At 63.6% G+C, this 57,386-nt stretch carries 50 protein-coding genes (2 of these 50 running past the window's edge); 32 read left to right on the top strand and 18 right to left on the bottom strand.

All coding sequences use genetic code 11. From position 1 onward, the window contains the following. The 6 genes from mnmG to AACH55_RS24820 all read left to right on the top strand — a co-directional run. Positions 1-1,595: the 3' portion of a tRNA uridine-5-carboxymethylaminomethyl(34) synthesis enzyme MnmG gene (gene mnmG / locus AACH55_RS24845; RefSeq protein WP_338717354.1), read on the top strand. The gene continues 334 nt to the left of window position 1, outside the view; 1,595 of the gene's 1,929 nt are visible here — the last part of the coding sequence; its start codon lies off the left edge, out of view; its stop codon occupies positions 1,593-1,595. A gap of 52 nt (positions 1,596-1,647) precedes the next feature. After that, on the top strand, positions 1,648-2,310 hold the full coding sequence (gene rsmG / locus AACH55_RS24840) for a 16S rRNA (guanine(527)-N(7))-methyltransferase RsmG (RefSeq protein WP_338717353.1): 663 nt from the start codon (positions 1,648-1,650) through the stop codon (positions 2,308-2,310). Continuing rightward, positions 2,310-2,861 (top strand): lipocalin family protein, encoded by a 552-nt coding sequence (locus AACH55_RS24835; protein WP_338717352.1) that lies wholly within the window; start codon positions 2,310-2,312, stop codon positions 2,859-2,861. Before rsmG ends, AACH55_RS24835 begins: the two co-directional genes overlap by 1 nt. 70 nt (positions 2,862-2,931) lie before the next feature. Continuing rightward, complete coding sequence (leuE, locus tag AACH55_RS24830) at positions 2,932-3,564, top strand: leucine efflux protein LeuE (RefSeq protein WP_338717351.1); 633 nt, start codon at positions 2,932-2,934, stop codon at positions 3,562-3,564. An 18-nt stretch (positions 3,565-3,582) separates the two neighbouring features. Further along, the gene (locus tag AACH55_RS24825) at positions 3,583-4,353 is read left to right on the top strand and encodes a ParA family protein (RefSeq protein WP_338717350.1); all 771 of its coding nucleotides are present in this window, start codon (positions 3,583-3,585) and stop codon (positions 4,351-4,353) included. A gap of 77 nt (positions 4,354-4,430) precedes the next feature. Continuing rightward, the gene (locus AACH55_RS24820) at positions 4,431-5,342 is read left to right on the top strand and encodes a ParB/RepB/Spo0J family partition protein (RefSeq protein WP_338717349.1); all 912 of its coding nucleotides are present in this window, start codon (positions 4,431-4,433) and stop codon (positions 5,340-5,342) included. A gap of 182 nt (positions 5,343-5,524) precedes the next feature. On the opposite strand, the gene AACH55_RS24815 is transcribed toward AACH55_RS24820, so the two are convergent. Next, positions 5,525-7,066, bottom strand: coding sequence for a glucan biosynthesis protein G (locus AACH55_RS24815; RefSeq protein WP_338720418.1), 1,542 nt, complete (start codon positions 7,064-7,066; stop codon positions 5,525-5,527). Positions 7,067-7,330: 264 nt separating this feature from the next. On the opposite strand from AACH55_RS24815, the gene bglX reads away from it, so the two are divergent. After that, positions 7,331-9,685, top strand: a complete 2,355-nt coding sequence (bglX, locus tag AACH55_RS24810) for a beta-glucosidase BglX (RefSeq protein ID WP_338717348.1) — start codon at positions 7,331-7,333, stop codon at positions 9,683-9,685. Between the two features lie 273 nt (positions 9,686-9,958). On the opposite strand, the gene AACH55_RS24805 is transcribed toward bglX, so the two are convergent. After that, positions 9,959-11,815 carry an ABC transporter ATP-binding protein gene (locus AACH55_RS24805; protein ID WP_338717347.1) on the bottom strand — a complete coding sequence of 619 codons (1,857 nt, stop codon included), beginning with the start codon at positions 11,813-11,815 and terminating at the stop codon, positions 9,959-9,961. A gap of 413 nt (positions 11,816-12,228) precedes the next feature. Beyond that, on the bottom strand, positions 12,229-13,926 hold the full coding sequence (locus AACH55_RS24800) for a methyl-accepting chemotaxis protein (protein WP_338717346.1): 1,698 nt from the start codon (positions 13,924-13,926) through the stop codon (positions 12,229-12,231). 274 nt (positions 13,927-14,200) lie between these two features. Here AACH55_RS24800 and AACH55_RS24795 point away from each other — a divergent pair, with 274 nt between their 5' ends. The 3 genes from AACH55_RS24795 (at position 14,201) to AACH55_RS24785 (ending at position 17,408) form a co-directional block, all read left to right on the top strand. Next, positions 14,201-15,979 (top strand): ABC transporter ATP-binding protein/permease, encoded by a 1,779-nt coding sequence (locus AACH55_RS24795; protein WP_338717345.1) that lies wholly within the window; start codon positions 14,201-14,203, stop codon positions 15,977-15,979. A gap of 117 nt (positions 15,980-16,096) precedes the next feature. Then, positions 16,097-16,945: a D-amino acid aminotransferase gene (locus tag AACH55_RS24790; RefSeq protein ID WP_338717344.1), complete on the top strand. Its 849-nt coding sequence runs from the start codon at positions 16,097-16,099 to the stop codon at positions 16,943-16,945. 181 nt (positions 16,946-17,126) lie between these two features. Next, the gene (locus tag AACH55_RS24785; RefSeq protein WP_338717343.1) at positions 17,127-17,408 is read left to right on the top strand and encodes a DUF493 family protein; all 282 of its coding nucleotides are present in this window, start codon (positions 17,127-17,129) and stop codon (positions 17,406-17,408) included. Between the two features lie 65 nt (positions 17,409-17,473). On the opposite strand, the gene gcvA is transcribed toward AACH55_RS24785, so the two are convergent. Next, positions 17,474-18,424, bottom strand: coding sequence for a transcriptional regulator GcvA (gene gcvA, locus AACH55_RS24780; protein WP_338717342.1), 951 nt, complete (start codon positions 18,422-18,424; stop codon positions 17,474-17,476). Positions 18,425-18,618: 194 nt separating this feature from the next. On the opposite strand from gcvA, the gene AACH55_RS24775 reads away from it, so the two are divergent. The 3 genes from AACH55_RS24775 to lipA are packed head-to-tail and all read left to right on the top strand — an operon-like array spanning position 18,619 to position 20,694. Next, positions 18,619-18,933 (top strand): DUF2917 domain-containing protein, encoded by a 315-nt coding sequence (locus AACH55_RS24775; RefSeq protein ID WP_338717341.1) that lies wholly within the window; start codon positions 18,619-18,621, stop codon positions 18,931-18,933. A gap of 35 nt (positions 18,934-18,968) precedes the next feature. Beyond that, positions 18,969-19,661: a lipoyl(octanoyl) transferase LipB gene (lipB, locus tag AACH55_RS24770; protein ID WP_338717339.1), complete on the top strand. Its 693-nt coding sequence runs from the start codon at positions 18,969-18,971 to the stop codon at positions 19,659-19,661. A 40-nt stretch (positions 19,662-19,701) separates the two neighbouring features. After that, positions 19,702-20,694: a lipoyl synthase gene (gene lipA, locus AACH55_RS24765; RefSeq protein WP_338717338.1), complete on the top strand. Its 993-nt coding sequence runs from the start codon at positions 19,702-19,704 to the stop codon at positions 20,692-20,694. Between the two features lie 101 nt (positions 20,695-20,795). Here the strand turns inward: lipA and AACH55_RS24760 are convergent, their stop codons facing one another. Next, the gene (locus AACH55_RS24760; RefSeq protein ID WP_338717337.1) at positions 20,796-22,214 is read right to left on the bottom strand and encodes a coniferyl aldehyde dehydrogenase; all 1,419 of its coding nucleotides are present in this window, start codon (positions 22,212-22,214) and stop codon (positions 20,796-20,798) included. Positions 22,215-22,248: 34 nt separating this feature from the next. Then, entirely contained in the window at positions 22,249-23,880 is a 1,632-nt protein-coding gene (locus AACH55_RS24755; RefSeq protein ID WP_338717336.1) for a GMC family oxidoreductase N-terminal domain-containing protein, read from the bottom strand. A 238-nt stretch (positions 23,881-24,118) separates the two neighbouring features. On the opposite strand from AACH55_RS24755, the gene ribA reads away from it, so the two are divergent. The 3 genes from ribA (at position 24,119) to AACH55_RS24740 (ending at position 29,231) form a co-directional block, all read left to right on the top strand. Next, the gene (ribA, locus tag AACH55_RS24750) at positions 24,119-24,805 is read left to right on the top strand and encodes a GTP cyclohydrolase II (protein ID WP_338717335.1); all 687 of its coding nucleotides are present in this window, start codon (positions 24,119-24,121) and stop codon (positions 24,803-24,805) included. A 232-nt stretch (positions 24,806-25,037) separates the two neighbouring features. Continuing rightward, on the top strand, positions 25,038-26,228 hold the full coding sequence (locus AACH55_RS24745) for a GTP-binding protein (protein WP_338717334.1): 1,191 nt from the start codon (positions 25,038-25,040) through the stop codon (positions 26,226-26,228). Between the two features lie 162 nt (positions 26,229-26,390). Beyond that, complete coding sequence (locus AACH55_RS24740; protein ID WP_338717333.1) at positions 26,391-29,231, top strand: EAL domain-containing protein; 2,841 nt, start codon at positions 26,391-26,393, stop codon at positions 29,229-29,231. Between the two features lie 339 nt (positions 29,232-29,570). Here the strand turns inward: AACH55_RS24740 and AACH55_RS24735 are convergent, their stop codons facing one another. Further along, on the bottom strand, positions 29,571-30,506 hold the full coding sequence (locus tag AACH55_RS24735; protein ID WP_338717332.1) for an AEC family transporter: 936 nt from the start codon (positions 30,504-30,506) through the stop codon (positions 29,571-29,573). Positions 30,507-30,694: 188 nt separating this feature from the next. Here AACH55_RS24735 and mnmC point away from each other — a divergent pair, with 188 nt between their 5' ends. After that, complete coding sequence (gene mnmC / locus AACH55_RS24730; RefSeq protein WP_338717330.1) at positions 30,695-32,572, top strand: FAD-dependent 5-carboxymethylaminomethyl-2-thiouridine(34) oxidoreductase MnmC; 1,878 nt, start codon at positions 30,695-30,697, stop codon at positions 32,570-32,572. Here the strand turns inward: mnmC and AACH55_RS24725 are convergent. Further along, the gene (locus tag AACH55_RS24725; RefSeq protein WP_338717329.1) at positions 32,547-32,882 is read right to left on the bottom strand and encodes a YXWGXW repeat-containing protein; all 336 of its coding nucleotides are present in this window, start codon (positions 32,880-32,882) and stop codon (positions 32,547-32,549) included. The two genes, mnmC and AACH55_RS24725, sit on opposite strands and share 26 nt — an antisense overlap. A 345-nt stretch (positions 32,883-33,227) precedes the next feature. On the opposite strand from AACH55_RS24725, the gene AACH55_RS24720 reads away from it, so the two are divergent. Next, positions 33,228-34,835, top strand: coding sequence for an NAD(P)/FAD-dependent oxidoreductase (locus tag AACH55_RS24720; protein WP_338717328.1), 1,608 nt, complete (start codon positions 33,228-33,230; stop codon positions 34,833-34,835). Positions 34,836-34,925: 90 nt separating this feature from the next. Here the strand turns inward: AACH55_RS24720 and phaP are convergent, their stop codons facing one another. The 3 genes from phaP to AACH55_RS24705 form a co-directional block, all read right to left on the bottom strand. Continuing rightward, positions 34,926-35,495, bottom strand: coding sequence for a TIGR01841 family phasin (phaP, locus tag AACH55_RS24715; RefSeq protein ID WP_338717327.1), 570 nt, complete (start codon positions 35,493-35,495; stop codon positions 34,926-34,928). Positions 35,496-35,734: 239 nt separating this feature from the next. Further along, the gene (locus AACH55_RS24710) at positions 35,735-36,943 is read right to left on the bottom strand and encodes a patatin-like phospholipase family protein (RefSeq protein WP_338717326.1); all 1,209 of its coding nucleotides are present in this window, start codon (positions 36,941-36,943) and stop codon (positions 35,735-35,737) included. A 126-nt stretch (positions 36,944-37,069) separates the two neighbouring features. Continuing rightward, positions 37,070-37,276, bottom strand: a complete 207-nt coding sequence (locus AACH55_RS24705) for a DUF3717 domain-containing protein (RefSeq protein ID WP_008333821.1) — start codon at positions 37,274-37,276, stop codon at positions 37,070-37,072. 266 nt (positions 37,277-37,542) lie between these two features. Here AACH55_RS24705 and AACH55_RS24700 point away from each other — a divergent pair, with 266 nt between their 5' ends. From AACH55_RS24700 to AACH55_RS24665, 8 genes are all read left to right on the top strand, one after another. Continuing rightward, positions 37,543-38,778, top strand: coding sequence for an SfnB family sulfur acquisition oxidoreductase (locus AACH55_RS24700; RefSeq protein ID WP_338717324.1), 1,236 nt, complete (start codon positions 37,543-37,545; stop codon positions 38,776-38,778). Positions 38,779-38,819: 41 nt separating this feature from the next. Continuing rightward, positions 38,820-40,082 carry an SfnB family sulfur acquisition oxidoreductase gene (locus tag AACH55_RS24695; protein ID WP_338717323.1) on the top strand — a complete coding sequence of 421 codons (1,263 nt, stop codon included), beginning with the start codon at positions 38,820-38,822 and terminating at the stop codon, positions 40,080-40,082. A 9-nt stretch (positions 40,083-40,091) separates the two neighbouring features. Next, positions 40,092-41,471, top strand: a complete 1,380-nt coding sequence (locus AACH55_RS24690) for an LLM class flavin-dependent oxidoreductase (protein WP_338717322.1) — start codon at positions 40,092-40,094, stop codon at positions 41,469-41,471. Between the two features lie 121 nt (positions 41,472-41,592). After that, on the top strand, positions 41,593-42,390 hold the full coding sequence (locus AACH55_RS24685; protein WP_338717321.1) for a MetQ/NlpA family ABC transporter substrate-binding protein: 798 nt from the start codon (positions 41,593-41,595) through the stop codon (positions 42,388-42,390). Then, positions 42,344-42,940 carry a hypothetical protein gene (locus AACH55_RS24680; RefSeq protein WP_338717320.1) on the top strand — a complete coding sequence of 199 codons (597 nt, stop codon included), beginning with the start codon at positions 42,344-42,346 and terminating at the stop codon, positions 42,938-42,940. The genes AACH55_RS24685 and AACH55_RS24680 overlap by 47 nt, the downstream gene beginning before the upstream one ends. A 230-nt stretch (positions 42,941-43,170) precedes the next feature. Further along, positions 43,171-43,800, top strand: coding sequence for a C39 family peptidase (locus AACH55_RS24675; RefSeq protein ID WP_338720416.1), 630 nt, complete (start codon positions 43,171-43,173; stop codon positions 43,798-43,800). Positions 43,801-43,981: 181 nt separating this feature from the next. Further along, complete coding sequence (locus AACH55_RS24670) at positions 43,982-44,914, top strand: DMT family transporter (RefSeq protein ID WP_338717318.1); 933 nt, start codon at positions 43,982-43,984, stop codon at positions 44,912-44,914. 11 nt (positions 44,915-44,925) lie between these two features. Next, the gene (locus tag AACH55_RS24665) at positions 44,926-46,251 is read left to right on the top strand and encodes a DUF2863 family protein (protein WP_338717317.1); all 1,326 of its coding nucleotides are present in this window, start codon (positions 44,926-44,928) and stop codon (positions 46,249-46,251) included. 8 nt (positions 46,252-46,259) lie between these two features. On the opposite strand, the gene AACH55_RS24660 is transcribed toward AACH55_RS24665, so the two are convergent. Continuing rightward, complete coding sequence (locus AACH55_RS24660) at positions 46,260-46,586, bottom strand: hypothetical protein (RefSeq protein ID WP_338717315.1); 327 nt, start codon at positions 46,584-46,586, stop codon at positions 46,260-46,262. A gap of 424 nt (positions 46,587-47,010) precedes the next feature. Here AACH55_RS24660 and AACH55_RS24655 point away from each other — a divergent pair, with 424 nt between their 5' ends. Then, positions 47,011-47,856 carry a transporter substrate-binding domain-containing protein gene (locus AACH55_RS24655; RefSeq protein ID WP_338717314.1) on the top strand — a complete coding sequence of 282 codons (846 nt, stop codon included), beginning with the start codon at positions 47,011-47,013 and terminating at the stop codon, positions 47,854-47,856. A gap of 140 nt (positions 47,857-47,996) precedes the next feature. Here the strand turns inward: AACH55_RS24655 and AACH55_RS24650 are convergent, their stop codons facing one another. After that, positions 47,997-48,413, bottom strand: a complete 417-nt coding sequence (locus AACH55_RS24650) for a type II toxin-antitoxin system VapC family toxin (protein WP_338717313.1) — start codon at positions 48,411-48,413, stop codon at positions 47,997-47,999. Beyond that, on the bottom strand, positions 48,410-48,718 hold the full coding sequence (locus AACH55_RS24645) for a hypothetical protein (protein ID WP_338717312.1): 309 nt from the start codon (positions 48,716-48,718) through the stop codon (positions 48,410-48,412). Before AACH55_RS24645 ends, AACH55_RS24650 begins: the two co-directional genes overlap by 4 nt. 256 nt (positions 48,719-48,974) lie before the next feature. On the opposite strand from AACH55_RS24645, the gene AACH55_RS24640 reads away from it, so the two are divergent. Further along, the gene (locus AACH55_RS24640; RefSeq protein WP_338717310.1) at positions 48,975-50,129 is read left to right on the top strand and encodes a helix-turn-helix domain-containing protein; all 1,155 of its coding nucleotides are present in this window, start codon (positions 48,975-48,977) and stop codon (positions 50,127-50,129) included. Positions 50,130-50,216: 87 nt separating this feature from the next. Next, the gene (locus AACH55_RS24635) at positions 50,217-52,019 is read left to right on the top strand and encodes an NAD(P)/FAD-dependent oxidoreductase (RefSeq protein WP_338717309.1); all 1,803 of its coding nucleotides are present in this window, start codon (positions 50,217-50,219) and stop codon (positions 52,017-52,019) included. Positions 52,020-52,111: 92 nt separating this feature from the next. Here the strand turns inward: AACH55_RS24635 and AACH55_RS24630 are convergent, their stop codons facing one another. Further along, positions 52,112-52,885, bottom strand: coding sequence for an amino acid ABC transporter ATP-binding protein (locus AACH55_RS24630; RefSeq protein WP_338717308.1), 774 nt, complete (start codon positions 52,883-52,885; stop codon positions 52,112-52,114). Between the two features lie 10 nt (positions 52,886-52,895). Then, on the bottom strand, positions 52,896-53,561 hold the full coding sequence (locus AACH55_RS24625) for an amino acid ABC transporter permease (protein ID WP_338717307.1): 666 nt from the start codon (positions 53,559-53,561) through the stop codon (positions 52,896-52,898). Positions 53,562-53,903: 342 nt separating this feature from the next. Between AACH55_RS24625 and AACH55_RS24620 the strand changes: the two genes are divergently transcribed. Continuing rightward, complete coding sequence (locus tag AACH55_RS24620; RefSeq protein WP_338717306.1) at positions 53,904-54,695, top strand: SDR family NAD(P)-dependent oxidoreductase; 792 nt, start codon at positions 53,904-53,906, stop codon at positions 54,693-54,695. A gap of 79 nt (positions 54,696-54,774) precedes the next feature. After that, positions 54,775-56,040, top strand: coding sequence for a D-amino acid dehydrogenase (locus AACH55_RS24615; protein ID WP_338717305.1), 1,266 nt, complete (start codon positions 54,775-54,777; stop codon positions 56,038-56,040). A gap of 15 nt (positions 56,041-56,055) precedes the next feature. On the opposite strand, the gene AACH55_RS24610 is transcribed toward AACH55_RS24615, so the two are convergent. Further along, the gene (locus tag AACH55_RS24610; RefSeq protein ID WP_338717304.1) at positions 56,056-56,499 is read right to left on the bottom strand and encodes a hypothetical protein; all 444 of its coding nucleotides are present in this window, start codon (positions 56,497-56,499) and stop codon (positions 56,056-56,058) included. Positions 56,500-56,756: 257 nt separating this feature from the next. On the opposite strand from AACH55_RS24610, the gene AACH55_RS24605 reads away from it, so the two are divergent. Continuing rightward, positions 56,757-57,317 carry a cell division protein FtsI gene (locus AACH55_RS24605; protein ID WP_338717303.1) on the top strand — a complete coding sequence of 187 codons (561 nt, stop codon included), beginning with the start codon at positions 56,757-56,759 and terminating at the stop codon, positions 57,315-57,317. A 61-nt stretch (positions 57,318-57,378) separates the two neighbouring features. On the opposite strand, the gene AACH55_RS24600 is transcribed toward AACH55_RS24605, so the two are convergent. Then, a protein-coding gene (locus AACH55_RS24600; RefSeq protein ID WP_338717302.1) for a flagellar basal body L-ring protein FlgH crosses the window boundary here: on the bottom strand, positions 57,379-57,386 show its 3' portion. The gene runs 658 nt beyond the window's last position; 8 of the gene's 666 nt are visible here — the last part of the coding sequence; its start codon lies beyond the right edge, outside the window; it ends in the stop codon at positions 57,379-57,381.

The raw sequence follows: 57,386 nt of genomic DNA, 5'->3' as shown, positions 1-57,386 counted from the left end.
TGGAGAACCAGCCCAACCTGTGGCTGTTCCAGCAGGCCGTGGACGATCTGATGCTGGAGGGCGACCGCGTGGTCGGTGCCATCACCCAGGCCGGTATCCGCTTCGCCGCTCGTGCCGTGGTGCTGACCGCCGGGACTTTCCTGGATGGGAAGATCCACGTGGGCCTGAACAATTATTCCGGTGGCCGTGCCGGTGATCCGCCTGCGGTGTCGCTCTCGGCGCGCCTGAAGGAACTGAAGCTGCCGCAAGGCCGCCTGAAGACCGGCACGCCGCCGCGCATCGATGGCCGCACCATCAACCTGGCGATCCTGGAAGAGCAGCCCGGCGACCTGGACCCGGTCCCGGTGTTCTCCGTCATGGGCAATGCCGCCATGCATCCGCGCCAGATGCCGTGCTGGATCACCCATACCAACAGCCGCACCCACGACATCATCCGTGGCGGCCTGGATCGCAGCCCCATGTACACCGGCGTCATCGAAGGCGTCGGTCCGCGTTATTGCCCCTCCATCGAAGACAAGATCCACCGCTTCGCCAGCAAGGATTCGCACCAGATCTACCTGGAACCGGAGGGCCTGACCACCCACGAGTTCTATCCCAATGGCATCTCCACCAGCCTGCCGTTCGACGTGCAGCTGGAACTGGTGCGTTCGATGAAGGGCATGGAAAACGCCCACATCCTGCGTCCCGGCTATGCCATCGAATATGACTATTACGACCCGCGCGGACTGAAGTCCTCGCTGGAAACCCGCCAGGTCCAAGGGCTGTTCTTCGCCGGCCAGATCAATGGCACCACCGGCTACGAAGAAGCCGCCGCCCAGGGCATGCTGGCCGGCATCAACGCCGCGCTGCAGACCCAGGGCCGCGAAGCCTGGACGCCGCGCCGCGATGAAGCCTACCTGGGCGTGCTGGTCGATGATCTGGTCACGCAAGGCGTGCAGGAACCGTATCGCATGTTCACCAGCCGCGCCGAGTACCGTCTCTCGCTGCGCGAAGACAATGCCGACCTGCGCCTGACCGAAATCGGCCGTGAACTCGGCTGCGTCGGCGATGCGCAGTGGGAAGCCTTCGACAAGAAGCGCGAGGCTGTTTCACGTGAAATGGAACGCCTCAAGTCGACCTGGGTCAATCCCCGCATCCTGGCCGCTGCCGAAGCCGAGCGTGTCCTGGGCAAGGCCATCGAGCGTGAATACAACCTGCTGGACCTGCTGCGCCGTCCCAATGTGACTTATGACAGCCTCATGGGCCTGACCGGCACCGAAGGCCAGGCCCTGGCCGGCCCCGGCATCGAAGATGGCCCGGTGCGCGAACAGGTCGAGATCCAGGTCAAGTACGCCGGCTACATCGCCCGCCAGGCCAATGAGATCAGCCGCCAGGATCACAATGAAAACCTGAAGCTGCCGGCCGACATCGACTACATGGACGTGAAGGCACTGTCCATCGAAGTGCGCCAGAAGCTCAACAAGCATCGTCCGGAAACCCTGGGTCAGGCGTCGCGCATTTCCGGCGTGACGCCGGCGGCCTTGTCGCTGTTGCTGGTGCACCTGAAGAAGGGCGGCCTGAAACAGCCGGCCAGCGCCGGTACCCAGGCTGCATGAAGAAAAATTCCGGGCAGCGCCCTCGAACCAGATCAATACCAAGGCATCACGGATGAGCAACACTGCAGACCTGAACAATTTGACGCGCAGCCTGAAGGAAGGCGCCAAGGCCCTGGGCCTGACGCTCTCCGATGCCCAGATCGACAAGCTGATGGCATACCAGGCCCTGCTGGCCAAGTGGAACAAGGTCTACAACCTGACCGCCTTGCGTGACCCCGCGCAGATGGTGACGCACCACCTGCTGGATTCGCTCTCGGCCGTGTCGGCCTTCACCGCTGCGCAACGCGTGCTGGACGTGGGCGCGGGCGGTGGCCTGCCGGGCATCGTGCTGGCCATCTGGGCGGCTGAGGCGCAGCCGCAGATGCGGATCACCCTGGTCGATACGGTCTCGAAGAAAACCGCCTTCCTCAACCAGGTCAAGGCGCAATTGCAGTTGAGCAATGTCACCGTGCTGCATGCGCGCGTGGAGCAGTTGCCTGTAGAGCAACAATACGATGTCATCACATCGCGCGCCTTTGCGGAACTGAAGGACTTCGTTACCTGGTCGAATCACCTCCTGCAACAAGGTGGCAAGTACATCGCCCTCAAGGGCGTGCTGCCGCAGGATGAAATCGACCGGTTGCCGGCAGGGTGGCAGGTGCAGCAGGTGCAGCCCTTGCAGGTGCCGGGCCTGGATGCCGAACGGCATCTCATCTTCATGGAAAGAACGAGCTGATGAACAAACTGAAACGGGCCCTGGTGGCCACCATGGTCTCGATGGCGGCGTATGGCGCCCTGGGCATGGCGTCGCTCCACGCCCAGGAAGTCAAGACCGTGCCTTCGGTGGACCTGAAACGTTATGCGGGCAAGTGGTATGAGATCGCCAAGATCCCCAACAGCTTCCAGAAAAAATGCATTTCCGGCACCAGCGCCGAGTATTCTGCGCGCGATGATGGCATGATCGATGTCGTCAACCGCTGCAAGACGGCCGAAGGTATCGATGAAGCCAAGGGCGTGGCGCGGGTGGTCCCGGGCAGCAACAACAGCAAGCTGGAGGTGCGCTTTGCGCCGGCCTGGCTGTCCTGGATCCCGATGGTGTGGGGCGACTACTGGATCATGGACCTGGACGCGCAATACACCCTGGCCACCGTGGGCAGTCCCTCGCGCGAATACCTGTGGATTCTCTCGCGCACCCCCACCATCAGTGATGAGCAATACGAGAACGCACTCAACAACGCCACCAAGCAAGGTTTCGATACCGCGCGCGTGGTCAAGAGCAAGCCGTAAAGCGGCCACCTGACAACAGGCCAGCGGCCCGGGCAGCAACCCGGGCCGCTCACATTCAAGGAGACCCACCATGCAGGCGATCTTTCATTCCCTCGGCATCACCGACATCTGGCAACTGATTGCCGCGACCATGGTGTTTCTCCTCTTGCCCGGCCCCGGCACCTTCTGCGTGCTGACCTGCGCCGCCAAGGGCGGCCTGCGTGGCGGCTTCATGGCACAAGCCGGCCTGATGCTGGGCGACATCGTGCTCATGTTCCTGGCCGCCGCCGGCGTGGCCGCACTGTTGCATGCCAATCCGCTGTTGTTCCATGGCCTGCAATATATGGGCGCGGTCTATCTGGCCTACCTGGGTGGACGTCTTTTGTTTGCAAGAGGGCAGGGCGGTGGTACAGTCGTACCCTTTTCCAACGCCGCAGAATTCCGGCGCGGCTTTCTGGTGACCTTGTTCAACCCGAAAGCCATCGTGTTTTACATGGCGTTCTTCCCGCTGTTCCTGGACCCGGATACGCAACAGGGCGCGCTGACTTTCGTCACGATGGGCGCGGTCATCAGCTGCTGCACTTTCCTCTATGGCAGCTTCCTGATCTTCGTCGGCAATGCCGCCGCCCGCCGCATGGCCCGCAATCGCACCATCGCCAACCTGGCTTCGCGCGCGGCAGGCATTTTCCTGATCGGGTTTGGCATCAAGCTGACCACGCAATAACGCTCACATAACAAAGATATGGCAAAAATATTTTGTGTCGCCAACCAGAAAGGTGGCGTAGGCAAGACCACCACTGCAGTCAATCTCGCGGCTGGACTGGCGCAACTGAACCAGCGCGTGCTGCTGGCCGACCTCGATCCGCAGGGCAATGCCACCATGGGCTCGGGCGTGAACAAGGCGACCCTGGAAGGCTCGATCTATGAAGTGCTGCTGGGCATGTCCGACATTCGCAGCGTGCGCAAGCGTTCCGACGCCGGGGGCTTCGATGTGCTGCCGGCCAACCGCGAACTGGCCGGCGCCGAAGTGGAAATGGTGGAACTGGAACAGCGCGAAGCCCGTCTGAAACTGGCCTTCGCCCAGGTCGCCGACGAGTACGACTTCATCCTCATCGACTGCCCGCCCGCGCTGTCGATGCTGACCCTGAACGGCCTGTGCTCGGCGCATGGCGTCATCATTCCGATGCAGTGCGAGTATTACGCGCTGGAAGGGCTGTCCGATCTGGTCAATACCATCAAGAAGGTGCACGCCAAGCTGAACCCGGAACTGAAGGTCATCGGCCTGTTGCGCGTGATGTTCGATCCCCGCATGACGCTCTCGCAGCAGGTCTCGGACCAGCTGGAACAGCACTTCGGCGACAAGGTGTTCAAGACCGTCATCCCGCGCAACGTGCGGCTGGCCGAAGCGCCTTCGTATGGTTTGCCGGGCGTGACCTTCGATCCGCTGTCCAAGGGTGCACAGGCTTATATCGCATTCGGCGCGGAAATGGTCGAGCGCATCAAGACGCTGTAATTCGCGCTGTAACTCGCGCTGTCATTCGTACCGTAACCCGCACCGTCATCACGCATCGTTTTTCATCAGGCACTCGCATGGCAACTCTACCGAAAAAATCCAAAGGTCTGGGACGCGGACTGGACGCGCTCCTGGGCGGATCGTCCGACATCACCGAAGAAGTCCAGGCGCAGGCCGCGCAGGGCTTGCCGACGGTGATGCCGGTCACCGAACTGCAGGCCGGCAAGTACCAGCCGCGTACCCGCATGGACGAAGGCGCGCTCAATGAGCTGGCCGCCTCGATCAAGGAACAGGGCTTGCTGCAGCCCATCCTGATCCGCGCCATCGGCCAGAAGAACGGCAAGGACACCTACGAGATCATCGCCGGCGAACGCCGCTTCCGTGCGGCCAAGATCGCCGGGCTGACCGAGGTGCCGGTGCTGGTCAAGAACGTGGATGACCAGACCACGGCCGCGATGGCCCTGATCGAAAACATGCAGCGCGAGGATCTCAATCCCCTGGAAGAAGCCCAGGGTATCCACCGCCTCATCACCGATTTCGCCTTCACCCACGAACGCGCGGCGCTGGCCGTGGGCCGCTCGCGCAGTGCGGTGTCCAACCTGCTGCGCCTCTTGAACCTGGCCAAGCCGGTGCAGACCATGCTCATGGCCGGCGACATCGACATGGGCCACGCCCGCGCACTGCTGGCCGTCGATTCCGCCACCCAGATCCAGCTGGCCAACCAGATCGTGGCCAAGCGCATGTCCGTGCGCGATGCCGAAAAGCTGGTCACCCGCGCCAGTGCTGAACAGGCCGCCAAGCCGCGTGAGGTCAAGGACAAGTCACGCGACATCGCGCGCCTGGAAGAAGAACTCTCGGACCTGCTGGTCACCCAGGTCAGCATCAAGACCGGTGCCCGCAACAAGGGCCAGCTCATCATCCACTTCAATGACCTCGATGCGCTCGATGGCGTCATCGTGCGCCTGCGCGGGGAGTCGGTGGAGAGCTGATCGCGCCGGCAAGATGCATCCAACAAAAATGGGCTGCCCGATTCGGAGCAGCCCATTTTTTATTGATATAAATAATTTTCAGGATGACAGATTTTTCGCAGCACTCACCCTAGCGTTCGGCCTGAAGGCCCTTTCGGGGCCGTATCGAAGACGCGCCTGATGAGGCAACACAGGGCGCGGTGTCAAAAAGTCCGCTGCACATCCGAACGTGGCGGCAACTGATAGCTCCAGGTTTCGGTGAGGGGCTTGCCATTGGCGGTCAGTGCGGCGCGCAATTCCACGGCCTGCGAAACGTTACGAATCTTCACCCGCAGCGTGAGGCGCCAGCCATTGATGGCCGGATTGGGCTGCAACTGGGCATCGATCAGTTCGCCGTTGTTGGAAACGTTCACCTGCGGCTGAACCGCCGTCCCTGCGGGCAGCGTAGCCAGTGGTCCACCGGTGAAGTCCACCAGCAAGGCCGTGGTGCCATCGAAGGCGCGGATCAGGTTGGCTTGCGTGAGCTCGCCGTCGGTATGGAAGGTCTGCTTGACCCAGCCCACTTCATTGTTGAGGATGGCCGGCTCATCCATGGTCCAGTGGATGCGGTAGTCGTAGGCCAGCGGTGTGCCGCGTGGCGGCAGTTGCGCAGGCAGCCAGTAGGCCACGATGTTGTCGTTGGTCTCGTCGGCGGTGGGGATTTCCACCAGCTGCACGGCCCCACGGCCCCAGTCACCCTTGGGTTCGATCCAGGCGGAGGGACGCAGGTCGTAGCGATCCTTCAGGTCTTCATAGGAGGCGAAATCGCGGCCCCGCTGCAACAACCCGAAGCCGCGCGGATTGGTCACTTCGAAGGAACTCACTTCCACGTTCTGCGGATCGTTCAGCGGACGCCACAGCCATTCGCCGTTGCCGGTATGGATCGCCAGACCATTGGAATCGTGAATGGCCGGACGGAAGTTGCGGCGCGAGGATTGCTGGTTGGGACCGAAGAGGAACATGCTGGTCAGCGGCGCAATGCCCAGGCGGCCCACGTCAGCGCGCAGGAAGACGCGGGCCTGCACGTCCAGCAGGGCATCCTTGCCCGGCGTGAGCGTGAACCTGTAGGCGCCGGTAGCGCGCGGCGAATCCAGCAGCGCGTAGAAGGTCAGCTGCTTCTCGCCCGCCGCCGGACGCTGGATCCAGAATTCGGTGAAGTGCGGGAATTCCTCCCCGCTCAGCATGGCCGTGTCGATGGCCAGCCCGCGCGCCGACAGACCATACACCTGGCCCTTGCCGATCACGCGGAAATAGCTCGCACCCAGCACGCTCATGACCTCATCTTCCTTGTCATCGCGGTTGAGCGGATAGACCACGCGGAAGCCCGCATAGCCCAGGTGTGCGGTGCTGTCCTTGGCCAGCGCCAGGTCGCCGAAGTTGAAGCGGTCGGTGCTGTAGTTCACGTCCTGCACGCGGCCATCGACGATCTCGTGGATGAGCACCGGTGAGTTGAACTGCATGCCCTGGTGATAGAAGGCCAGCTTGAAGGGCGTGGGCTGGTTGCGCCATTCGAACTTGTCGCTCCTGGGCTGGATCTTCATGTAATCGGCGAACTGCATCGCCGCGAAGGTCGGCGAGAGATTGCTCACCGGCTTCTGATAGGGTTTGGCGGCCAGCGCCCTGGCGCGCGCCACGGCCTGGTTGAGGTCGAAGCCCTGACTGCTCTGGGCCTGCACCGACGCGGCCAGCAGCGTGGCCGACAACATCAGGCCCTGCAGCAGGGGCCATTTCCATCCATGTTTGATCAACGCATTTCTCCACAAAGAAACGGCACACCCTGTGTGCCGCCATGCGCCTGCCTCTCCGGCAGGCTTCAAAACAGAATAATATAGCGAACCGTCACGCCGGCTAAGCATCATAGAAGACAATCAATTCATGCTTCAGCCGGCAATATCCCCTGCGATGGGCCGCCGCTCACCTTTTGTAGAGGCCGGCGCGCCGCCAAAGTTTAAAAAAGAGAGAGGAAACCTGTGTCCCACAAGCTTACCGAGCGGCAAGCCGCGCGACCGCGCCGCCCCCGCCTGGCCCTGGCCATGACCCTGTGCGCGCTGGCCTGCAGCGCCGCCCTGACCGGCCCGGCGGCCCATGCACAAGCCAACATGGCCTTGCTGGGCAACAAGACCGCCTTCATCGATGACCTGCTGCGGCAGATGACGCTGGAAGAAAAGATCGGGCAATTGCGGCTCATCAGTATCGGTCCCGAGATGCCCGCCAGGAAGCTGGCCGAGGAACTGGCCGCCGGCCGTGTGGGCGGTACCTTCAATTCCGTCACCCGTCCGGAGAATCGTCCCTTGCAGGACGGTGCCATGCGCTCGCGGTTGAAGATTCCGATGTTCTTCGCCTATGACGTCATCCACGGCCATCGCACCACCTTCCCCATCGGCCTGGGCCTGGCCTCCAGCTGGGACATGGACGTGGTGGCGCGCTCCATGCGCATCGCCGCCGAAGAAGCCGCTGCCGACAGCATCGACATGACCTTCGCACCGATGGTCGACATCAGCCGCGATCCGCGCTGGGGCCGCACCTCGGAAGGCTTTGGGGAAGATCCGTATCTGGTCTCGCGCATTGCCGAGGCCTCGGTGCGGGCCCTGCAGGGCGACAGCAAGCCCATCGCCGCCAACCGTGTCATGGCCAGCGTGAAGCATTTTGCGTTGTATGGCGCGGTCGAAGGCGGCCGTGACTACAACGTCGTCAACATGGACCCGCAGCGCATGTACAACGACTACCTGCCACCGTATCGCGCTGCCATCGATGCTGGCGCGGGTGCGGTGATGGTGGCGCTCAATTCCATCAATGGCACCCCGGCCACGTCCAACACCTGGCTGCTGCAGGACCTGTTGCGCCGCGATTGGGGCTTCAAGGGGCTGACCGTTTCTGACCACGGCGCCATCACCGAACTGGTCAATCACGGCGTGGCGCAGAACGATGCGCAAGCCGCGCGCCTGGCGATCAAGGCCGGCACCGACATGAGCATGGCCGATCAGGTCTACATCAGGCAATTGCCGGAGCTGGTGCGCTCGGGCAAGGTCTCGCAGCAGGAGCTGGACAACGCGGTGCGCGACATCCTCGGGGCCAAGTATGACCTGGGCCTGTTCAAGGACCCGTACGTGCGCATCGGTCGCGCTGCCGACGATCCGCCCGACGTCTACGCCGACAGCCGCCTGCATCGCCGCGACGCGCGCGAAGTGGCGCAGCAGTCCATGGTGCTGCTGGAAAACCGCAACGCCGCGCTGCCGCTGAAGAAGACCGCGCGCATCGCCCTGGTCGGTCCGCTGGCTGATTCGCACATCGACATGCTGGGCAGCTGGTCCGCTGCCGGAAAGGACAAGCAGACCATCACCCTGCGTCAGGGTTTGCAGAATGCGCTGGGCGGGCAGGGCAAACTGATCTATGCACGTGGCGCCAACATCACTGAAGACAAGCACGTCGTCGACTATCTCAATTTCCTGAACTGGGATGATCCGGAAGTGGTGCAGGACAAGCGCAGCCCCAAGGCCATGATCGACGAGGCGGTGAAGGCCGCGCGCGATGCGGATGTGATCGTGGCTGCCGTGGGCGAGTCGCGCGGCATGTCGCACGAATCCTCCAGCCGCACTTCGCTGCTGCTGCCGCAGAGCCAGCAGGACCTGCTCACCGCCTTGAAGGCCACCGGCAAGCCGCTGGTACTGGTGTTGATGAATGGCCGTCCGCTGGATCTGAACTGGGCGCGCGAGAATGCCTCGGCCATCCTGGAGACCTGGTACACCGGCACCGAGGGCGGCAATGCGATTGCCGACATCCTCTTCGGCGACGTCAATCCGTCCGGCAAGCTGCCCATCACCTTCCCGCGTTCGGTGGGCCAGATTCCGAGCTACTACAACCATCCGCGTGTGGGGCGTCCCTATACGGAAGGCAAGCCGGGCAACTACACCTCGCAGTACTTCGATGAGCCCAATGGTCCGCTGTATCCATTCGGATACGGTCTGAGCTATACCGAGTTCAAGCTCTCCGACGTGCGCCTGTCGCAAGCCGGCATGACTGCTGATGGCAATGTGCAGGCCAGCGTGACGGTCAAGAATGTGGGCCGCCGCGCCGGTGCCACCGTGGTGCAGCTGTACATCCGCGACGTGGCCGCCTCGGTGGTGCGTCCGGTCAAGGAATTGAAGGGCTTCCGCAAGGTGATGCTGCAACCGGGCGAAGAGAAGGAAGTGCAGTTCAGCATCGACCGCAAGGCGCTGTCCTTCTATAACGCCAGGCTGGAGTACGTGGCCGAGCCGGGTGAATTCCAGGTGCAGATCGGGCTCGATTCCAAGGATGTGAAGACGGCTTCGTTCAATCTGCAGTAAGTTTCCTCGGAAAGAGCAACCTGACTCCCGTTCGGACTGAGTAGGCCCCTCGAGGCCGTATCGAAGACGCTCCGCCGGCTGCCTGAGTAACAAAAGCACAGACGGTGCGTCTTCGATACGCGGCTTTGCCGCTACTCAGTCCGAACGGTGGAGGATGGAATCAATCATGATGTGAAGCAAAGAAAAATGGGCGCACTGTTGAGTGCGCCCATTTTTTACATCAGTCATTTACATCAGTCATAAATGATATAAATCATTTACGAATACCAGACATCACGCAGTCATCACCGCATCCTCTTCCTCTTCACCGAGGAAGCCGCCACTTTGATGCGACCACAAGCGCGCATACAAGCCATTGGCCGCCAGCAGTTCAGCATGCCTGCCCTGTTCGACGATGCGTCCCTGATCCAGCACGATGAGCCTGTCCATCGCCGCGATGGTCGAGAGGCGGTGCGCAATCGCCACCACGGTCTTGCCTTCCATGAGCTTGTAGAGCGAAGTCTGGATGGCCGCTTCCACTTCCGAATCGAGCGCGCTGGTGGCTTCGTCCAGCAGCAGGATGGGGGCATCCTTCAACATCACGCGGGCGATGGCGATGCGCTGGCGCTGGCCGCCGGAGAGCTTCACGCCGCGCTCGCCCACATGCGCATCGTAACCGGTGCGGCCCTTGGCATCGGCCAGGGTGCCGATGAAGTCATGCGCCTCGGCGCGTTCGGCGGCGTGGATCATCTCGGCGTCGCTGGCATCGGGGCGGCCGTAGGTGATGTTCTCCCGCACCGAACGATGCAGCAACGAGGTGTCCTGCGTCACCATGCCGATCTGCGCACGCAGGCTGTCTTGCGTCACATGCGCGATGTCCTGCCCATCGATGGTGATGCGGCCACCCTCGATATCGTAGAAGCGCAACAGCAGGTTCACGATGGTCGATTTGCCCGCGCCGGAGCGGCCCACCAGCCCGATCTTTTCACCGGGGCGGATCATCAGGTCCAGCTTGTCTACCACCGGACGCGGCGCAGCACCGCCATAGCTGAAGCTCACGCCTTCAAAGCGCAGCTCGCCCTGGCGCACCTGCAGCGGCCGGGCATCCGGTGCATCCTTGACCTCGTGCGCACGCGCCAGCGTGTTGATGCCATCCTGCACCGTGCCCACGTGTTCGAACAGCGAAGACATCTCCCACATCACCCAGTGCGCAATACCGTTCAGGCGCAGCGCCATGGCGGTGCTGGCGGCGACCGCGCCCACGCCCACCTTGCCCTGGGTCCAGAGATACAGCGACACGCCGGTCGCGCCGATGATGAGCACCATGTTCAGGATATGGTTGACCACCTCGAAGCCCGACACCAGGCGCATCTGGCGATTGACCGTGGCGAGGAATTCGCGCATGGCGCTGCGGGCGTAATCGGCCTCGCGCCCGGCGTGCGAGAACAGCTTCACGGTGGCGATGTTGGTGTAGGCATCGGTGATGCGTCCGGTCATCAGCGAGCGCGCATCGGCCTGGTTGCGCGCCACCGCCGACAGACGCGGCACGAAGTAGCGCAGCGCCACTGCGAAGGCCACCAGCCAGATGAAGAAGGGCGCCAGCATCCACATGTCGAAGCTGCCCACCACGCCGATCAGGGTGGCGAAATAGATGGTGATGAAGACCAGGATATCGCCCACGATCATGCAGAAGTCGCGCACGGCCAGCGCACTTTGCATGACCTTGGTGGCGACCCGTCCGGCGAACTCGTTCTGGTAGAAGCTCATGCTCTGGCTCAACATGAGGCGATGGAAATTCCAGCGCAGCAGCATGGGGAAATTGCCCGCCAGGGTCTGGTGCTTGTACAGGGTCTGCAGTGCGATCAGCAGCGGACTGGCGGCCAGGATCACCACCAGCCACACCAGGGTATGGCCTTCCTGCGCCCACAATTGCGCGGGCTGCACCTTGGCCAGCCAGTCGACGATGCGACCCAGCGCCGCAAAGAGCAGCGCCTCGAAGACGCCGATGATGGCCGTCATCAGCGTCATGGCGGCAATGTAGGGGCGTACGCCTTTGGTACAAAACCAGATGAAGCGCATGAAGCCGCGCGGCGGCGGCAGCGGATGCGTGTCGGGGTAGGGGTGGACCAGTTTTTCAAACCAGCTGAACATGCAAGGGACTCCAAAAATCGGATCAGGGCCGACGGCGGTGCGGCAGGCGTAAAGACAGCCGGCACGGCAGCGTCGCGGTCGGGCGTTGCTTAGAACTCATTTCATGGGGCGTACCTGAGAGAATGTGCGCGAGGCGGTACGCCGTTCATGCGCGGCTGGCAGATCGCTGCGGCAGCAGGGCCGCTATCGTGATCCCGGGGCAGGCCGCGAAAAGATGGAAGCCGCATCATCTCATATGCGGCTGCCTTGCGTGTATCGGACTGGGGAAAAACACTTGTCGGAAAATCGGAATGGTCCGTATCGGACCATCTTGCGTCCCGGCATGCTTGTGCACGCCGGGACGTCTTCAGAGGGCAGACGTGCTGCGATTGGCTGAGGACTTCCCGGGGGGCGCTGTCAGCGGCGCGCCCCGCTTACGCCGCCTCGCGCACCACGGACAATGCCGGGACGACCCGCAGCGGAACCTGCACGGTCTGCAGTGTCGGTGCGGGCGCCGTCATCGGCGGTCGTGCCGGCGCGTGCGGTGCTTCCAGCTGGAACACACCCACGGCCTGGTTCAGGCTGACGGCCTGATCCTGCAGCGTGGCCACGGCGGCGCTGGCCTGCTCCACCAGCGCGGCATTGTGCTGGGTCACCTGATCCATCAGCGCGATGGCCTTGTTGACTTCTTCGATCCCCAGGCTCTGCTCGTGGCTGGCCGCCGAGATCTCACCCATCACGTCGGTGACCTGCTGCACGCTGGCCACGATCTGCTCCATGGTCTCGCCGGCGCGTTCCACCAGGCGCGTGCCGGCTTCCACATTGCCTACCGAGGCATCGATCAACTGCTTGACCTCCTTGGCCGCCGACGCACTGCGCTGCGCCAGGTTGCGCACTTCGGTGGCCACCACCGCAAAGCCGCGTCCCTGCTCGCCGGCACGGGCTGCTTCCACCGCCGCATTCAAGGCCAGGATGTTGGTCTGGAAAGCGATGCCGTCGATCACGCCGATGATGTCCACGATCTTGCGCGAGGAGGTGTTGATGGCGGCCATGGTCTCGACCACTTCTTCCACGATGGCGCCGCCCTGTTTTGCGATGTCGGAGGCATTGCGGGCCAGCTGGTTGGCCTGGCGGGCGTGGCCGTCATTCTGTTTGACGGTAGCGGTCAGCTGCTCCATGGCCGAGGCGGTTTCTTCAAGTGAGGCGGCCTGGTCTTCGGTGCGTGCCGAGAGATCGCTGTTGCCGGCGGCGATCTGGGCACTGATGGTGGCCACACCGGCGGCCGCATCGCGCACGCGGGTGACGGTATGGCGCAGGTTGCCGCTCATCTCGGAGAGTGCGGCCATGATGCTCTGGCGCTTGCCGCCTGCGGCTGCCGGTACTGCGGCAACGTGGTAAAGCTCGCCGCGATCCACCGCCAGCGCCAGTTGCTTGACCTCATCGGGCTCGGCACCCAGCGCGCCACGGATGCTGCGGGTAATCAGGGTGGCCAGCACGACGCCGGCCACCAGCGCCGCACCCAGCAGCACCAGCATGAAGGCCTGGAAACCGTGGGCGGTACTGCGCGCCTTGGCGGACTCCACCTGGCTCATGTGTTCTTCCAGATCGATGAAATGATTGATCGCGGCCAGCCATTCGACGAACACCGGCTTGACCTGGCTCAGCAGCAACTGGCGGGCGCCATCGATGTCCCCCGCGTTGCGGGCGGCGATGGTCCTGGCCGCCAGCGGCATGGCGCGGGATTCGATGGCCTTGATGCGCTCCAGGCTGGCGCGCTCATCGGCATTGACCTTCATGGTGGCGAAGACGTGATCGAGCGGTCGGGCCGATTGCTGGTAATCGGCATCGAGCTTGTTGATGAGGGCAATCACATCCTTGACCTCGGGCTCGCTCACCAGGGTCAGATCGCGCAGGGCGATGGCCCGGTCGTGTACGCTGCCACGGAAATTGATGGCATAGCGCTGCTTGACGCTGTTGTCATCGCTGACGGTCGTCAGGCTGCCTTCGATGGCGTTGACCTTGGAAATGCTGAGCACCGTGAGCACCAGCATCATCGCCAGTACCAGCGCAAAACTCAGTGCCAGTTGGGCCGCGACGCTGAGCGAACGGCGCTTGGGGGGAAGGGCGTGCATGTGATTCTCCATGAGGGGGGCAGTGGTGCGGACGCTGGTGGTCCGCACGGGTATTGATGTGCGGCAATATCGTTCAGGAGCGCAGTGTAGCGGGGTTTGCACGCCTGCGGGATTGATTGTTTCGATGCATTCAATAGCGCTGAATGCCCGATTGCAAAAGCATTAAGCTTTCCTTAATGCTTCTTGATCCGTCTTTAAGCCTGAAGTTAAGCCTGAGTTAAGTCTTTTGCGGCAAGCTGGGCAGCAAAGAGGACATCACCATCAGGATGACGACATGACAGAACAATCCCCAGCCCACCAGTCCACTCGCGCCAACCGCGCCAGCCGCGCCAGCCGCGCCGACATCTGGCGACTCATCAAGCCCTTCTGGGTGTCCGAAGAGAAGTGGAAAGCCTGGGCTCTGCTCCTGTCCATCCTGGCCCTGAACCTGGGCATGGTCTACATCAACGTGCGGCTCAATTCCTGGAACCGCGACCTGTACAACGTGCTGCAATCGCGCGACTACGCCCAGTTCAAGTCGCTGCTGTGGCAATTCTCGGGACTGGCTTTCGTCTTCGTGGCCATCGCCATCTACGGCGTCTACCTCAAGCAGGCGCTGCAGATCCGCTGGCGCTACTGGATGAGCACGCGCTACCTCGACCGCTGGCTGGCGCATCGTGCCTACTACCGCATCGAGCAGGGACAGGAGGGACGCTTTTCCGACAACCCCGACCAGCGCATCGCCGAAGACCTGCACGCGCTCACCTCGGACACGCTCTCGCTGGTGCTGGGTTTCATCTCCAGCAGCGTGACGCTGTTTTCCTTCATCCATATCCTGTGGTCGGTGAGCGGGCCGCTGTCCTTCACGGCGCTGGGGCAATCGTGGGTCATCCCCGGTTACATGGTCTGGTTCGTGCTCGCCTATGCCGCCATCGGCTCCGGTGTGGTGTGGTGGATCGGCCGTCCGCTGGTGGGCCTGAGCTTCAATCAGGAACGCTTCGAGGCCAACTTCCGCTTTGGCCTCATCCGCGTGCGCGAGCATGCCGAGGCCGTGGCGCTGTATCGCGGCGAGCCGCAGGAACGCGCGCAGCTGACGGCGCGGCTGGACGACATCCGCGAGAACTGGTGGAACATCATGCGGCTGACCAAGAAGCTCAACGTGGCCGTCAATTTCTATGGGCAGTTCGCGGTGATCTTCCCCATGCTGGTGTCGGCGCCGCGCTATTTTTCCGGGGCCATTTCGCTGGGGGTGCTCATGCAGATCAGCGATGCCTTCGGGCAGGTGCAGGATGCGCTGTCGTGGTTCATCAATGCCTTCACCACGCTGGCCAGCTGGAAGGCTTCCATCAACCGGCTGGCGGGCTTTCATGCGGATGTCCAGCGTGCGGCCGACATGCCGCGCACCATCGAGGTCGCGCCCCATCGCGGCAGTGCCGTCACCCTGCAGGGCCTGCAACTGTCCTTCCCTGATGGCCGGCCCATGATGGGCAGTCTGGATGCGCGCGTGGAGTCGGGCGAGCATGTGCTCATCAGCGGTCCTTCCGGTTGCGGCAAGTCCACCCTGATCCGCGCCATGGCCGACATCTGGCCTTACGGTGAGGGCCGCATCGCCCTGCCGCAGGATGCGCCCGCGATGTTCCTGCCCCAGCGCAGCTACCTGCCCATCGGCACGCTGCGCGCAGCGCTCTCCTATCCGGCCGCCGAGGGCAGTTTCGATGATGCGCTCATCACGCGCTATCTGAATCTGTGCCGTCTTTCGTACCTGGCTGACCGCCTCGATGTGGCGGCCAACTGGAGCCAGGCCCTGTCACCGGGCGAGCAACAGCGTCTGGCCTTCGTGCGGGTGTTCCTCAACCGTCCGCGTCTGGTGTTCCTGGACGAGGCCAGCAGTGCCATGGATGGCGAGACCGAGGAAGCGCTCTATGCCGCCCTGCCGCGCGAGTTGCCGGGCGTGACCGTGATCAGCATCGCGCACCGCGAAACGCTGGCGCGCTTCCATGACGTGCGCTGGAAATTTACCGCTGCGGGCGAAGGCCAGGGCCATCGCGTGGAGGCGCTGCCCATTGCCGTGTGAGGGGAGGGCCTTATACCGTTTTTGCATAGGGACGCCAAAGACCGCGTGACAGAATGGATTCATCGCGGCAAGCTTGCCGCCTTCATCCGCTCACACTCGATTACCGGAAAGCCCACCATGAACGATCCCATCGTCTATCTCAACGGCGAACTCACGCCCCTCTCCGAAGCCCGCGTCCCGGTGCTGGACCGCGGCTTCATCTTTGGCGACGGCATCTACGAAGTGATCCCCATGTATCGCCGCAAGGCTTTCCGTGGCCGGCAGCACCTGGCGCGCCTGTTCCGCAGCCTGGCCAGCATCGGTATTCCGAATCCGCATGACGAAGCCGGCTGGAACGGCCTCATCAGCCAGGTGGTCGAGGCCAATGGCCTGGAGGACCAGATGATCTACATCCAGGTCACCCGTGGCGTGGCCAAGCGCGTGCATGCCTTCCCTAAGGAAGTGGTGCCGACGGTGCTGATCATGACCAATCCGATGGCGCTGCCACCGGCCGCGTCCATCGAAAAGGGTGTGGCTTGCGTGACCATGGAAGATCGCCGCTGGCTGAACTGCCAGATCAAGTCCACCTCCTTGCTGGGCAACGTGCTGGCCGCGCAGTTCGCCGCCGAGCACCAGGTGACCGAAGCGATCCAGTTCCGTGATGGTTATCTGTCGGAGGCGTCGTCTTCCAACGTGTGGGTGGTCAAGGACGGCAAGATTTCCGCCCCGCCCAAGGACAACCTGATCCTCGAAGGCATCCGCTATGGCCTGATGGAAGAGCTGTGCGCCGGGGAGGGCATCGCGCTGGAGTCGCGCCGCATCACCCGTGAAGAAGTGCTGGCGGCCGATGAACTCATGATTTCCTCGGCCAGCAAGGAAGTGCTGCCGGTGGTGACGCTGGACGACAAGCCGGTCGGCAGCGGCCAGCCGGGGCCGGTGTTTGCCAGGGTGTATGCGGCTTATCAGGCGGCCAAGGCACGGCTGTAAGGCGTTTGCAGCTTGTCATGAGGTGCGGGTGGCACTGCGGTTTTCTGCACGCCGCCCCGCCCGCATGGCGTAGAATGCAGGCATTCCCCACCCGAGTCCCCCGCTTGAAGCCCGCAGGTTCATCCCCATCTGGGAGCATTGAAACCGGAGCGCCAGGCGGACAACGCCAAGGCGGTTTGCCATGACTATGCCCACTATTTCCCCTGAAGAATCTCTGATCGAGTATCCCAGCGACTTCCCCATCAAGGTGGTCGGGATCACCCATGACGCGTTTGCCGAGACCATCGTCGCCATGGTCGTCGAGCACGACCCCGAGTTTCACGCCGGCAAGGTCGAGATGCGTCCCTCCACCCAGGGCAAGTACCTCTCCCTGACCCTGACCGTGCGCGCCACCAGCCGCACCCAGCTCGACAACATCTATCGCGCGCTCTCCACGCACGAGATGGTCAAGTTCGTGCTCTGAGCCCGGCCATCCCCTCGCGAAAACCGGCGCGGCCCGCAAGGCGCGCCGGTTTTTTCATGTGCGCTTCACTTCTTGCGCCCTGACGTTTTCTGCACCGTGCCCGGCCATGCCGACTGCGCGTGGAATTGCCGCATCTCTTCCAGTATCCATTTCCTGAAGGCCGCCACCCCCGGCTTTTCCAGCCCCTCCGGCAGATGCACCAGGTAGTGCGCGTCCTCGCACAGCTGCGCCACGTCGAACAGCCGCACCAGCGTGCCGCTGGCGATCTCCTGCCAGGCAATCGTATGGCGTGACAGTGCCACCCCCTTGCCCTCCACCGCGTGACGCAGCGTCAGCGAAGAATCTTCCACCACCAGCGTGCCGCGCGGCTCGGGCAGGTCTAGTCCGGCCAGGGGCAGCCAGGGTTGCCAGGATTCCCGCGTGTCCATGCGCAGCAGGGTGCAGTGGGTCAGGTCGGATGGTCGTGTGAGCTTCTTGTTCTGCCTGCCGCGATAGCCGGGCGCCGCCACCGGATAGTAGTAATCGTCGCTCAACTTTTCGGTGACCACGCCGCTGTACTGGCCGCGCCCAAAGCGGATGCCGATGTCCACCCCGTCCAGCCGCAGGTCGGCCAGGTGGCTGCCCGATTGCAGCACCACTTCGATCTCGGGATGGGCATCGATGAACTTCCACAGGCGCGGCGCCAGCCAGCGCGAGGCGAAGGAGGGCGTGGCCGAGATCACCAGTCGCTGCTGGCGCGTCAGGCTGCGCAGGTGCTCGGCGGCCTGGGCGATCTCGCCCAGCGACTTGCGGATGGTGAGGGCGAAACGCTCGCCCGTCTCGGTGATGGAAATGCGCTTGCCGTGGCGATGGAACAGCTGCAGGCCCAGGTCTTCCTCCAGGGCGCGCACCTGGTGGCTGATCGCCCCGGGGGTGACGTGCACCTCTTCGGCTGCGCGCGAGAAGCAGCCGTGGCGGGCCGCCGCATCGAAGGCGCGCAGGGCCGTCAGGTTGGGCAATTTTCTCAGGTCGGCCATGCTGCCTCTTGTGAATTCTATTAGCAAAGAAGGGCAATATATATCGTTTTGCCGTGCTTGCGGGCTTTCCTACAATGATGATTCATCACACATCATTCCAGGCATTTCCCGCTTGCAGCCGCACCCTTCCGGGCATCGCGGCAGGGACGCGGCTTGCCTGGCGTATCAGACAGTCTCGCAGAGGAGCATCCGCCATGGCAATTTCATTCACAGATACTAGCCCCGTCGGCCAGTTGCAGGAAGGCCAGGTCCAGACCCGTCGCCTGCGGGGTGGCGTGCGCATCCGTGTGACCTCCGGACTGGTGTGGCTGACCATTGCCGGCTGCCGCGAAGACATCTGGCTCAAGCCCGGCCGCTGCTTCGATTACCACGGGCGCGGCGAGGCCATCTTCGAAGCGGTCAACGGTGCGGCCGAATTTACGGTCACGCCCTTGCCTCCCAAGGGATGTGATGACGATACGGTGCGTATTGCAAAGCTGTTGCCGCACGGCCTGATCCGCTGGTTCTGATACGGTCCGCAGCGAATTTCGCTACACTGGCGGGCATGCAAACCGCACTGCCCACCGCCAGCACGCCCGTGACTGGCGCCCGCCGGCCCGAGATCGTCCGGCGCGGCGTCGAGCCCTACGAAGCCAGCTTCGCCGCCATGCGCGCCTATACCGATGCGCGCAGCGCCGAGTCCCCCGACCAGCTCTGGATCGTCGAGCATCCCCCTGTCTACACGCTGGGGTTGGGCGCCGACCGCGCCCATGTGTTGAATCCGCACGACATCCCCATTGTCCAGACCGACCGCGGCGGCGAGGTCACCTACCACGGCCCCGGCCAGGTGGTGATCTACCTGCTGATGGACCTGCGCCGTAACCGCAGCGGGGCCCGCCTGTTCGCGCGCGAATTCGTGCACAACATCGAAGAGGCGGTGATCGCCACGCTGGCGGCGTATAATCTGGCCGGTGTACGCAAGGAGGGGGCGCCCGGCATCTACGCCGCCGACGGCCCCTGGCAGGGCGCCAAGGTGGCCGCGCTGGGCTTGAAGATACGGGGCAACGGCTGCACCTACCACGGTGTCTCGCTCAATGTGGCGATGGACCTGGCACCGTTTTCCTGGATCAACCCCTGCGGCTACGAAGGCCTGGCCACCGTGGACATGCAGACCCTCGGGGCTGCCAATGCCCGGCTGGCCGATGTCCAAGACTTGCTTGCCGACCAACTGATCGCCCGCTTCGCGGGCATGGCTTGAGCCCCACGCGCCGCGTGCGCCCGGGGCCGGAACGACCGACATGACTACCGAACTCACTCCCGCAGCAGATTCTTCCTCCAATGCCACCGGCTCGGCGCGCGCCAATCCGCTGGACAAGCAGAAGGGCGCCGGCAAGACCGCCTGGATTCCGATCAAGGTGGTGGCCGCCGAAAAGCTGAAGAAGCCGGACTGGATTCGCGTCAAGGCCGGTTCGCCCACCACGCGCTTCTACGAGATCAAGGACATCCTGCGCGCCAACAATCTGGTGACGGTCTGTGAAGAAGCCTCTTGCCCCAACATCGGCGAATGCTTCGGCAAGGGCACGGCGACCTTCATGATCATGGGCGACAAGTGCACCCGCCGCTGCCCCTTCTGCGACGTCGGCCACGGCCGTCCCGATCCGCTGGACCCCAACGAGCCGGAAAACCTGGCCAAGACCATCGCCCAGCTGCGCCTGTCCTACGTGGTCATCACCAGCGTGGACCGCGACGACCTGCGCGATGGTGGTGCCGCCCACTTCGCAGCCTGCATCCAGCGCGTGCGTGAACTGTCCCCCGAGACCCGCATCGAGATCCTGACCCCGGACTTCCGTGGCCGCATGGACCGCGCGCTGGAAATCCTCAAGATGGCCCCGCCGGACGTCATGAACCACAACCTCGAAACCGCACCGCGCCTGTACAAGGAAGCGCGTCCGGGTTCGGACTATGAATATTCGCTGAACCTGTTGAAGCGCTTCAAGGAGCTGCATCCGGAAGTGCCCACCAAGTCCGGCATCATGGTGGGTCTGGGCGAGACCGACGAGGAAGTGCTGCAGGTCATGCGCGACATGCGCGCGCACAACGTCGACATGCTCACCATCGGCCAGTACCTGATGCCCAGCGGCGACCACCTGCCGGTGCGCCGTTACGTGCATCCCGACACCTTCAAGATGTACGAGGAAGAGGCCTACAAGATGGGCTTCGTGCATGCGGCCGTGGGGGCGATGGTGCGCTCCAGCTACCATGCGGATCAGCAGGCGCACGGCTTGGTTTGACGCCATAAGCAGGATCGTTTGAATAAGGCCCGGAGTCACCGCTCCGGGCCTCGTGCTTTTTGAGCCGGTTTATTTGAGGTTCCACCGGTCGGCGAAGGCCGTCAGCTCAATCTCCTGATCAACCCCATCACCCACTCAAACGTCTTTCCATAAGGCGGATGCAACAGCGTTCCGCCATTCCAGCGCGCCTGCCGGAACACCGGCTTGCGCTTGCTGAAGGTATCGAAGCCCCAGCGTCCGTGATAGGCACCCATGCCGCTCTCGCCGACGCCGCCGAAGGGCTGTTCCTCCTGTACCAGATGCCACAGGCAGTCATTGATGGTCACGCCGCCCGCATGGGTCTGCCGCAGTATCTGCTCGCGTCGTGCCGCATTCTCGCCGAACCAGTACAGCGCCAGCGGGCGCGGGCCTTGCCGCACATGGGCGATGGCCTGTTCGGGCGTTTCGTATTCCAGGATCGGCAGCACCGGCCCGAAGATCTCTTCCTGCATCACCCGCATCGACGAGGTGGCGCCCAGGATCAGCGCAGGCGCGAGCTTGCGGCTCTGGCCCAGGTCTTCACCCGCCGGGTTGACCTCGATCACCTGCGCACCACCGGCACGCGCTTCTTCCACCATCGCCTGCAATCGCGCCCGATGGCGCGGGCTGATGATGGCCGTGTAGTCCGGGTTGCCGTGCAGATGCGGATAGAGTCGGCTCATGGCCTGTGCCAGTTGCTGTGCCACGCGAGTCCCCTGGCAGTGCGGGACCAGCAGGTAATCCGGCGCCACGCAGGTCTGGCCGGCATTGAGCAGCTTGCCGAAGGCGATACGCTGCAGGGCGCTCTCCAGGCGGCACGAAGGATCGAGAATGGCAGGTGACTTGCCACCCAGCTCCAGTGTCACCGGCGTCAGGTTGGCGGCAGCCAGTTGCGCAATCTGCCGCCCGACCTGGGTCGAACCGGTGAAGAACAGGTGATCGAAGGGCAGCGATGCAAAAGCTTGCCCGATGCCGGCGTCGCCGGTGACCACGGCCATTTCCTCCGGGGCGTAATAACGCGCGACCAGCTCGGCCAGCAGGGCCGAGAGGCGCGGCGTCAGTTCCGAGGGTTTGAGCAGTACCCGGTTGCCCGCCGCCAGCGCCGCCAGCGCCGGGCCCAGCGCCAGTTGCAGCGGATAATTCCACGGCGAGATGATGCCCACCACGCCCAGCGGCTGCGCCAGCAGGCGATTGCTGCCGGGCAGGAAGTGCAGGGCGGTGGCGACGCGCTGCGGACGCATCCAGCGCTGCAGGTGTGATTGCGCGTGACGGATTGCGGCCCGCACGACGAAGAGTTCGGCCATGCGCGTCTCATGATGCGAACGGCCGCCGAAGTCGGCATCGATGGCCGCGATGAGCGCGGCCTCATGTTCGCCGATGAGTGCCTGCAGGCGCGCCAGACGGTCCATGCGCAGCGCATGGGACGGGTCGCTGTCGATGGCAAAGGCTTGCCGTTGCGCGGTAAAAAGCTGATGCAATTGTGCAGCGGTGGTATCGGTCATTGATGCATCCTTGCATGGTCACTGTCGTTATTTTTCAGGCGGCATGCGCCTGTTCCCGGCTGGCGCGGATCAGGTCGGCCGCCTTCTCGGCAATCATGATGGCCGGGGCATTGGTGTTGCCGCTGACCAATGTCGGCATCACCGACGCATCGACCACGCGCAGCCCTTGCAGGCCATGCACGCGCAATTGCGCATCGACCACGGCCATCTGGTCCTGGCCCATGCGGCAGCTGCCCACGGGATGATAGATGGTGTCGGCACGGTTGCGGATCATGGCTTCCCATTGCGCATCATCCATGCCCTCGTGGCCGCCGAACAGTTCGCGTCGGCAGTAGCGGCGCAGCGGTTCGGTCATCACGATCTGGCGCGCGATGCGCGCGCCCTCGATCATGCTGGCCAGGTCGCGCGGGTCGGAGAGATAGCCCGGATCGATCAGCGGATCGGCCATCGGGTCGGCCGATTGCAGACCCACGCGGCCGCGCGAATGCGGCCGCAGCAGGCACATGTGCAGGGAGAAGCCATAACCGGCATGCAGCTTTCTTGCATGGTCATCCACGATGGCGATGCAAAAATGCAGCTGGATGTCGGGCCGGTCCAGTCCGCTGCGCGTCTTGAGGAAGGCCGCGCCTTCCGCGAAAGGCGTGGCGATGAGGCCCTCGCCATGCCGCTTCCAGGGCAGCAACTGGCCCAGCAGGCGCAGGCCGCCGACCACGCCCAGGCCGAAATTGTCGGTGTCGCGCGTGGTCCATCCTTGCGTGAAATCGAGGTGATCCTGCAGGTTCTGGCCCACGCCGGGCAAGGGATGATGCAGGGCGATGCCGTGCGGAAGGATGTCTTCCGGGCGGCCCACGCCCGACAGCTGCAGCAATTGTGGCGAGCCGAAGGCGCCCGCCGCCAGGATCACTTCGCGCGCGGCGCGCACCTGGAGATCTTGCTGCTGCTGGCGATACGCCACGCCCATGGCGCGCTTGCCCTCGAACAACAGCCGTTGCGCCCGCACCTGGCGCAGCACCGTCAGGTTGGGGCGCCGCCCCATCACCGGGTGCAGGTAGGCGGCGGCTGCCGAGCAGCGTTCGCCGCGATGGGCGCGGCTGTGGAATTGCGTGACCTGGTACAGCCCCACGCCTTCGTTGTCGCCCCGGTTGAAATCCTCGCACAGCGGATAGCCGCGCGCCTGCGCGGCCTCGATGAAGGCGCGCGTGATCGGACGCGGCCGGTTCTGCTCGGCCACCTGCAAGGGGCCGCTGGCGCCATGCCAGGCATCGGCCCCGCGCACGTTGTTTTCGGCGCGCTTGAAGTAGGGCAGCACCGATTCCCAGTCCCAGCCGGGGCAGCCGGCCTCGGCCCAGCCGTCGTAATCCTGGCGCTGGCCTCGGATGTAGAGCATGGCATTGATGGCCGAGGAGCCGCCCAGGGCGCGCCCCCGTGGCTGATAGCCGCGCCGGCCGTTCAGGCCCGGCTGGGGCGTGGTCTGCAAGGCCCAGTTATTGAGTTTGCCGTAGCCGGGCAGCATGGCCACGACGGCGGCCGGGGTACGTACCAGCAGGCTGTCGCCCTGGCCGCCGGCTTCCAGCAGGCAGACCGATACACGCGGATCTTCCGACAGGCGCGCAGCCAGCGTCGCCCCCGCCGAGCCGCCACCGATGATGACGTAATCGAACAGCACGGTTGTCTCCCTTTTTTATCGTTGACCGGCTTTCAGGTGGCGCCGCCTTTGGAAGGGCAGGGCGCCGCGTCCGGTGTCTCCCGGACTGGTGTTGCATTATGACCGGCAGGCGCCAACGGTTCAATTTCCCTGCACGAATTGGACAATTGCCTTCACCACAGCGGCCGACGCGCTGAAATAAACCCGGGCGCAAGGTAAGATACGCGGTTCTGAGCATTCGATTCGAAAGCAGGTTGTCATGTCTTCACCGATCGTCCCGGCCGCCGCCGCGCCGGAAGAAAAACTGGTCTTCGTCAGTTCGTGCAAGTTGCCCATGCCCTGGGCGACCTTCGAACTGCACGCCTTCTACGATGAAGTTTCCGGCAAGGAACATCTGGCCCTGACCCTGGGCGAGGTCGGCAATGGCGAGCCGGTGCTGGGCCGCGTGCATTCGGAGTGCCTGACCGGCGATGCGCTGTTCTCCCAGCGCTGCGACTGCGGCGCCCAGCTGGAAGCGGCCCTGAAGAAGATCGCCAAGGAAGGCCGCGGCGTGCTCTTCTACCTGCGCCAGGAAGGCCGAGGCATCGGCCTGTTGAACAAGATCCGCGCCTATCACCTGCAGGATCAGGGCGCCGATACGGTGGAAGCCAATGAACGCCTGGGTTTCCCGGCCGACATGCGGCGCTACACCATCGTGCTGCCCATGCTGGCGCATCTGAAGATCACCAGCCTGCGCCTGATGACCAACAACCCGCGCAAGGTCAAGGCGCTGGAAGACAGCGGCATCACCGTGGCCGAGCGCATCGCCCTGATCGCCAACCACAATCCCTTCAACATCGGCTACCTCGGCACCAAGGCGCGCAAGCTGGGCCACCTGCTGCCGGGCCTGGCCAAGCCCGAGGAAAAGACCGAAAAAGTCCCGCTGGACGCGCACGATAACGAGTAACTCACGGGTAACGCGCATCCATCACGCGGGTGAATGGAGGGTGGGCGGCTATTCAGACCGTGAATTTCCCTAATTCAGTAAAATCAGGTAAAGATGCCGGCCCGCACCGGGCGCGGCTTGCAGCCAGGACGGACCCGATGCGGTCCGTCTTTTTTTTCCTTGCGCAGACAGCCCGCTTGACGCATCAGGTAGCATGGCGACTGGATCGTCCATTCTCATCCCGTCTTTCACCATGAACCCATCCGTACCCGCCGGCGCTGCGCCGATTCCCGTTTCCCTGCTGACCGGCTTCCTGGGCAGCGGCAAGACCACGCTGCTGAACCACCTCATCACCCAGCCGGAGATGAAGAACACCCTGGTCATCATCAACGAATTCGGCGAGATCGGCCTGGATCACCTGCTGGTGGCCCACAGCCAGGAAGAAACCATCGTCGAGATGAGCAGCGGCTGCCTGTGCTGCACCATCCGTGGCGATCTCAAGAAGACCTTGAAGGACATCACCTGGCGCTTCGCCGAAGGTGGCCAGCGCAAGTTCGACCGCGTGGTCATCGAGACCACCGGCCTGGCCTCGCCCACGCCCATCCTGCATACGCTGATGACGGACGCCTTCATCTCGGCGCGCTATCGCCTCGATGGCGTGATCGTCACGGTCGATGCGGTCAATGGCATGTCCACCCTGGATCATCATCCGGAAGCGATCCAGCAGGCCGCCGTGGCGGACCGCCTGCTGCTGACCAAGACCGACCTGGCCGACCCCGCCACTCTGGCCGCATTGCAGGCGCGCCTGCGCACGCTGAACCCCGGTGCGCGCCAGTTGCAGCCGCAGCTGGGCCAGATCGCCGCCGCCGAATTGCTCGATGCGGGCCTGTTCAAGCCGGGCGAGAAGATGCCCGACGTGGCGCGCTGGCTCAACGAGGAAGCCTTCGCCGAGCAGCAGGCCCATGCGCATGAGCATCACCACCATCATCATCACGGCCACGGGCATGACCACCACGATCATCATGCGCATCATGCGCATCATCACCATGATCACCATGACGACCACGCCCACGACGTCAACCGCCATGACGACCACATCCGCGCCTTCTGCTTTACCTTCGACGAGCCCATCGATCCGCAGCTCTTTGATGAGTGGCTGAGCCTGCTGGTCGGCTTCAAGGGCCCCAACATCCTGCGCATCAAGGGCATCCTCAACCTCAAGGGCGAAGACAGGCCGACCGTGATCCACGGCGTGCAGCACATCTTCCATCCCACCGCCACGCTGCCGGAATGGCCTTCGGCAGACCGCCGCAGCCGCATCGTCTTCATCACCCGCGATATCGAGCGCGCCACCATCGAGCGCTCCTTCGACGCCTTCATGCAGGCCCAGGCCATCGAACGTGCCGCCCGCGAACAGCGCCAGTCGCCGCCGCCGGTCTATTGATCCGTTCTCGAAAAGAGGGGCGCACCATTCTCGTAGGGCAACACGGCCGGGCGTGCCAGGGCTTGTCTGATTAAAAATAGTTGGGTGCTGGCCGATAACGAGGGGGAGTCCGGATTATGATCGGGCTCACTTCAGGGATATCAGGGATATAGCGATTCGTTTATGCAGCGTGTGATCAACAAGCTGGGAGCAACGTTGTCGGCATCGCTCACGCTGATGCTGGGTTTGTGTGCCACCGTGACGGTCTTCGTCGCCACCAGCCATCTGGAAGAGGATGCCGTCCACCTGGACTTCGAGCGTCGGGCCGGCCTGCGTGCCTTCACCATCCAGCGTGGACTGGAGGAGGCCATCCAGATGCAGTCAGTGGTCAATCACTTCTATGTCACCGTGGGCGATCCCTCGCGCGAACAGTTCGAGAGTTTCACCCGTCCGCTGCTGCTCCGCTATCCCTATGTGCGCTCCTTCAGCGTGCAGCGCTTCGTCTCGGACGACGACCGGATGGTGTTCGAGGCCCTGCGTCAGGGCGTCAAGCCGGGCTTTGAAATCACCGCAGCGCGTGGCGATCAGATCGAGCGCGCCTCGACCCAGCCCACCTATCTGGTGGTCGACTACGTGGAACCGATCGCCGGCAATGAAGCGGTGCTGGGGCTGGATGTCTCGCGCAATGCCGCCATCATGAGCGCGCTGGAGGCGGCCGTGAACAGTGGCAGCTCCTGGTCCACCCCGCCCTTCGTGCTCACGCACGCCGGTGCGGGCAAGCGCGGCCTGCTGGTGGTGCAACCGGTCTATCGCGGCGGCGTGCAACCGACCGATATCCAGGCCCGGCGTGCGCTGCTCGTCGGCGATACCGCGGCGGTGCTGGAACTGGATGGACTGGTGCAGAAGATCCTCGATGGCGCCGGCCTGATGACCGATCACGAGATCGCCCTGCGCCTCTACGTCGGCACCCAGGCCGATCCCGCCAACCTGGTCTACAGCCATGACAGCCGGCCCCAGCCGGCCCACTGGCTGGACCGCATCATCCCGCCGGGCAGCTTCTTCCGCCAACCTTCCTCGACCCTCACCAGCTTCGAGATCGCCGGCCAGACCTGGCACATGGAGATCAGCATTCCACCGCGTTCGGTCTTTGCGGACCACTACGGCTCGCTGCTCATCGGGCTGGTGGGCCTGATCGCCTCGCTGCTGGGCGCGGCCTATATGCGCGCGCTGTCGATGCGTTCGCATCGCGTGCAACAGCTGGTGGAAGAGAAGACCGCCGAGCTGCGCACCACCAATGCCCTGCTGTCGGACGACATCCGCGCACGCCGCCTGGCCGAACGGGCGCTGCGCCTGCGCCATCAGGCCATCGAGGCCAGCGCCAACGCCATCCTGATCCTCTCGGCCCAGGCGCCGGACTACGCCATCGAATACGTCAACCCGGCCTTCGCCCGCATCACCGGCTACAGCAGCGGTGAAGCGGTGGGCAAGAGCATCCGCTTCCTGGAGGGGCGCGACAGCGATCCGGAAGGCTTCGAAACCGTGTGGATCGCCATGCGCGAGCTGCGCGAACACAACGTGGTGCTGCGCAACTATCACAAGGACGGCTCGGAGCTGTGGAACGATTTCTACATCGCCCCGGTGCGCGATGAGCGCGGTGTGGTCACCCACTTCGTGGCGGCGCTCTACGACATCACCTCGATGAAGCGCTATGAAGCCGAACTGGAATTCCAGGCCAGCCGCGACACGCTCACCGGCCTGATCAACCGCCACATGCTGCGCCATCACCTGGAGCAGGCCATCGGCGCGGCCGAGCGGCAGAAGCAGGCGCTGTGGGTGGTGTTCGTGGACCTGGACCGCTTCAAGTTCGTCAACGACACCCTGGGCCACAAGGCCGGCGATACCTTGCTGCGCACCGTGGCCGGGCGACTGCGCGCGGCCGTGCGCGAGGCCGATACGGTGGCGCGCCTGGGCGGCGACGAATTCATCATGATCCTGCCGGAGCAGGATGAACTCACGCTCGACACCCGCAGCCTGCAACGCATCATGGATGCGGTGGCGGCGCCCGTGACGCTGGGCGGGCATACGCTCTTCATGACCTGCAGCATCGGCGTGGCCTGCTATCCCAACGATGGCACCGATGGCGAGACCCTCATCAAGCACGCCGACATCGCCATGTATCGCGGCAAGCAGACCGGCCGCAACAATTTCCAGTTCTATACCCCGGCCATGAACGAGCAGGCGCTGGAACGCCTGCGCATCGAAGGCGACCTGCGCAATGCGCTGGATCACGGCGAATTCCTGCTGCACTACCAGCCCAAGGTGGACCTGGCCTCGGGCCGCGTGATCGGCAGCGAGGCGCTGATCCGCTGGTTGCATCCGCAACTGGGCATGGTCTCGCCGGCGCGCTTCATCGGCCTGGCCGAAGAGACCGGCCTGATCCTGCCCATCGGCGCCTGGGTCCTGCGCACCGCCTGTACGCAGTGCCGCCAGTGGCAACTGGCCGGGCATGAAGAGATCAGCGTGTCGGTCAACCTGTCGGTGGGCCAGTTCCTGCAGAAGGATCTGGTGTCCTCCATTGCCGATGTGCTGGCAGACACCGGCCTGCCCCCGGCCTCGCTGGAAATCGAACTGACCGAAAGCCTCATGATGACCGACGTCGAGCATGCCATCGGCATCCTGGCCGGCATGAAGCAGCTGGGCATCCGCTTGTCCATCGATGACTTCGGCACCGGCTATTCGTCGCTGGCCTACCTGAAGCGCTTCCCCATCGACGTGCTCAAGATCGACCGCTCCTTCGTGCGCGACATCACCATCGATGCCGACGATGCGGCCATCACGGCCTCCATCATCTCGCTGGCGCGCCACCTGAAACTGCGCGTGATTGCCGAAGGCGTGGAGACCGACGAGCAGCTGGACTACCTGCGCCACTATGGCTGCGACGAGATCCAGGGTTACCTGTTCAGCCCGCCGGTGCCGGCCGAAAAGTTCGAGCAGATCCTGCGGGAAGAACGGGCGATTTTGTAGAACCCATTTCATAAATAGGCGTGAGTGCGAGCGAGTCCCGTTTGGGATGAAGTGCAAGGCGCGAATTTGGGTCAAGACTGGGCGTCTTGACCCAAATTCGTAACGCAGCAATTCGCCCAAACGGGCCGCTCCCTGCGGGTTCTGTCCAGAAAGGGCGCTGGCCGCGTTGCGCTCCTTGCGTGTGGCACCGCCACACGACGCGTCGCGCGCCTTGCCAGCGCCCTTTCTGGACAGAACGCATCTCACGCCTATTTATGAAATGGGTTCTAATAAAACTTCATGCGCCATTTCAGAACCGGGCCGCACGGCAATCGCTGTGCGGCCCGGTTCATATCGGGCTCAATGATGCCCGATCCAGGCCAGGATCACGGCGATGGTGGGCAGCGACAGGGTGGTGGAGATCAGGATGGCGCGCGACATGGCGGTGACCTCGCGCTGATACAGCTCGGCCAGCATGAAGGGCCCGGTGCCGATCGGCATGGCCGCCAGCAGCACCGCGCTGTCGGCCCACAGGCGCGGCAGCGGCAGGATCCAGTAGGCCAGCACGGCGGTCACGGCCGGCTGCAGCAGCAGCTTGAAGGCCACCAGCAGCCACACGGGCGCGCCTTCGCCGGCGCGCACCGGCTGCGCCAGGAACAGGCCCAGCGAGACCAGCGCGCAAGGGCTGGCCGCACCGCCCAGGATCTTGAAGAGCTGCTGCACGCCAGTGGGAATGCTCACGCCGGTCACGGCCACCGCGATCCCGGCCAGCGGCGCGATCATGATGGGATTGCGCACCAGCGAGCGGCCGACCTTGGCGACCGTCTGCCCCAGGGCGGCCTGGGCGTGCAGACAGGTTTCCAGCAACACGATGGCCACCGCGAAGAGCAGGCAGGCCGTCATCACCATGGCGATCACCGAGGGCGGCAAGCCGTCGCTGCCGAAGGCCAGATAACACAGCGGAATCCCGATGAAGCCGGTATTGGCATAGGAGCTGCCGAGGCTGTCGATGATGACGTCGGCCCCCGCCGCCTGCTGGCGCCGCCGCAGCCAGGCCGTGATCAGGAACACCACCGCCACACCCGCACCGAAGACCCCGATGAAACGCAGGTTGGCGAAATCCTCCGCCTTCAGGCGCGACATGGAATCGAACAGCAGCGCCGGCAAGGCCAGCCAGATCACGAAGCGGTTCAGTTCGCTGGCCGCCCCGGCCGAGAGGATGTTGCGCTTGCGGCAGGCCCAGCCCAGGAAGATCAGCGAAAAGATCGGGAAGACGATATTGAAGATGGCGAGCATGGCGGTGCGCAGCCATGCTGCGGGGCAGGTTGATCGGCATTGGGCGTGGGCCAGACTAGAACGCATCTCACGCCTATTTACGAAATGGGTTTTAGGGAAGGCGTTCTCCTTTGTCAAGGCGCAATGCCGCATGGAATGGGCGGCGTAGAATGGCGGCCTTGTCTGATTTATCCACAGGGCTTTTCAAGATGCCTGCTCGTCCCCTTCAACTGGCCAGCCCCGAACTGCTGGCTGCCTGGCGCGCCGAGGCCGCTGCGATCACGCGCACACTGCATGCCGCCCCCGACTGCCTGCGCGAACAACACAGCGCCACCGTGCTGGATCTGCATTTCGGCCTGGGCCATGCCTTCTTCGCCACCTGGCATGCCTTTGCCCGCCAGCGTGCAGCGGGGCAGGGCGCAGCGCATCTGCATTACGTCGCCATCCTGCCGCATCCGCCGTGCGCAGACGCCCTTCACGACGATCTGACTTATGCACAGGCCTTGCGCGCAGCATGGCCACTGCCGCTGCCGGGCGCGCATCGCCTGCTGCTCGATGAGGGGCGGGTGACGCTGACCCTGATCTGGGGGGCGGTCGAAGAAGAGCTGGCGCGGCTGGAAGCGCCAGTGGACCTGTTCTACCTGCATGCCGATCCGACCCGCTTCGACCCTGCCGCACCACCCTGGCATGCCCACGCCTGCAAGCGGCTGGCACGCCTGGCCTGGACGGGCGCGCGGGCGCTGGTGTTCGGGGCGGCCGGGCAGCCCGCGCTGGCGGCGGCGATGCGCCAGGTGGGTTGGCAGGCAGAGGAGCGGGAAGGCGCGCTCGCCCTGCGCTACGCGCCCACCTGGGCCAGGCCCGCCACCCATGTGGCTGCCACCGGTACGCCTTTGCGGCGTGGTCCGTACCACTCGCGCCATGCCTTGGTGATCGGCGCCGGACTGGCCGGCACCGCCGCCGCCGAGCGCCTGAGCGCACGCGGCTGGCGCGTCGAGCTCATCGATGCCGGTCCGGACGTGGCCACGCGGGCTTCGGGCAATCACGGCGGCCTGTTCATGCCGGCGCTGGCGCGCGACGATAGTCCGCTGGCCCGCCTCACGCGTGCCGCCTTCCTGTTCGCGGCGCAGCGCTGGCAGGATTTGGGCGGCGTGGGCTTGAGCGATGACGCGGCGATCAAGGGCGAATGCTGCGGCATCCTGCAATTCGGCCGCGATGCCAAACAGGCCTTGTCCTTCGAGCAGGGCGCGCAGCAGTGGCAGTATCCGCCGCGCTATGCGCGCTGGATGCCGGCCGACGAGACGGCCGCGGTGCTGGGCATGCCGACCATGGGCGGCGGCTATTTCTTCCCGGAAGCGGGCTGGCTCAATCCGCCCTCGGTGTGCCGCCGCCTGCTGGCCGTGGCCCGTGCGCAAGGGGAGGTGAAGACGCACTTCAACCGTGCCGTCGCCCGCCTGCAACGCGGGCAGGAACAATGGCAGGCACTGGACGCTGAGGGCGAGCTGATCGCCCAGGCGCCGCTGGTGATCCTGGCCGGCGGTGCGCAGGCGCGCGCGCTGGCGCAGGCGGCCGGGCTGCCCTTGAACGCGGTGCGCGGACAGGTCACGCATCTGCCGGCAGCGGGCTTCCCCGACCTGCCGCATGCGCTGTGTGGCGATGGCTACCTGACCCGGCCCTATGCCGGCCAGGTCTGCATGGGCGCCACGTATGACCGTTTCGACGATGCCAGCCTGCGTGCCGACAGTCATGCCGAGAACCTCGGCCGCCTGCAGCACATGCTGCCGCAGATCGCCGCGCACACCACCTTGCCGCAGGCCGATGAAAATCTGGCCGGCCGGGTCGGCCAGCGCTGCATCGCGCCGGACCGCCTCCCGCTGGTCGGTGCCTTGCCCGGCGAGCCAGGGCTCTTCGGCCTGCTGGGCTATGCCTCGCGTGGCCTGATCTGGGCGCCGCTGATGGCCGAACTGCTGGCCGCGATGATCGAGCGCGAGCCCTTGCCGCTGCCGCGCGATCTGGTGACGGCTCTGGACCCGGCCCGCTTTGGCGCGGACTCAGCGACCGCGCTCAGCGCACCCAGTGACCCGGAATGAAGACCCAGCCGCCCGGACCGGGCTGCCAGTGGGCCGGCTCATAGCGTACGTATTCGCGGCGCATGCGTTCCCAGTGGCCGCCGACCCAGACGTGGCGATAGCCGTTCCAGGCCCAGTAACCGGGCGCCCAGGCATAGCCGTGGCGCGGCGGCGGTACGACTTCATAGCGCGGGGCGGGCGGTGGCGTGCCGATGCGCACGTCCACGCCGACCACCTGGGCCTGTGCGGCGGGGGCCGTGGCGACGGTGGCGCCGAGGGCGCACAGGGTGGCGAGAAGGGCGAAGGTGAGGCGGCTTGTCGTCTTTTTCATGATGGCTCCTGCAAAGTGGTGTGACGTGGATGCAGCGCGGGCGGATGAGCCGTGCTGTGAAACCACTCTAGGAGCCGGGCTTCTTTAAGACTGTAATGTTGTGTTTCCAGGTGTGTCGCCCAGCCTGCCCGCGCGGGCAGAACGCCGGGAACGCACAATGCCCGGTAACAAATCCGGACAGACCGATACATGGCGAAGACGCCACACCCCGCGCGCCGCCGGCTGGGAGCGCCTGCCCGGCTGGAGTAGAATGTCGCCTTTCGCGCAGCCTTGCGCCGTGATCCCACCGGCCACCGTGGCCTGCGCCACCGCCTGCATCCCCAGTCTTGTTGAAAGTCCCCGCACATGTTGCGCATCTCTGAACTGACCCTTCCGCTGAGCCATACGGAAGACGAACTGAACGCCGCCATCCTCGACCGCCTGGGCATCACGGCCGATGCGCTGGTGTCCTTCACGCTGTTTCGCCGCAGCTACGATGCCCGCAAGAAGACGGCCATCACCCTGACCTACACCATCGACGCCGAGGTGAAGGACGAGGCGGCCGTGCTGGCGCGTCATGCGAAGAAGACCAACATCGGTCCCACGCCCGATACCTCCTACCACTACGTTACGCGCGCACCGGCCACGCTCAGGAAGCGTCCGGTGGTGATCGGCTTCGGTCCCTGCGGTCTGTTTGCGGCGCTGATCCTGGCCGAGATGGGCTTCAATCCGCTCATCCTGGAACGCGGCAAGACCGTGCGCGAGCGCACCAAGGACACCTGGGGCCTGTGGCGCCAGCGCGAATTGAAACCGGAATCGAACGTGCAATTCGGCGAAGGCGGAGCCGGCACCTTCTCCGACGGCAAGCTCTACAGCCAGGTCAAGGACCCCAAGCACTATGGCCGCAAGGTGCTGGCCGAATTCGTGGCCGCCGATGCGCCGCCCGAAATCATGTACGTCAGCAAGCCCCACATCGGTACCTTCCGCCTGGTCAAGATGATCCAGTTGATGCGCGAGAAGATCGAGAAGCTGGGCGGTGAATTCCGCTTCGAGCAGCGCGTCGAGGACGTGCTCATCGAAGACGGCCACATCCGTGGCCTGACGCTCAACACCGGCGAACAAATCGAAGCCGACCACGTGGTGCTGGCCATCGGCCACAGCGCCCGCGATACCTTCGAGATGCTCTACGAGCGCGGCGTCTACATCGAGGCCAAGCCCTTCTCCATCGGTTTCCGCGCCGAGCATCCGCAGTCGCTGATCGACAAGTGCCGCTTCGGTCCCGGTGCCGGCCATCCCATCCTGGGCGCGGCCGATTACAAGCTGGTGCACCATGCCTCCAATGGCCGTTCGGTCTACAGCTTCTGCATGTGCCCCGGCGGCACGGTGGTGGCGGCCACTTCCGAGCCGGGCCGTGTGGTCACCAATGGCATGAGCCAGTATTCGCGCAACGAGCGCAATGCCAACAGCGGCATCGTGGTGGGCATCTCGCCGGCCGATTATCCGGGCCATCCGCTGGCCGGCATCGCCTTCCAGCGCGAGTGGGAAAGCCGCGCTTACGAACTGGGCGGCGGCAACTACAATGCGCCCGGACAGCTGGTGGGCGACTTCATCGCCAATCGTCCCTCGACCCGGCTGGGCAGCGTGGAGCCGTCCTACAAGCCCGGCGTGACGCTGGGTGACCTGAATCCTTCCCTGCCCAAGTACGCCATCGATGCCATCCGCGAAGCACTGCCCGCGTTCGAGAAGCAGATCCGTGGCTATTCCATGCACGACGCCGTGCTGACCGGCATCGAGACGCGCACGTCCTCGCCGATCCGCATCAAGCGCGATGACCACACCCTGCAGAGCCTCAATACCAAGGGTTTGTATCCCGCTGGCGAGGGGGCCGGTTATGCCGGCGGCATCATGTCGGCCGCCATCGATGGCATCCGCGTGGCCGAGGCGCTGGCGCTGGATATCGTGGCGCAGTCCTGATGCGTTGATCCCGGCTTCGGATCACCCCAAAGCAAAACGCCGCTCCGGTTGCCCGAGGCGGCGTTTTGTTTTTACAGCCGAAAGCGAAGATTACTTCTTGGAGCGGGTCGAAGCGACGGTCTTTTCAGCCACGGCGGTGAACTGCTTGGTCGCGTTGGCCAGGTTCGCTTCCAGGGTTTCCACGGCTTGCTTGGAATTCTTGGACAGTTGCTCGTAGGCAGCGTTGGCGTTGGTCAGGGTGGCCTTCAGGATGGAGACGGCTTGCTCCGAGCCCGGGGGCGCATTCTTGCTGATCTCGTCGATCAGGGCCGACAGCTTGCGGCTGGTTTCGGAAATCTGGGCTTCGGCAGCCTTGGTGAATTCAGCCTGGGTGGCCGACACGATACCGGCCAGGTGACGGCTGTAGGCGGTGGCCTTTTCAGCGCCCGGCTGGGCCTGGGCAGCCGCCAGCGACAGCAGTTCCTGCGGATCCTTGGCGGCGGCCAGCTGCTTGGCGGCAGCGGTGGCTTCTTCCAGGGTGGCCTTGGTGGCCGACAGGTTCAGCTCAACGATCTTTTCCACGCCTTCGAAGGCCTTGGCGGTCAGATTGTTGATGAGGTCCAGATGGGCTTGCAGGTTGGCCTTGGTAGCGGCGGAAAACTGATCTTGGTACGAAAACATGTTCATCTCCTAAGTGATATGACAAATGAGCTTGCCGACGAGCGTGACGATCAAAACAATCGGCGTTCGAGCGCGGCTTTCGACCAGAATCAGCTAAACATCTTGATTTTGTGCGCCGCAACAATTCCTATTCTATGCACTTCTTTGGTGAAATCAAGTGATATTTTGTGCGTCGCACAAAATATTTACATTCCCGTGGAAATTATGCGACGCCTTACCCCGCGTGGCTTTGCGGGCGATCAAGCCGAACGTTCGGTTGTTTTCGCGGCGCTGATGTGAGTCTGGCCGCTGGGCAGGTCATGCACCACGATGCCCGCCTCGCTCTGGCCGAAGGAATCTTCCTGGCTCAAGGCGATGCCGCGCAGGGCATCCTGGTAGCCCTGTTCCCAGCGCCACTGCACCGAGCCGCGGGCGAAATTGACATCCTTGGAGGCCATGTTCCAGTCACGCCCGGCATAGGCCAAGCGCACGATGTGGATGGTGGTGTCGGCGTTGAGCTCGGCCATCATCTGGCGGTCTTCCTGGGTGAGCAGCTCCGGTGGCAGGCGCTTGTAGAGGTCGTGGGCGGCACGGCGCAGGCGGTATTGCTGCAGATAGGCATCGATATGGCGCTGCGAGCGCGAGGCGAAGGTGACATCCTTTTCGCGCGTGACCACCTCTTCCAGCGTGCGCGGTTCCGGGCCATCGGCATGCCACAGGTCCACCATCAGGCAGACCAGGTTGGTGCGCGGCGCATCGTTGAGCACGGCTTCCAGCGGCGTGTTGGAATACAGGCCGCCATCCCAGTACAGCTCGCCATCGATGCGCACCGGCGCGAAACCCGGCGGCAGCGCGCCGCTGGCCATGACGTGTTCCGGCCCCAGCGCGCGGTCGCGGGTATCGAAATTGACCAGCGCGCCACAGGACACTTTCACGGCGGCCACCGTCATGCGGATGCCGGACTGGCCATTGAGATAATCGAAATCGACCAGCCGCGAGAGGGTCTGGCCCAGCTCGGCGGTGCTGTAGAAGCTGGCTTCTTCGGGCGGCACCGGCAGGCCCAGCGTGAAGGCGTTGAGCGGGCGCGGGCGGAAGAAGCCGGCGGTGCCGCGCAGGAAGGTATCCAGCGTGGTCAGGCGGGTGGCCCAGGGACGCAGGGTGTCGGGAACCTGGCGCAGGTCGAACAGGTCGGGATGGGCCACCGTCTCCCAGAATTCGCGCAGGCGCTCGATGCGGCTCTCGCGCGGGTTGCCGGCGATCAAGGCGGCATTGATGGCGCCGATGGAGGTGCCGACCACCCAGTCCGGGGTGAAGTCGTGCTCATGCAAGGCCTGATAGACCCCTGCCTGGTAGGCCCCCAGCGCGCCGCCGCCCTGCAATACCAGCGCCACGCGCGGCTTGTCGGCCATGGCGGCGGTAGCGCCCTTGCGGCGGGTGGAGGGCGGCGTCTGATCCTGGTCCTTGCGCATCGTTCATCCTTTCAGGTGATACCGGACTGATCCGGCAACAGCGGGAACGTTCAGAAAGGAGTCTAGGATAACGCCCTTACAGCAAGGTGACGGTGACTGTACTCAGGCGTACGGAAAAGCGCCAGCTCAGCTGGCCAGCCACGCCTCGATCAGCTGGCGTGCCTGGGCATCGATCTGCTCCAGATCCACTTCATGGCGACGATGGAAGATCATCATCGCGTACAGGCCCGCCAGGGCATTGACTTCCGGGGACAGTGCGCACTCCTCTCCGCTGGCCGGGCGCTGCTGGCGCCAGTAGTTGATTGCATCTTCGAGTTCGGTGAGGGTGAGCATGGCGGTGTTTCTTGATAAAGACCTAAGTAAAACGTCGGCGCATTCTAACCCATTTCAAGTCCCGATACTGGCTGAAAACACAGTATGGCCGGGCTTGCCGGCGCTTCATGCAGTTTCTGCATAAGGTTCTGTGCCTTGTGCAGCATGCAAAAAACAAACAAGCACATGCGCAATGCTTCGTTCGGATTCGCTCCGCGCTTTGCTCTAATGAGACCCCTCGCGCGCGCCCTTCGGCGCTGTCCGCACTATCCCATCAGGAGTGGTCCATGTCCGCGCACATCCTCGAATCGGCCCGCCGCCCCGGCTTGCGCCCGGCCCGGCGCATCAGCAGCCAGGCGCAGGCACTGCAGGTGGCCACCGAACTGGCTGCCGAGTTCGCACAAGGCGCCGCCCTGCGCGACCGTGAGCGCATCCTTCCGTTCGAGCAGATCGAACGCTTTTCCCAGAGCGGCTTGTGGGCCATCACCGTGCCGCGCTCCCATGGTGGTATCGGCGCCTCGTGGCAGACGGTGGCCGAGGTATTTCGGATCATCTCCGCCGCCGATCCTTCCATCGGCCAGATTCCGCAAAATCATTTCGGCAATCTCAACCTGATCGCCAATCTCGCCAGTGAGGAGCAACAGCGCTTCTTCTTCAGGGAGGTGCTGGACGGCGCCCGTCTGGGCAATGCCGGACCCGAGCGCAACGGCAAGAACGTGCTCGACGTGCGCACCCGCGCCACGCGTGATACCGCCGCCGGCGACGGCAGCTACCTGCTCAATGGCACGCGCTTCTATTCCACCGGGGCGCTGTATGCGCACTGGATTCCCAGCCGCGCCATCGATGAGGCGGGCCAGCCGCTGGTGGTCTTCAGCCGCCATGATGCGCCGGGTGTGCGCGTGATCGATGACTGGTCCGGCTTCGGCCAGCGCACCACGGCCAGCGGCACGGTGGTGTTCGACAACGTGCGCGTGCCGGCTTCGCAGGTGCTGCCCTTGAAGGACGCGCTGCAACAGCCCAACAACATCGGTCCTGTCTCGCAGCTGATCCAGGCTGCCATCGATGCCGGCATCGCGCAGGCGGCCGTGCAGGACACCATCGCCTTCGTCACCACCCGTTCGCGTCCCTATGCGGATAGCGGACTGGAACGCGCCAGCGACGATCCCTACATCCTGCGCGACGTCGGCAACCTGAGCCTGCGCCTGCACGCTGCCGAAGCCCTGCTGGAAGACGCCGCCGCGCTGCTCGACAGCCTGCCCGCGCAGATCAGCTTCGAGCAGATGGCACAAGCCTCGGTGGCCGTGGCCGAAGCCAAGGTGCTGTCCACCGAAGTCGCCCTGCTGGCCTCGGAAAAACTGTTCGAACTCTCCGGCTCGGCCGCCACCCTGGCCAGCCACAACCTCGACCGCCACTGGCGCAATGCGCGCGTGCACACGCTGCATGATCCGGTGCGCTGGAAATATTTTGCGGTCGGCAATTACGCCCTCAACGGCACGCCACCGCCGCGCCATTCCTGGAGCTGATGCCAGGCGCTTGCCTTCCTTCCTCCCCGACGCGAACCATCATGACCCAGACCGCCGCTGCCCAAGCCCCTTTCACCACGCTCGATTCCCTCCCGCCGCCGTCGGGCACGCCGCCGCGCCTGGTGGCGCGCATCCGCGACGACGCCGAGGCGATTGCCGCCGCCCGCAAGCTGGCCGAGGATTTCAGCCGCGAGGCGGCGCTGCGCGACCGCGAGCGCAAGCTGCCCTGGGATGAGCTGGAACGTTACGTGCGTTCGGGCCTGTGGGGCATCACCGTGCCCAGGGAATACGGCGGCGCGGGTGTCAGCTACGGGACGCTCGCCGAAGTCATCGCCACCATCTCGGCAGCCGATGGTTCCATCGGACAGATTCCACAAAACCATTTCTATGCGGTGGAACTGATCCGCGTCAACGGCAGCGAGTCGCAGAAGCGTTTCTTCTTCGAGCGGGTGCTGCAGGGAGACCGCTTCGGCAATGCCCTGGCCGAACTCGGCACCAAGACCTCGCATGACCGCAAGACCCGCCTGAGCCGCAATGAACACGGTACCGGCTATCGCATCAACGGTCGCAAGTTCTACGCCACCGGTGCGCTCTACGCCGATTGGGTGCCGACCTCGGTGATCGATGACGACGGTGTGCAGCAACTGGCCATCGTGCCGCGCCAGGCACCGGGTCTGACCATCATCGACGACTGGTCCGGCTTCGGCCAGCGCACCACCGGCAGCGGCAGTGCCGTGTTCGAGAACGTCCATGTGCCGGCCGATGCCGTGATCGGGTTTGCCACCGCTTTCTCGCGCCCCACGCAGATCGGTCCGATGGCGCAGATCCAGCACGCCGCCATCGATCTCGGCATCGCGCGCGCGGCCTATGCGGATCTGCTGCAATTCGTGCGCACCCGCTCGCGGCCCTGGGTCGACAGCGGTGTGGAACGGGCGGGCGACGATCCGCTCACCATCCGCGAAGTGGGCGATCTGACCATCCAGCTGCACGCCGCCGAAGCGCTGCTGCGCCGCGCCGGCCGCAAGGTCGATGCCGTAGCCGCCGCACCCAGCGAGGACAGCGTTGCGCAAGCCTCCATCGCCGTGGCCGAGGCGCGCGTGCTGACCACGGAAATTTCGTTGGCGGCCGGCAGCAAGTTGTTCGAGCTGGCCGGTTCGCAATCCACCCTGTCCGAACACAATCTCGACCGCCACTGGCGCAATGCCCGCACCCACACGCTGCATGATCCGGTGCGCTGGAAATATCACGCCATCGGCAATTACGTCCTGAACGGCAAGAAGCCACCGCGCCACGGCGCGATCTGAGGAGTCCGCATGGCCAAGAAGGAAATCCGTCTCAACGCATTCAACATGAATTGCGTCAGCCACATCAACCACGGCCTGTGGACGCACCCGCGCGACCGCTCGCAGGACTACACCGACATCAGCTACTGGACCGATCTGGCCCGCCTGCTGGAACGCGGCAAGTTCGACGGATTGTTCCTCGCCGATATCGTCGGCGTCTATGACGTCTACCAGGGCAATACCGACCTGACCCTGCGCGAGACCATACAACTGCCCGTGAATGATCCGCTGATGCTGGTGTCGGCCATGGCCGCAGTGACCGAGCACCTGGGCTTTGGCGTCACCGCCAATCTCACCTACGAGGCGCCGTTCCTGTTTGCCCGCCGCATGTCGACACTGGATCATCTGAGCCGCGGCCGCGTGGGTTGGAACATCGTCACCGGTTATCTCGACAGTGCGGCGCGCGCGATGGGTCTGCATGAGCAGCTGGAACACGACCAGCGTTATGACCGCGCCGATGAATTCATGGAAGTGGTCTACAAGCTCTGGGAAGGCAGCTGGGAAGACGGTGCCGTGGTGCGCGACCGCGCGCGCCGCGTCTATGCCGACCCGGCCAGGGTGCACAAGATCGCCCATCACGGCGACTACTACCACGTCGAGGGCATCCACCTGAGCGAGCCGTCGCGCCAGCGCACGCCAGTGCTGTACCAGGCCGGTTCCTCCGGACGCGGACAGGCCTTCGGCGCGCGCCATGCGGAATGCGTGTTCATCTCCAGCCAGAGCAAGGACGCCACCCGCAAGCTGGTGCAGAGCATCCGCGACGGTGCGGTGCGCGAGGGACGCGATCCTGATGCCATCAAAATCTTCATCGGCCTGACAGTGGTGACCGGCCGCACCGAAGAGGAGGCCCAGGACCGCTTCCGCGAATACGCCAGCTACGCCAGTCCCGAAGCGGGACTCGCGCATTTCTCGGCGGGCACCGGCATCGATTTTTCTAAGTATGCGCTGGATGAACCGATCCGCGCGGGCAAGACCAATGCCATCGAATCGCTGGCCAAGGTGGTCACGCAACCGGAGCTGAACTGGACCAAGCGCAAGCTGCTGCAGCAGCTCGAACTGGGTGGCCGTTACGCCAGCATCGTGGGCGCGCCCGACCGCATCGCCGATGAACTGGAAAGCTGGGTGGCCGACACTGGCATCGATGGCTACAACCTGACCCGCACGGTCACGCCGGAGAGCTTCGAGGACTTCGTGAACCTGGTCATTCCGGTGCTGCAGGAACGCGGTTCCTACAAGCGCGAATATGTCCCCGGCACGCTGCGTGAAAAACTTTTCCGGCGTGCTGCGACCTTGCCGAAAGAGCACGTGGGTGCGGGGTTCCGGGTGGGTGCAGCGGTCGAGCACGCCTGAAGAAATGTCCCTGCCGGCTGCGCGCAGACACATGCGCGCAGCACATAAGCAAAGCGGAAATGATTCCTTCCGCACCGGTTGAGTGGTCGCTACATTGGCCTTTTTTCAACCGGGGAAGACAATGAAATCCATCGCAACGACATGGCTTGGCGGCCTCATGCTGGCGCTGTTGTCCAGCATCGGCCTGCAGGCGCAAGCGGCACCCGATCAGGTGATCCGGGTGGGTGTGACCAGTGGGCCGCATGGCCATATTTTCGAGCAGGTGCGCCGCGTCTTTGAACGTGACAATCCGGGCTACAAGATCAAGATCATCGAGTTCAACGACTACATCCAGCCCAACGCTGCGCTCGATGCCGGCGAGCTTGATGCCAATAGCTACCAACATCGTCCCTTCCTCAATGCACAGATCAAGGCGCGCGGCTACAAGCTCTATGCCGAGGGCAAGACCATGATCGGGCCGATGGCGATCTACTCGCGCAAGTACGGCAAGCTGGAAGATGTGCCGGTGGGCGCCAAGGTCGGCATCCCCAATGATCCCGCCAACGAAAGCCGTGTACTGCTGCTGTTGCAGAAGCACGGCATCATCAAGCTGCGTACCGGCATCGATCCGCTCACCGGTACCAATGCCACGCCCATCGACATCATCGAGAATCCCAGGAAATGGAAGTTCGTCGAAATCGATGCGGCGCAATTGCCGCGCACGCTCGACGATCTCGATGCCTCCGCCGTCAATGCCGACTATGCCGCCAAGGCCGGCCTCAATCCGGCGCGCGACAGCCTGGTGGTGGAAAGCGGCGACAGCCCCTATGCCTGCCTGATCGCCGTGCGCGACAAGGATCGCGCGCAGCCCGGCTATAAAAGGAGAAACAGAAATGAAAAAATGGGCTGCCTTATTGGTGTTGTCGGCCAGTTTCACTAGAACCCATTTCATAAATAGGCGTGAGATGCGTTCTGTCCAGAAAGGGCGCTGGCAAGGCGCGCGACGCGTCGTGTGGCGGTGCCACACGCAAGGAGTGCAACGCGGCCAGCGCCCTTTCTGGACAGAACCCGGAGGGAGCGGCCCGTTTGGGCGAATTGCTGCGTTACGAATTTGGATCAAGACGCCCAGTCTTGACCCAAATTCGCGCCTTGCACTTCATCCCAAACGGGACTCGCTCGCACTCACGCCTATTTATGAAATGGGTTCTACTAACGTATTTGCGGAAACGACTCAAAACCGCGACAAGCTGCAATATCTTCAGCTCTCGGAAAACGAGCTACAAAGCGTCTTTGCAACGGACAGCAAAGAAAAAATGGACGTTGTGGCTTTGAGCCAAAATGAAATGCAAGAGACGAAAGGGGCATGGATCTGGATGGCCTATTATTTTGCTCCCGGAGCGACTGCGTTTGCATATAACCTCTACAACACATCTGCGTATATGCCGATTTATCATCTTTCGCATTTTGTCGGTAGTAACTGGCGCAGGTAAATAATACTGTTACGCGATTTGTCTTTAGACAAATCGCGTATTGGAGTCATCGTGAAATTTTTTATAAAGTTTCTCCGCGATTTAAAGAAGGGGGAGATGGGTACCTATTATTTGGCCATGGACCTTTTGGTCATTGTGGTGGTCGCTTTTCTATTGCTTGCGGTATTGGTAGAAAGAATTTTGTTTTAATGCTTAAGATAAGAAGAGTATTTTTTTGGGTTAGCTTGAGCGTGGCGAATATTGCTAATGCAGACTTTGCAGTGATGCCCTTAGCTACCGATTTTTCGGCGTTGCCTGTTCGGAGTTGGAAGAGCATGCGCGATGAACGAATTGTTAAGCAAGCACTTGATTTCTCCTGCGGTTCAGCTTCTCTTGCCACTTTGCTCAATGGGCAATATGGTGAGTCGCTCAGCGAAAAAGATCTTTTGCAGGCACTCGAGCAAGATGAAAGAGAGGCGAGTTTTGATGATATGGCGCGTGTTCTTCCGACATTCGGATATAAGGCGCAGGGCTTTGCCTCCGATTGGAAGCAGCTGTCACAGTTGAGAATCCCGGTAGTTGTCTATCTGAAATATAGGGGCCAGGATCATTTTTCGGTCATTAGAGGAATCGATTCAACCTCGGTATGGCTTGCCGATTCAAGTTTCGGCAATCGAATATTTAGTAGGAAAGAATTCTTGGATATGTGGTACACCCGAGGGATGCCTCGCGGTGATGAGATTGAGGGCGGGTATCAAGGAAAATTTCTGGTAATCCTTCCACTGCAGAACCGGGAAATTGATAAAACTTACTTCTCTCGTTTTCTACCGAATAGAACATCTGTTTCGGAGCGCCTTCTCTTGATAAGAAATCACCCATAGTCGAAAGATATTTCAGAGACCACGACAAAACATCTGGAGTTCGTATGGCGATTGATACTTATTGACTGTCATTGAGACCAGGGTGGCCTTCAGGAAAAACTGATCTGAGCGGTTAAAATGCTCGATCCCATCCAGCAGCGGCCTAAAAATACGCTGCATTTTCCTGTGAGTCTCGACTAACATGAGCTACACCCCCAGCCGCCCCATGGGCTACGGCTGTCTGATCCTGAGCATGTCCCTGGTCGGCGCCTACGTCGCGCTGACCAAGCCGCTGGCGGCGCTGCTGCCGGTATTCCTGCTGGCCTGGCTGCGCTTTGCCATCGGTGCGGTAGCCATGCTGCGCTGGCTGAAAAAGCCCGCTGATGAAAAACCGCTCTCCACGCAATCGCGCTGGCTGGTGTTCCTCGAATCCTTCCTCGGCAATTTCCTCTTCACGCTGTGCATGATCACGGGCGTGTCGATGACCAATGCGGTCTCGGCCGGGGTGATCATGTCGTCCATCCCGGCCGTGGTGGCGGTGATGAGCTGGGTCTTCCTCAAGGAAAGGATCAGCCTGCGCGTCTGGGGTGCGGTGGCCTGCGGGGCCATCGGCATCGGCCTGCTGTCGCTGGCCAAGGATAGTCATGGTGCGTCGGCAGCCAGCGGTGGCCAGTACGCCTGGCTGGGCAATGTGCTGGTGTTCTGCGCGGTGCTGTGCGAAGCCGCCTATGCGGTCATCGGCAAGAAGCTCACCGCCGTGCTCACGCCCAAGCGCATCAGTGCCGTCATCAACCTGTGGGGACTGTTGCTGATGACGCCCATGGGCTTGTACACCGCGCTGCAATTCGATTTCACTACCGTCCCGGTCAACATCTGGCTGCTGCTGATGTTTTATGCACTGGCCGCCAGCGTATGGACCGTGTGGCTGTGGATGACCGGACTGAAAGTGGTACCGGCCGCGCGTGCCGGCGTCTTTACCGTGATGCTGCCGGTCTCGGCCGCCGTGGTCGGCGTGCTGGCGCTGGGAGAGAGCCTCTCGGCCCTGCAGGCTGGCGCCTTCGCGGTGGCGCTGGCCGGGATGTTCCTGGCCACGCTGCCGGGCCGCAGCACCACCGAACAATCACCGCTGCACTGAGCGAGGACATCATGAATCAAGCCAAACGCCCCTCCGGCAAACCGCAACCGGGCGCATCAAAGAAGGCCGGCCCCAAGCCGGCACCCAAGCCCATGTCCGCCGGCCCGGCTCGCGAGAAGCCCAAAACCCATGTCTCCACCGAAGCCGCGCGCCGTCGCCAGCACCAGGCGCACGCCGCCTCGCAGAGCCTGGACGAAGACGAACTGCGGGTGCAGCAGATGGTGGCGCTGGCCAGCGCCGTGGCCGCCGATGCGCCGGATCGCACAGGCCGCCGCATCGGCCAGGATGAACTGGAACGCATGGTGCGCAATACTCTGCGCGAGCGCGACGACGATACCCTCTATGAAGCGCTCGAACAGCTGCGCTACGACGACCCGCGCGGCCATGCTTTCCTGCGCGAGGTGGTGGAGGAGGGCGCCGACATCATCGTGCTGCGGCGAGGCGAGAAGGAGCTGGAAATCAATGCCTTCCTGATCCCGCTATTGGCGCGCACGCGCGGCGGTCTGCGTGAGGACCGCGCGCTGGCCGACGGCGATGCCTTTGATGCCCTGCGCGAGAGCATCCAGAAAGCGGGGCTCGAAAGCGCCAGGGCGCGTGTGGTGCTGGTCCATCATCTCTACCATCCCGAAGAGATCAACGCCTTGAGCTTCAGCGAAGTGGAAGCCATGAACCGCGACGCCTTCGCTTCCCTGACCGACAAGAAGATCCTGAGCGTGCCGGCCATCGAACGCAGCATGCGCGGCTGGCCGGCCAGCCACTTCGCACCTGACGACGAGGCGCTGGAACTGCGCTTCCTGCTGGGCTTTTCCTTGAAGGACGTGGACGATCCCTTCTATGCGATTCCGCAGGAGGAAGCCGCCGCCGACGCCTACTTCGAGGCACGTGCGCAGCGCTTCCGCCAGTGGAGCGAAGAGATCACGCCGCTGATGCAGCAATGCCTGACGGGTCGATCCGGGGAGGCGGCGCAGTGCCAGCTGCACTTCCTGTACCAGGATCTGTTCCATGGTGCCAAGCACACCGGCAACGGCGAGTACCGTACCTTGCAGATGCTCTCCGAACTGGAAGCCGGGCTGGAGCAGGCCGGTGCGCAGGCGGCCCAGGCTACCGCCTTCCTGGCCTTGCCGGACGAGGAGGAAGACCGCACCCTGCAGGTGGTGCTGCGCGGCGCCCAGGGTGAACTGGCGCGCTCGTTCCATCTGGTCGATGGCGATCTGCAGGCGGTGCTGCTGGATGCGGCCGATGCCGTGGCCTCGCTGGGTGTGGCCGGTGTGCGGCTGGCGGATGGCTTCGATGCCGATGGATTGCCGCTGCGTGCGCGCGACTTTCCGATGGCCTGATCCTGACCTCAGTCCAGCAGCGCCTGCAGGCTGACGCCCTGGGGCTGGCAGCGGAAATACAGTTCCACCTGCATAGGACGCCAGCCACGCACGAGCTGGCGCAGATCGGCTTTCATCTGCTGCTTGCCGCAGAAGGCGTTGGCCTTTTCGCGGGCCGCCGAGGTCAGGGCGGCAATGGACATGGTATAGCTCACGCCGGTGGCCGAGACCATGTACAGGTCGTTGTCTGCTGCGCCAACTTCGCTGAAGTTGGCGCAGCCGCCCAGTGCGGCGGCGCTGAGGCAGGCCGCCACCAGGTGGCCGCGATGGCGGCGACGATGAAGTTCAATGCGCATGAGATCCCCCGTTGTGCTCGTTACGCGTGCGTGCCATGCGCTGCCCGCAAAATTGCCCGGCGGCATCAACACGACAAGCCAAGCCTACGCGTGGCCTCGGCCGGGGTGGGGGCGGCTTACGCGCTTTTACCGGGATACCGTTGCTGTAAAAAAATCTTCAAGAAGACTGGCTCAGGCGCGGTAGCTGTTAATTTTCGTTCAGCCGCGTCAGGGGGCAGGGAGGACCGGGGCAGCGTAAAAAATTTCCTGCCTGCTGAGAGCCAATGCCACGGCGCTTTCCCGGCTTGGTATTTGCCTGGGCGGCCGGCTTGCGGCTGGGCTAAAATCGGCGGCGCTGCCCGGCATTGCAGGGCGCCCATCACCGGCGCAACGCTGCCGACCACCAGGCAGCGGCGCCATCCGACCACATCAGGGAGAACCGAGAATGACCAATCGTCGCAGTTTCATCACCGGCATGGCCGGCCTTGCCGCCGCCACTGCCATCCCCAACGTCTTCGCCCAGGCCGCCGCTGCGACCGGCTCGACCGAACCGACCCTGGCCCGCGTACAACGGACCAAGACCCTGCGCATCGGTGCCGTGCGCGGTGCTGCGCCGTATTACAACAAGGACCTGGCCAGCGGCGAGTGGGGCGGTTTCATGATCGATTTCGCCAGGAGCCTGGCCGCCAGCCTGAACGTCAAGCTGGAGATCAACGAGACCACCTGGGGCAATTCGGTGCTGGATCTGCAGACGCACAAGATCGACCTGTTCTTCGGCATGAACCCGACCCCGGCACGCCGCGAGGTGATCGGCTTCTCCGAACCGCTGTTCCTGAACGCCTTCACCGTGGTCTCCAAGAAGGAGTTCAAGACCTGGGCCGACCTGAACAAGCCGGAAGTGAAGATCGCCGTGGATATCGGTTCCTCGCACGACCAGATGATCACCCGTGTCTGCCCCAATGCCACCATCGTGCGTCTGGAAAAGGCCGACGATGCCACCCTCGCGCTGCAGACCGGCCGCGTGGATGCGCAGGTACTGGTGTGGCTGCTGGCGCTGAACATCCTCAAGAAGAATCCTTCGCTGGGCAAGATGACCGTACCGCAACCGCTGGAAGCGACCTCCACCAACATCGGCGTGCCCAAGGAAGAGGACAAGGCCTGGGTCGAGACCATCAACAAGTGGATCGCCGCCGAACGCGCCGCCGGCAAGATCAAGCCGACCGTGCTGGGCAACCTGCAGAAGCTCTCCGGTGTGAAGCCGGAAGATGTGCCGCCGCAGATTCCGCTGTGATGCCGCTCTGATGTCACGTGGCCTGATCTGATCGGCTGCAGACGTAGCAAAGAAAAACCCGCACAGAACTTCCGGTGCGGGTTTTTTATTTGTGAGTTGGTGGGGGCGTCAGCGCGGTCGCCTTAGAACGCATCTCACGCCTATTTATGAAATGGGTTCTGGTTGTTCAGCAAGCGCATGCCTGCAGTACGGGCGGCGTCGCGGTCGAAGGTCAGTGTATCGCTGCATCCGGCCTGGTAACCGCAGCGTTCGATCAGGCAATCGGCAAATCCCGCTGTCGATTCTGCAAAACGGTGAAGCGCCTGCAGCGCGCTTTCGGTGTTTTCCACCACGATTTCGCGGGCCAGCAGGAGGCCTTGCAGAATGCGGACCAGCTCCGTTTTCCTCAGCTTGTAGGCGCCTTGCAGTACCCATACCAGTTCCGCCAGGGCGACCAGTGAGAGAAAGCCCTGATGTTCCTGGCTCAAGGATTCGATCAGCGCAGTCGCCTGTGCCGATTGCTGCGGATGGTCTTGGGCAAAGTAGCGCGCCAGCACATTGGTGTCCAATCCGATCATTGCGAGTCCCCACCCTGCCCGGCAATGGCGCGCTCCATCTCCTCGAGGGAGACGGGAAGCGCTGATGTTGCTACAACGCCCTTGAGCGCACGGATCGATGTGGAAGGCATGCAGGGAGTTCCAGGCCCAGGTAACTGCTGATGCGCTCCAGTCTGTTTGCGACTGACGCCGGTGTGGTAACTCATGGCACCCAGGCACATCAGCTCCGAAATCTGCAACCCCAGCTTGCGTGCCTTGGCGGCGATGACTTTCTTCTCGTGCAGGGTGGCTTCGACCACGATCGTTTCAACGGCAGCAGTACGCATGACGGACCTCCAGGGCAGGGAAAGGAAGAACCGGGAACTTGCCTGATGCCTTGCCTGAAGTCGAGGCCGAGGCAGTTTTTTGCAGGACAGTCTCGATTTTTTGCGGCCCGTAAGGTCGGCCCGACAGGGATGAGACAAGCGTCTCACCATCCCCCCATGCTGCGCCGCAGGACAACTCGCCGCGCACGCTGTGCTACAACGTCACCCATCGCTTCATCATCGTCTTCCCGCAGTGTCGACTCTGTAAGGAGTTCCCATGCCCTACGTTGCGAAAGTCAGCCATCTCGAACGCGTGCGCCGCCTGCTCGAAGGCCGGCCCGACGCCGCCGCCAGTCCCTATCTGCAACGGCTGAGCTCGTCCTACCTGCGCTCGCTGGACCAGCATCATCTCGACCCGGCCGACATGAGCGGCCCGCGCGTACTCAGTTCGGGCGAATTGCGCGAAGTGCAGCAGGGCGAGGAGGATTTCCTGCGGGCTTCCGGGCAATGCCTGTCGGTGCTGCACCAGACCGTGCGCGAGGCCGATTACTGCGTCATGCTCACCAATGCCGGCGGCACCACCATCGACTATCGCGTGGACCGCGAGCGCCGGCATGATTTCAAGCGCGCCGGTCTTTATCTCGGTTCCTGCTGGTCGGAAAGCGAAGAGGGTACCTGCGGCGTGGCTGCCGTGCTGCAGGATGCATTGCCCATCACGGTGCACAAGAGCGATCACTTCCGTGCCGCCTTCACCACGCTGACCTGCAGTGCTGCGCCGATCTTCTCGCCCTCGGGCGACCTGATCGGCGTGCTCGATGCCTCGGCGATCCGCTCGCCCGATGCGCGTGACAGCCAGAACCTGGTCAATCGTATCGTCCAGCAAAGCGCCACCCTGATCGAGGACGGCTACTTCCTCAACGCCATGGCCTGCGCCTGGGTGCTGCTGATGCATCGCAGCCGCCATTATGTGGAAGCGCAACCAGAAATCCTCATTGCCTTCGATGCGCTGGGCAACATCATCGCCGCCAACCGTCGTGCGCGCGAATGCATCGCGGGATTGCAGCAACTGCCGCGCCCCATGGGCGAAATCTTCGACCTGCACTTCGAACGCCTGCTCGACAGCCGCGCCCTGCAAGGCTTGCACCTGCTGCGCCTGCAGGGCGGTGCCACGCTCTATGGCCGGGTACGGGCACCGGTGTCGCGTGCCGTCAGGCCGGCACGCGCACATGCAGCCGTGCCGACACCTGCTGCGCACGACGACGCCGCCAGCGCCATCGCGGCCGATGAACGTCACGAGCGCGACCAGATCGTCGCTGCCCTGACCGAATGCAAATGGCGTGCGCCGCACGCCGCACAGTTGCTGGGCATGTCACGCGCCACGCTGTACCGGCGCATGGCGCGCTACCGCATCCTGCCGCCGCATCGACGTTAGCGGCGCAGGCCTGACCCCAGGCAGCCACAGAGCTGCCACCCCCCCATCCAACCACGATATCTATTGTCGAGATAGAGGAGACTTGTCATGCCCGAAGAAAATGCCAGCCAGTCCATTGCGCATACGCTGGAAGCCCTGCAAGCCGCATTGCGCGCAGGCGATGCCGCCCGCGCCGCCGCCCTGTTCGAGGAAGACGGTTACTGGCGCGACCTGATCGCCTTCACCTGGAACATCAAGACCCTGGAAGGCCGCGCCCAGATCGCCGCGATGCTGCAATCGCAATTGCCGCACATGGGATCGATCCAACTGCGACCCGATCCTGACGAGACGCCCGCGCAAGCCGATGGCGTGACCCAAGGGTGGATCCTGCTGGAGACCGGCATCGCGCGCGGCAAGGCTTACATCCGCCTGCGCGACGGCAAGATATGGACGCTGCTGACCACGGCCGCCGAACTGAAGGGGCATGAGGAACCCAAGGGCGTGAACCGCCCGCGCGGGGCGGTGCATGGCGTGCACACCGATCGCCGCACCTGGAAGGAAGAGCGCGAAGCCGAGGCACGCGAACTGGGCTACCAGCAGCAGCCCTATTGCCTCATCATCGGCGGCGGTCAGGGCGGCATTGCGCTCGGTGCCCGGCTGCGCCAGCTGGGCGTGCCTACCATCATCATCGAACGCAACGAGCGCGCCGGCGACAGCTGGCGCAAGCGCTACAAGTCGCTGTGCCTGCATGATCCGGTGTGGTACGACCATCTGCCCTACATTCCCTTCCCCGAGAACTGGCCGGTGTTCGCGCCCAAGGACAAGATCGGCGACTGGCTGGAGATGTATGCCAAGGTGATGGAGCTGAACTACTGGGGTTCCACCATCTGCAAATCCGCCCGCTTCGACGAGGCCACGCAGAAGTGGACCGTGGTGGTCGAGCGCGAGGGCAAGGAGATCGTGCTGCAACCGACCCAGCTGGTGCTGGCCACGGGCATGTCGGGCAAGCCCAATGTGCCGGCGTTTCCGGGGGCGGACAACTTCCGGGGCGAGCAGCATCATTCCTCGCGCCATCCCGGTCCCGATGGCTATCGCGGCAAGAAGGTGGTGGTGGTCGGCTCCAACAATTCGGCGCACGACATCTGCGCGGCACTCTGGGAAAACGGTGTGGATGTCACCATGCTGCAGCGTTCGTCCACCCACATCGTCAGGTCCGATTCGCTGATGGAGCTGGCGCTGGGTGATCTGTATTCCGAGCGCGCGGTGGCCAGCGGTCTCACTACCGGCAAGGCCGATCTGCTGTTTGCATCAATCCCGTACAAGGTCTTGCCGGCGATGCAGAAGCAGGTCTTCGACAAGATCCGCGAACGGGATGCGGACTTCTACCGGCGGCTCGAAGAGGCCGGTTTCCTGCTCGACTTCGGTGATGACGATTCTGGGCTCTTCATGAAATACCTGCGGCGCGGTTCCGGCTATTACATCGACGTGGGGGCGTCCGAACTGATCGCCGAGGGCAAGATACGCCTCAAGAGCGGCGTCGATGTGAAGGAGATTCGCGCCCATTCCATCGTGCTGTCGGACGGCACCGAATTGCCGGCAGATGTCATCGTCTATGCCACCGGTTACGGTTCCATGAATGGCTGGGCGGCCGACCTGATCTCGCGCGAGGTGGCCGACAAGGTGGGCAAGTGCTGGGGCCTGGGATCGGCCACCACCAAGGACCCGGGGCCGTGGGAGGGCGAGCAGCGCAACATGTGGAAGCCCACGCAGCAGCAGGCGCTGTGGTTCCACGGCGGCAACCTTCACCAGTCGCGCCATTATTCGCTCTATCTGGCGCTGCAGTTGAAGGCGCGCATGGAAGGCATCCCCACGCCGGTGTATGGCCTGCAGGAGGTGCATCACCTGCAGTGACAGGCCATCGCCGTCAGCCCCAAATGAAAATGGCGCGCAGAGAAATCTGCGCGCCATTTTTTCTTCAGACAGAAACCTCGCGGTTCCAGCGATCAGGCATTGAAGCGCGCCAGAAAAGCCTGCGTCGCCGCTTCCTGCGGATTGTCGATGACCTGCGAGGGCGGCCCGGCTTCGACCACCACGCCATCGCGCATGAAGACCACCTGATCGGCCACTTCACGGGCGAAGGCGATTTCGTGCGTGACCAGAATCATGGTCATGCCATCGGCGGCCAGGCCACGGATGACGTTGAGGACTTCGCCCACCAGTTCCGGGTCCAGCGCCGAGGTGGCTTCGTCGAACAGCATCACGTCCGGTTGCATGGCCAGCGCGCGGGCGATGGCGATGCGCTGCTTCTGGCCACCGGAGAGCTTTTGCGGATACATGTCGGCACGGTCGGCCAGGCCCACCTTCTGCAGCAGGGCCATGGCCTGTTCACGGGCCTGCGCCTTGGGTGTGCGCAGCACGGTGACCATGCCTTCCATCACGTTCTCCAGCGCGGTCATGTGCGGGAACAGGTTGAAGTGCTGGAACACCATGCCGGTGCGTGCGCGAAACGCCGCCAGCTCGCGGTCCTTGGGCAGGCGCGACTTGCGTCCGTGGAATTCGAAGTGGCGCTCGCCGATGCGCACCGTGCCCTGGTCGGGAACGGTCAACAGATTCAGGCAGCGCAGCAGCGTGGACTTGCCCGAGCCCGAGGGACCGATCATGGCTACTACGCTGCCACGGGGCACGGCGATGGAAATATCCTTGAGCACCACGTGCTCGCCAAAGGCCTTCTTGAGATTGCTGATCTGGATCATCGCGTCCGCGTGTTGATTGTTCATCGTCTTCTCCTCAACCATGCTGGACCGACAGGCGGTTTTCCAGGCGCTTGGCCCAGATGGTGGCCGGCAGCAGGATCACGAAGTAGATCACCGCCACCAGGGTGTAGATTTCCAGTGGACGATAGGTTTCGTGCGCGATGATCTGACCCTGGTAGAGCAGGTCGGGCACGGCCAGCACCGACAGCAGCGAGGTGTTCTTCAACTGCATGATGGACTGGTTCACCAGCGGTGGTGTCATGCGCTTGAAGGCCTGCGGCAGGATCACGCGCTTCATCAGCTGCACGCGCGTCATGCCCAGCGCCCAGCCGGCTTCGGACTGGCCCACGTCGATGGAGACGATGCCGCCGCGAATGATCTCCGAATAGAAGGCCCCGCCATAGAGCGCCAGTGACAGCATGGCCGCCGTACCGGCCGACATCTCGATGCCCAGCAGCACCGGCAGCGCATAGTAGAACCACACCAGCTGCACCAGCACCGGCGTGCAGCGGAACACTTCGACGAAAGCGCGCAGCGGTCCGGAGATCAAGGGGTTGGACGACAGCCGGCCCAGGCCCACCAGCAGTCCCACCAGCAAGCCGAGGGCGATGCAGGCGACGGTGTAGCTGAGCGTGTAGACGAAACCGATTCCGATGATGCTCCTGAATTGCCAGAGCGAGCCGAAGTCCCATTGATACATCTGCGTTTTTCCTTGGTAGCCAATCTCATGAGCCCGGGAGGGCGGGGGTGTTACAGCGCATGCACGAACCATGCCCTGTTCACCCGGGGCAAAGCGAAGCGGATGCTGGAGGGGAGTGGTACAGGGGAAGAGTTGCCCGCGCCGGCCATCACCGGCGCTGCGGCATGCCGCGAACCCGTGCATTGTAATGGAGACGCTTTGAGCACGCACTGAACAAAACTTCAACTCATCGGCTGGGAAAGCCCCGTGGCAGCGGGCTTTGGCTAAAATGGCGGATTACGCAAGTGAAGTATTGAACCAAATTCCCGGTCGCCGGGAACGCCCCGTCTTCTCTTCTGGATCATGAGCCCTTCCTCCTCTGCATCTGCTGCTGTCGTTTCCGGTCCCGGCCGTTCCATCCTCATCACCGGGGCCGCACGTGGTATCGGCGCGGCCGTCGCGACCACCGTCGCGGCACCCGATGTCGCCCTGGTGCTGCATGCCCGCAGTGATTCTCCCGAGTTGCAGGCGGTGGCGCAGCAGTGCGGCCAGCGAGGTGCACGCTGCACGCTGGCGCTGGGCGACATGGCCGATCCGCACACCGCCACGCACTTGCGCGACACCGCGCTGACGCACTACGGACGCCTCGATGCGGTGGTCGCCAACGCCGGCTTTGCCGACCGCAAGCGCATCGGCGAACTCGATGAGGCGGACTGGTCGCGTTCGCTGGAGGCGTTGCTGAGCGGCTTCTTCCGTTTGATCACCGCGTGCCGCGAACCCTTGCAAGCCAGCGGGCAGGGCCGCGTGGTGGCGGTGAGTTCCTTCGTGGCCCACGTGTTCCGCCTGGGGGAATCGGGTTTTCCGGCCTCGGCGGCGGCCAAGGCGGGCATTGAGGCACTGGTCAAATCACTGGCGGTGCAGGTGGCCCCGGCCGGGGTGACGGTCAACGCGGTGGCGCCCGGTTACGTTCAGAAAAGCGACCCGGCCAGATCCGCCATCGACCCGGCAGCCTGGCAGTCTGCGCTGGCCCGCATTCCCTTGCAACGCCTGGGGCAGCCGCAGGAGATTGCCAACGTGATCGCCTTCCTCCTGAGTCCGGCCGCTTCCTACGTCACCGGCCAGGTGTGGCATGTGGATGGCGGACTGACTCTTTAACCATAAAAAGATTTAAATCATTTAAATAATTTAAATCATTTATATCATTCACCATTTTTCGGGAAGCTGAAACAACACCATGCGCATCATCGTGCTGGGCGCCGGCATCGTCGGCGTCACCACTGCTTATTTCCTCCGCGAGCGCGGCCATGAGGTGGTCGTGGTGGAGCGCCGCGCCGAAGTCGCCGCCGAGACCAGCGTCGGCAATGCCGGTCACGTCTGTCCCTCCTATGCCACTCCTTGGGCTGCCCCGGGCATGCCGGCCAAGTCGCTGAAGTGGTCGGTGCAGAGCTGGCTGGGGATCGAGGCGGCACTGCGCTTCACGCCGCGTCTGGATGCGCATCAGTGGAAGTGGCTCAAGACCTTCCTCGCGCAATGCACGCCCGAGCGCTATGCCATCAACAAGGCGCGCATGGGACGGCTGGCACGCTACAGCCACGGCCAGTTGAAGCAGATCCGCGAGCGTCTGGACATCCGTTATGAACAGACCACCGGTGGCAACCTGCAATTGTTCCGTACTCAGGAAGGGCTGGATAACGCCGGCTTGTCCACCCAGGTGCTGGCCGAAGCCGGGGTGCCGTTCGAGCTGCTGGATGCGGAGGGTTGCGTGGCCTTCGATCCGGGCCTGCATGCGGCCCGTCACGAATTGAAGGGCGGTTTGCTGCTGCCCCTGGACGAGACCGGCAATTGCCCGCTCTTCGCGCGGGCGCTGGCGGGCTGGCTGCAGGCGCATGGGGTGGAGTTTCACTTGTCCACAGAGGTGGAGGCCATCGAGGTGGCTGCAGGCCGGGTCAGCGGCTTGCGCACCAAGGCCGGCAGCTTGCGTGCCGATGCCTACGTGGTCGCCTGCGCCAGCGCATCGGTGCCCATGCTCAAACCGCTGGGGCTGGATCTGCCGATCTATCCGGTCAAGGGCTATGCCATCACCGTGCCGGTGGCCGACCCCGGGAGCGCCCCGCGCAGCGGCGTCATGGACGAGTACTACAAGGTCGCCATCACCCGCATGGGCAACCACATCCGTGCTGCCGGCACGGCCGAGATCGGCAGCTGGGATACGCGCGTGACACCCCGCGATTGCGCCACCGCCCTGAAGTCACTGAACAATCTTTATCCACAAGGCGCCGATCTGACCAAGGTGGAGTACTGGGCCGGGCTGCGTCCCATGACCCCGGATGGCGCACCGCTCATCGGCGCCACCCGCTATGCCAACCTGTGGCTCAACGCCGGTCATGGTTCCAATGGCTGGACCACGGCCTGCGGCTCCTCGGCCATCATCGCCGACAAGATATCGGGCAAGGCCAGCGCCATCGAGAGCGCCGACCTGGAGCCGCAACGGTCGTTCTGAGCGGGCCGGGCCTGATCAGCGATCGAACAGCGCATCCACGTTGGCGCCATTGCTGAAGCTGCTCACCGCCCAGCCGGCCGGGCTCTTGTAGAAGATGAACATCCAGGGGATCGCCTGGCGTTCGGTCTTCTCGATATAGGTGAGCTTGAGCAGCGATTCGCCCACCTTCTCGGCGCGGATGAATTCGTAGCCGACCGAATTGCCGACCAGCGCTTCGATGGCCGAGCGTGCGCTGCGGGCATTGGTGCGCGCACTTTCGAAGGCGCGGATGTCCACCAGCGCATAGGGCGAGAGCAGGCCGTAGGCGTCATCGGTGCGGCCGGCACCGGCCTGTGCCATTACCTTGTCAGCCAGGGCGCGCACTTCGGTTTCGGACTTGAGGGTATCGGCCTGTGCAGCCTGCAGCAAGCCGCACAGGGCCAGGGTAGCCAGCACGGTACGGATGGTGAGAGCGGACATCGAAGTCTCCTTGGAAAACGGACCAGGCGGCTATTGTGCCAGTACTGTGCCAGTAGTGGCCGCGATGTTGCGCAAGGCGATGGCGGCAGTTCGCGACGGTGATCTGCACACGTCTGTTAAGGCTGTGCAGGGTCGGCGTAAATCAAGGTAAAACGGCCGTGCTGCTGAAATTCGCGCCGCTATGATGGCAGCCTGTAATCCGTGCCACCTGCTGGATGCGGGGACCATGCCAACGGATTGCGCCCGGGGAGAGCATCATGCGCACCATCATCATCGTCACCTTGCTGGCTTCATCGCTGTCGGGCTGCGTTGTCACGTCCGGCAATCTGCTGGTCGACAGTGTGGGCCTGGTCGGTTCCACTGCCTCCAGCGTGCGCGCGATGGCACCCAGTTCAGTCCAGAATCCCGTCGTCTACAGCAAGGACCCGATCCATGAAGTCTGCATCGAGTGGAATGGATCGGTGGCGCTGAGCGACTTCGTGCCCGGGCTGCAGGGCGAGCTGCAAAAGCATGGCGTACAGAGCCGCGTCTACGATGCCGGCACCCAGGCGCTGGCCTGCCCGGTGACGCTGAGCTATGTGGGTTACGTCAAATGGGATACCAAGGTGTTCAGCGACGGCTATACCCCCTATCTCACCTATGCTTCGCTGACCCTGCGCCGCGAGGGCCGCGTGCTGGGCACGGCGCAATACCGGATGGGCAGCTTCGGCTCAGACAAGTGGTCTACCGTGGGCGACAAGCTGGCGCCGCTGGTCACGGCGCTGTTCCCGGGTAACCCGCTGGTGGCCGACGGCGCGGGCGATCCGCCGCCGCAATGAAGAACGGCAAGCATCGCGCTTGCCGTTGTCTTTTGTCGCCACCGCCAGCCGGCGGAGGGCTTTACCAGA

Origin of the sequence: Herbaspirillum sp. DW155 (assembly GCF_037076565.1) — a bacterium.
Lineage (GTDB): Bacteria > Pseudomonadota > Gammaproteobacteria > Burkholderiales > Burkholderiaceae_D > Herbaspirillum.
Note: the sequence above shows the minus strand (reverse complement) of the source record. Positions and strands in the feature narration are given on the sequence as shown.

Bases quoted from the DNA above. Each gene is read 5' to 3' on its own strand.
- AACH55_RS24700 (WP_338717324.1), top strand. From the start codon at position 37,543: ATGTCCGCGCACATCCTCGAATCGGCCCGCCGCCCCGGCTTGCGCCCG.
- AACH55_RS24660 (WP_338717315.1), bottom strand. From the start codon at position 46,586: ATGCGCATTGAACTTCATCGTCGCCGCCATCGCGGCCACCTGGTGGCG.
- AACH55_RS24610 (WP_338717304.1), bottom strand. From the start codon at position 56,499: ATGTCCGCTCTCACCATCCGTACCGTGCTGGCTACCCTGGCCCTGTGC.
- AACH55_RS24800 (WP_338717346.1), bottom strand. From the start codon at position 13,926: ATGCACGCCCTTCCCCCCAAGCGCCGTTCGCTCAGCGTCGCGGCCCAA.
- rsmG (WP_338717353.1), top strand. From the start codon at position 1,648: ATGAGCAACACTGCAGACCTGAACAATTTGACGCGCAGCCTGAAGGAA.
- AACH55_RS24630 (WP_338717308.1), bottom strand. From the start codon at position 52,885: ATGAACAATCAACACGCGGACGCGATGATCCAGATCAGCAATCTCAAG.
- AACH55_RS24805 (WP_338717347.1), bottom strand. From the start codon at position 11,815: ATGTTCAGCTGGTTTGAAAAACTGGTCCACCCCTACCCCGACACGCAT.
- AACH55_RS24775 (WP_338717341.1), top strand. From the start codon at position 18,619: ATGGCAATTTCATTCACAGATACTAGCCCCGTCGGCCAGTTGCAGGAA.
- leuE (WP_338717351.1), top strand. From the start codon at position 2,932: ATGCAGGCGATCTTTCATTCCCTCGGCATCACCGACATCTGGCAACTG.
- AACH55_RS24785 (WP_338717343.1), top strand. From the start codon at position 17,127: ATGACTATGCCCACTATTTCCCCTGAAGAATCTCTGATCGAGTATCCC.
- phaP (WP_338717327.1), bottom strand. From the start codon at position 35,495: ATGTTTTCGTACCAAGATCAGTTTTCCGCCGCTACCAAGGCCAACCTG.
- AACH55_RS24790 (WP_338717344.1), top strand. From the start codon at position 16,097: ATGAACGATCCCATCGTCTATCTCAACGGCGAACTCACGCCCCTCTCC.
- AACH55_RS24695 (WP_338717323.1), top strand. From the start codon at position 38,820: ATGACCCAGACCGCCGCTGCCCAAGCCCCTTTCACCACGCTCGATTCC.
- AACH55_RS24665 (WP_338717317.1), top strand. From the start codon at position 44,926: ATGAATCAAGCCAAACGCCCCTCCGGCAAACCGCAACCGGGCGCATCA.
- AACH55_RS24670 (WP_338717318.1), top strand. From the start codon at position 43,982: ATGAGCTACACCCCCAGCCGCCCCATGGGCTACGGCTGTCTGATCCTG.
- mnmC (WP_338717330.1), top strand. From the start codon at position 30,695: ATGCCTGCTCGTCCCCTTCAACTGGCCAGCCCCGAACTGCTGGCTGCC.
- AACH55_RS24710 (WP_338717326.1), bottom strand. From the start codon at position 36,943: ATGCGCAAGGACCAGGATCAGACGCCGCCCTCCACCCGCCGCAAGGGC.
- AACH55_RS24605 (WP_338717303.1), top strand. From the start codon at position 56,757: ATGCGCACCATCATCATCGTCACCTTGCTGGCTTCATCGCTGTCGGGC.
- AACH55_RS24690 (WP_338717322.1), top strand. From the start codon at position 40,092: ATGGCCAAGAAGGAAATCCGTCTCAACGCATTCAACATGAATTGCGTC.
- ribA (WP_338717335.1), top strand. From the start codon at position 24,119: ATGTCTTCACCGATCGTCCCGGCCGCCGCCGCGCCGGAAGAAAAACTG.
- AACH55_RS24655 (WP_338717314.1), top strand. From the start codon at position 47,011: ATGACCAATCGTCGCAGTTTCATCACCGGCATGGCCGGCCTTGCCGCC.
- AACH55_RS24645 (WP_338717312.1), bottom strand. From the start codon at position 48,718: ATGCGTACTGCTGCCGTTGAAACGATCGTGGTCGAAGCCACCCTGCAC.
- AACH55_RS24635 (WP_338717309.1), top strand. From the start codon at position 50,217: ATGCCCGAAGAAAATGCCAGCCAGTCCATTGCGCATACGCTGGAAGCC.
- AACH55_RS24640 (WP_338717310.1), top strand. From the start codon at position 48,975: ATGCCCTACGTTGCGAAAGTCAGCCATCTCGAACGCGTGCGCCGCCTG.
- lipA (WP_338717338.1), top strand. From the start codon at position 19,702: ATGACTACCGAACTCACTCCCGCAGCAGATTCTTCCTCCAATGCCACC.
- AACH55_RS24825 (WP_338717350.1), top strand. From the start codon at position 3,583: ATGGCAAAAATATTTTGTGTCGCCAACCAGAAAGGTGGCGTAGGCAAG.
- AACH55_RS24620 (WP_338717306.1), top strand. From the start codon at position 53,904: ATGAGCCCTTCCTCCTCTGCATCTGCTGCTGTCGTTTCCGGTCCCGGC.
- AACH55_RS24615 (WP_338717305.1), top strand. From the start codon at position 54,775: ATGCGCATCATCGTGCTGGGCGCCGGCATCGTCGGCGTCACCACTGCT.
- AACH55_RS24735 (WP_338717332.1), bottom strand. From the start codon at position 30,506: ATGCTCGCCATCTTCAATATCGTCTTCCCGATCTTTTCGCTGATCTTC.
- gcvA (WP_338717342.1), bottom strand. From the start codon at position 18,424: ATGGCCGACCTGAGAAAATTGCCCAACCTGACGGCCCTGCGCGCCTTC.
- AACH55_RS24685 (WP_338717321.1), top strand. From the start codon at position 41,593: ATGAAATCCATCGCAACGACATGGCTTGGCGGCCTCATGCTGGCGCTG.
- AACH55_RS24820 (WP_338717349.1), top strand. From the start codon at position 4,431: ATGGCAACTCTACCGAAAAAATCCAAAGGTCTGGGACGCGGACTGGAC.
- AACH55_RS24720 (WP_338717328.1), top strand. From the start codon at position 33,228: ATGTTGCGCATCTCTGAACTGACCCTTCCGCTGAGCCATACGGAAGAC.
- AACH55_RS24745 (WP_338717334.1), top strand. From the start codon at position 25,038: ATGAACCCATCCGTACCCGCCGGCGCTGCGCCGATTCCCGTTTCCCTG.
- lipB (WP_338717339.1), top strand. From the start codon at position 18,969: ATGCAAACCGCACTGCCCACCGCCAGCACGCCCGTGACTGGCGCCCGC.
- AACH55_RS24650 (WP_338717313.1), bottom strand. From the start codon at position 48,413: ATGATCGGATTGGACACCAATGTGCTGGCGCGCTACTTTGCCCAAGAC.
- AACH55_RS24680 (WP_338717320.1), top strand. From the start codon at position 42,344: ATGAAAAAATGGGCTGCCTTATTGGTGTTGTCGGCCAGTTTCACTAGA.
- AACH55_RS24795 (WP_338717345.1), top strand. From the start codon at position 14,201: ATGACAGAACAATCCCCAGCCCACCAGTCCACTCGCGCCAACCGCGCC.
- AACH55_RS24760 (WP_338717337.1), bottom strand. From the start codon at position 22,214: ATGACCGATACCACCGCTGCACAATTGCATCAGCTTTTTACCGCGCAA.
- AACH55_RS24725 (WP_338717329.1), bottom strand. From the start codon at position 32,882: ATGAAAAAGACGACAAGCCGCCTCACCTTCGCCCTTCTCGCCACCCTG.
- AACH55_RS24705 (WP_008333821.1), bottom strand. From the start codon at position 37,276: ATGCTCACCCTCACCGAACTCGAAGATGCAATCAACTACTGGCGCCAG.
- AACH55_RS24835 (WP_338717352.1), top strand. From the start codon at position 2,310: ATGAACAAACTGAAACGGGCCCTGGTGGCCACCATGGTCTCGATGGCG.
- AACH55_RS24815 (WP_338720418.1), bottom strand. From the start codon at position 7,066: ATGTTGTCGGCCACGCTGCTGGCCGCGTCGGTGCAGGCCCAGAGCAGT.
- AACH55_RS24625 (WP_338717307.1), bottom strand. From the start codon at position 53,561: ATGTATCAATGGGACTTCGGCTCGCTCTGGCAATTCAGGAGCATCATC.
- AACH55_RS24740 (WP_338717333.1), top strand. From the start codon at position 26,391: ATGCAGCGTGTGATCAACAAGCTGGGAGCAACGTTGTCGGCATCGCTC.